The organism is Promicromonospora sp. NPDC023805 (assembly GCF_040639635.1).
Lineage (GTDB): Bacteria > Actinomycetota > Actinomycetes > Actinomycetales > Cellulomonadaceae > Promicromonospora.
The window spans coordinates 1-51,789 of record NZ_JBFAAH010000014.1; the positions used below are offsets into that span (position 1 = coordinate 1).

A 51,789-nucleotide genomic window follows, 5' to 3' on the forward strand; every position below is an offset into this window, starting at 1 on the left:
TTGGCATTGACTATCAAGCACACTGTTGAGTTCTCAAACAACCGACGCACACCGTCAGAGCTGCAATCTTTCCGATCGCTTCCCTGTCCGGGGCAACTTCTCTAACTTACCAGACTCTGATCCGCCTCGCAAACTCGCTGATCCTGTTGGACCCGCATGCTCTACAAGAGAGGATCCACATCCGATATCCCGCAAGGCAATTTGAACTGCCCTGCATCAGAGTTGGGATCCAGCCCCGGCGCGGCCACCCGGGCCGTTTCCGGCCCCGTGTCCGTCGGCCCGTCGGGCTGACATCCAGAACAGTACGTCAGGTCCTGGGGTGCGTCAAAGCCGAGGCCGGTGACGGCGGACACAGAAGCGCTGTTCACCGGCTGTTTTTCCAAGAGCACCTCAGGTCCGAGGGGTCCGCAGCCATGCAGGACGGCCTCAGCCGCGCCCTGGAGCGGCAGATTGGCCGTGACCAGACCAAGAACTCACCTCGTCGGCCATGTAAACGTAATCTTTCATTCAGATTTCGTCATGGTGCCGAGCGGCCGTCGTACCGGTGCCGGTACTAGCCCTGACTGGAAGCCAGTCCCAGCCCCAGCATCTCCTCGAGCTGCCCGTGCGAGACCCCGAAGGCTTCGACGAGGCGTGCCTCGCCGTCGAGTGCGGGCCCGACGTCGATCACCGCGACGGCGCTGTAGATCCGCGACACGCAGCCGACACCCGTGAGTGGGAGCGTGCACTCGCGCACGAGCTTGGGCCGGCCGTCCTTGGTCAGCAGCTTCATCATGACGACGCTCCGCTTGGCGCCCACGGCAAGGTCCATCGCCCCGCCCACTGCGGGTACGGCCCCGGGACTGCCTGTCGACCAGTTCGCCAGGTCGCCCGACGTCGACACCTGGAAGGCGCCCAGTACACAGACGTCGATGTGTCCGCCGCGCATCATGGCGAACGAGTCCGCCTGGTGGAAGTACGCGGCACCGGCCAGCTCGGTGACGGGGACCTTGCCCGCATTGATCAGCTCCGGGTCCACGAGGTCCGCCCGCGGCGACGGTCCCATGCCGAGCAGCCCGTTCTCCGTGTGCAGGGTGATGCCGGAGTCGGCCGGCAGATGGTCGGCCACCAGCGTGGGCAGGCCGATCCCCAGATTCACGTACGAGCCGGGCCGGATGTCCGCGGCCACGCGCGCCGCGAGCTGCGCCGTGGACAGCGGTGCCGTGCCGCGCGAGCCCGCCGTCATCGTCTCCGCGCTCACGATGCGGCTCCTCGTTCTGCGGGCTGCGCGCCCGCGAGTGTGGTCGCGCCGTCGATCTCCACCACGGCGTCGACATAGATGCCGGGGGTCACCACCGTCTCCGGGTCGATCGATCCGACCGGAACCACCTCCGTCACCTGCGCCACCGTCCGTCGCGCGGCGGTGGCCATGACCGGCCCGAAGTTCCTGGCCGTCTTGCGGTAGACGAGGTTGCCCGCGCCGTCGGCCCGGAATGCCTTGACCAGGGCGAGGTCAGCGTGGATCGGTGACTCGAAGACCATCGGGACGCCGTCGACCACGCGCGTCTCCTTACCCTCTGCCAGCGGGGTCCCGAAGCCGGTCGGGGTGAAGAAGCCACCCAGGCCGGCGCCGGCCGAGCGGATCCGCTCGGCGAGATTGCCCTGCGGGACCAGCTCGAGCTCGACCCGGCCGGCACGATAGGCCTCGTCGAAGTGCCACGAGTCCACCTGCCGGGGGAACGAGCACACGATCCGGCGGACGCGGCCCAGGTGGATGAGGCGAGCCAGGGCGTCCTCCCCGTTGCCGGCGTTGTTTGAGACGACGACGAGATCGCCGGCGCCCTGCGCCAGGAGCGCCTCGATGAGCTCGACCGGCTGACCGGCGGGCCCGAACCCACCGATCATCACCGTCGAACCATCGGCGACGTCGCCCACTGCTTCCAGGGCGGTCCGCGCGAGCTGGACGGTCATGCGGAGGCCCGGACGTTCTCCAGCACCACTGCCATGCCCTGTCCCACGCCGATACAGATCGCCGCGACGCCCCACCGCTGGTCCTCCGCGACGAGCCGACGCGCGAGCGTCCCCAGGATCCGGGTGCCCGAGGCACCGAGCGGATGGCCGAGCGCCGTCGCGCCGCCCCATGCGTTGACGATGTCTAGGTCCACGCCCCAGGCATCGACGCAGGCGAGCGACTGAGCGGCGAACGCCTCGTTGAGCTCGACGGCGCCGACATCGGCCCATGCGATACCGCTCTTCGACAGCGCGCGGTCGACGGCTTCCACAGGGGCATACCCGAAGTACTGCGGCTCGTTGGCGACCGACGCACGGCCAGCGATACGGGCGAGCGGTTCCAGGCCGGTGCGGTCGGCCGCCGACTCCGAGCCGATCAGTGCGGAGCTGGCGCCGTCCGTCAGCGGCGAGGCGTTCCCCGCGGTGATGGTGCCGCCCTCCGCGCGGAACGACGGCTTCAGGGCGGCCAGCTGCTCCAAGGTGCCGCCCGGGCGGACGGGTTCGTCCCGCAGCAGACCGGTATCGGGGTACGCGGTGACGAGGTCGTCGTACCGGCCGGCCTCCCAGGCCTCGTGCGCCAGCCGGTGGCTGCGCAGGGCGAACTCGTCCTGGCGCTCTCGCGTGACGTCGTACTTCTCCCGCAGGCGTTCGGTGGCCTCGCCGAGGGACACGGTCCATTCGGGCCGCATCCGCGCGTTGACCAGCCGCCAGCCCAGCGTGGTCGAGACGAGCTCATCGTTGCCCGCCGGATAGGCACGCTCGGGCTTGCGCATCACCCAGGGCGCGCGGCTCATCGACTCGACCCCGCCGGCAACGACCACGTCGGCGTCGCCCGCCTCCACCGCGCGGGCCGCCTGGACGACTGCCTCGAGCGACGAGCCGCACAGCCGGTTCACGGTGGCCCCGGGAACCGTCAGGGGTAGCCCGGCGAGCAGGACCGCCATGCGCGCCACGTTCCGGTTCTCCTCGCCGGCGCCGTTCGCGTTGCCCAGGATGACGTCGTCGATCCGGGCCGGATCCAAGCCGGGCGCCCGGCGCGTCTGCTCCCCCACCACGAAGGCCGCGAGATCGTCCGGGCGGATCGCCGCCAGCGCCCCGCCGTAACGGCCGAACGGAGTGCGCACCGCGTCATAGACGTATGCGTGTCTCATCGATCCAGACCCCTGTCTGTTCGCTGTGCGCACACAAGTTCCATATGCGCACACTCACGCTAGCAGTCGGGCTCAGCTCCGGGTACGGGCCAGATCCGCCTCGATCTCGCGGGCCGCGCGCAGCAGCGCCGGGAGTATCTCGGTGGCCATCTGCTCGACCGGCCCGCGACGGACAGGTGCGGAGACGTTGACGGCGGCGACCACCCGGCCCGTCCCGTCCCGCAGGGGTGCGGCGACGGAGCGCAGGCCCTCCTCGAGCTCCTGGTCGACGAGCGCCCAGCCCTGCTCCCGGACGGTGGCCAGCTCGGCACGCAGCACTCCCTTGTCCGTGATCGTGCGCGGGGTGAGCGGCGCGAGGGTGACGGCGGCCAGGAGGGCCTCACGTTCGCCGTCCGGCACGTGCGCCAATACCGCGCGCCCCATCGAGGTCGCGACCGCCGGGAACCTCGTACCGATCTGGATCGCCGCGGACATGATGCGGTGGGTTGCCACGCGGGCCACGTACACGATGTCGGAGCCGTCGAGCACCGCCACCGACGACGACTCCCCGACGTCCTCCGCCAGCTGCTCCAGGTGGGGCTGCGCCACCTCCGGCAGCGACAGGCTGGACAGGTACGCGTACCCCAGCTCGAGCACCTGGGGGCGCAGCGCGAACACCCGCCCGTCGGTCACCACGTACCCGAGCTCGACCAGGGTGTGGAGGAAGCGCCGCGCGGACGCCCGGCTCAGCTCGGCCTCGCGGGCGACCTCGCTCAAGGTCATCCGGGCACGGTCCGCGCCGAACGCACGGATCACAGCCAGGCCGCGCTCCAGCGACTGCACGAACTCGCCCGACCTGGTGCCGGCGTCGTGCACGATCTCCCTCATCCGAGGTCCTCCCTGCCAGCGCGCACGTCCGCTTCGCATCCTCGGCCGGGTCTCCGGCCGCTCCAGCTCGCACACGTGCGACCGGGGGGGGGTGCGTCACCTGGGCAGCACGCCCGCCCGGAACTTCCCAGGGCCGACGCCGGAACGCATCGTTGAGCTCCGACGTCCGCCCTGGCGACTCTCCGAACGGGTGTGCCGCACGTGAACGTAGCGACAGCCGCAGGCCAGGTCAACAGTCGAGTGGCCTGGGTCACAACCGTGACCCGATCGGGATATGCGGGCTGCGTACGACTAACGGGCGGGCGGGCAGGGCCGCGACGGTGTCAGGGCAGCGACCACGTCTTCCGTCGATCCTCCGGAGCAGGCCAGCTCCACGATCCGCCGGGCGACGTCCCGCACGGCGACGTTCGTGTCGTTGGAGATGCTGCGCATCCGCCCGAACGCCTCTTCGGCGTCGACGTTCAGGGCGAAGGCGATGACGCCCTTGGCCTGCTCGATGGACGCCCGCGTTGCCGCTGACGCGCGGATCGACTCGTTCGCAACCTCGTTCGCATGCGCCTTGACCGCAGCGGTCACATCAACGAAGTAGCCGACGAGTGCGCCGACCTGGCGCGTGTCAGGGTCACGGCTGCCCTGTCCGACGACAGTCAGCGTCCGCTCGCGCCCCCGGGCATCCATGATGCGGTGGACGCTGCTGAACGGCTTGCCCGTCACCGCGGCATTCGCCAGAACACGTGACACACGGGCACGGTCGTTGGGGTGCTTGTGGGCGAGGATGAGAGCCGTGGTCACGACCACCTCACCGGGCTCGAAGCCGTGGATCTGGAACGTCTCGTCCGACCACCACCACACTTGCGTGGCCAGGTCGTAGCGGTAGCGCCCTACTACGTGGTTCAGCCCGAGCGTGAGAGCACGCTCGATCTCCAAAGGCTCAGCGGTCATCTATGCATCCTTTTGCGCATGGTGCGCCGATGAGCCGCGGCCTGACTCACTCCGAGCGTAGCGGCTAATCCACCCTCACCGGAACCCGAGGAGAAAATTAGTGCCCTACCGCTGGAACGACGAGGCCCCGGTCAGCGTCTCCGCTGGCCGGGGCCTCGTTCCTGCTGTGCGCCCGAAGGGATTCGAACCCCCAACCTTCTGATCTGTCGCCTCTACAGGTCCTCCTGGAGGGCCTCGCGGCGATCGCCATGACGAGCTGCTTCGAGTGCCGCGAGCTCGGCTGCGGCGGCGAGCTCACGTGCGACTGCGGGTGCCACGAGCAGTACGACGACCTGGTCGACGGCGATGCGTTCACCCTCGGGTGCGGCGTCGACCACAACCGCGTCACGGAGTGCGACGAGTGCGACCAGTGCATCGCCTGCCACGAGTGCCGCTGCTACGACTCCAACTGGTGGGAGCGCGTCGACGGCGCACCGACGGCGGTCGCGGCATGGGAGCTGGCAGCGTGAGCGCCCGCCGGAGTCCGATCGAGAGCGGCGCGCGCTCGCTCGCCGCGTCGGCGCTCGCCACCTCGCGCAAGCGGGCCGCGACGGTGCACGACGCGTTCATGGAGGCAGTGAAGAGCCTGGAGACCCGCACCACCTGGGCCGTCCAGCGCGACGACATCCCGCAGGCCCGACGCCTGGCCCGCGCGGTCGAGCTCCTGGACGAGTCGCTGACCAGGCTGATCGCGCGGGAGCAGCGCGCGACCGCGCGGGAGCTCGCACGGGCCGGGCTCACGTCCGGCGTCCGCGTGCGGGTCGTGCGCCACGGCTACAGCGCCCAGGCGGCGCCGATCGGCACGGTCGTGACCCTGGACGGCGGCATCCGGCACCGCTACCTCTGGAGCCACGCCGACGACGGCCAGAAGTACCTGGTGCACTCCCGTGACATCGAGCTCGTCGACGAGGGCACGGCGGTGGCGGCATGAGCGCCCGCCAGAGCCCCGTGGAGCGGGACGCCCGCACGTACGCGACCACCTGGCTCCTCGTCGAGCGGGGACGCCGCGAGGACCGGAAGGCGTTCGAGCTGCTGGACGCCACGGCGGACAGCCTGGCGTGCCGTGCTGCGCGGGCGGTGCTGCGCGGTGACATGCCGGAGGCTCGCCGCTACGCGACCGCGTACCAGCTCGTCGCCGACTCGCGCGACCGGCTGGCCGCACGCAAGTCCCGGGAGCGCCACGCGAGGAACGCGGCCGAGGCGGCAGCGCACGGGATCGCCGCCGGCGACGTCGTGCGGGGCGTGAGCAGGACCGGTCGCCTGCCAGTCGGGACCGAGTGCACCATCGACGACGTCTCCGGCAACCTCCTGTGGGCAACGATCGACGGCGAGCGCCACGTCGTGTGGGCTGAGGACGTCGAGCGTGTCCCGATTCCGGAATCCGGAATCGAGGATGTCCAGGTCGGCGACGACGTCCTGACCCCGAGCAGGGGGCCCGGCGTCGTCGAGCACGTCGACGTCGTGTCCGGCGTGACGGTCCGCGTCCACGGCGAGACGTGGCGGTACTGGCCCGGGCAGCTCACCCGGTACTCGCCGGCCGCTGTCGGCGACAAGCTGGTCGTGCGCGGCATCGGGGCCCAGGCGACCGTCCTGGGCCGCGAGGACGTCGGCTACTCCGTCCGGTACGACGACGCCCCTGACGTCCTGCTGTGCCCGTTCAGCGCCGTCGTGCAGGTCCTCCCCCAGGCGGTGGCGGCATGAGCGCGCTCGAGCGGCGCGACGTCGTGCGCGTCGTCGCCGAGAAGCTGCCCAACGGCGCGCCTCACCCGCTCTTGGGCGAGACGGGCGTCGTGCTCACGACGGCCGGGCCCGGGATCTTCCCTGTCCATGTGCGTGTCGACGGTCACCCGGGCGGGGCAGTCACGTTCAGCCCCGACGAGCTCGCGCGCGTGGAGGTGCCGGCATGAGCGCGCTCGAGCGTGGCGTCCTCGTCAGAGCACGGCGTCCACGCGGACGAGACGGCGGTCCCGGCGTGACCCGCCGGATCTGCTCCGGGTGCGGGCACACGATCGTGCGGCCCACCGACGCCGTCGGCGCCGTCCTGGGCCGCGACATGGGCCAGCACACCGCCCACCACATCCAGCGCGGCGAGGCGTCCCGGTGGGTCGTGACCACGTCCGAGACGCGGCCGCTCCTGCGCGCGGTCGCCGCGCTCCTGGCGAGCGTCGTGGCAGCGCTCGCGACGGCGACGGAGGCCGCGTACCGGATGTGCGTCAACGCACCCTTTACAGGGCGTCGCGGCGTCTGCGCTGGTGAGACAGCCGGGGGAGTGCCCGTTTCAGAGGGTGAAATAACGATTCGGGCGTTTAAGTGAGTACCGGGCCGTTTGCAACGTATGACGTTTTCATGACACAGCGATGGGAAACGCATACGACGGACTGGACATTGTGGCTGCGCGCCCTCGGGCGGGCATCCAGCACGATCGCGACGCGAGTCGAGCACATCCGATGGCTCGCGCGTGACACCAAGGCCGACGACCCCTGGTCACTCACGACTAGCGACCTGGTGGCTTGGCTCGGTTCCCACGAGTGGGCCCGCGAGACACGCCGCGGCGTCCGAGCCAGCCTCAGAGGCTTCTGGCGCTGGGGCATCGTCGACGGGCGAGCCGTCGACGACCCGACGGCGGTCCTCCCGGCCCCACGGCCGTCGGTGCCGGCGCCGCACCCGACGCCCGAACGTGTGTACGAGACGGCGTTGTTCCACGCGCCGCCGGCCGCGCGGCTCATGCTGCGCCTCGCAGCCGAGGCCGGTCTACGCCGTGCCGAGGTCGCCCAGGTCCACGCCCGGGACGTCCACGAGACGTCCGGCGGGTGGAGCCTCACCGTCCACGGGAAGGGCGGCAAGGAGCGCCAGGTACCGATCCCGCCGGGTCTGGCATGGGACATCCGGACGAAGTGCCAGGGCGGGTTCGCCTTTCCGGGAAGCATCCAGGGACACGTGTCGCCGCAATGGGTCGGGGTGCGGATCAGCCGGCTCCTGCCGGACGGGATGAGCATCCACGGGCTGCGGCATCGATTCGGGTCCGTGGCGTACGCGCTGTCCAACGATCTCCTGGGCATCCAGCAGCTCCTAGGACACGCCTCCCCCACCACGACCCAGATCTACGTCCTGATCCCGGACGAGCGTCTGCGGACGATCGTGGACGCCGTCGCGGGACAGCGCGTCGCGCAGGCCATCAAGGCGAACGCCCGGGCACCCGGCGGGAGATAGCAGGTCAGCCCGTCCGGGACGTCCACACGACGTCCCGGACGGGCTTTCCTGTCCCCGGACCGACGTCCAGGATCGGGGTCTAACCGACCATCACCAGCGGCCGCTCAGCAGCACGACCAGGATCCAGGAGGACAGGCCCCGGACACCGTCTCAGGACGGCGTCCGGGGCCTGTCCCGTTTCCGTCCTGCCCGATCCCGGCCCCGCGGGACGTCCAGGACGGGCGTCCTGGGCCCAGGACCGGACAGCGGACGCCAGGACACTCGGCGTCCCGGGCTGGACGGGACGCCGTCCTGTCCCGGCACTCGTCTCGGACCGGATGCCGCACCCGGACGCTCACGGGTGGACGCGGGAAGGACGTCCGGGACGGCGCCGTCCTACGGGGGATCGCACGTACACGCGTCCTGCCTACGCCGGCTCGGCGGGACGCGGGTCCAGCACGGCGTAGCGGGCAGGATCGGCCACCAGGGCGAGCGAAGCCCGGACCGCGGCGTCCTTCGACTCGAGCAGCTTGTGCAGGGCGACCACGGTCTGAGGAGCCGCGGGCAGGCGGCCGGCGAGCTCGTGCGCCAGGGCGTGGAACATCCGCGACGTGTCGCGCAGCTCGCCGGGGCGCAGGTGCTCGAACTCGAAGAACCGCAGGACGTCCTCGACGTCGGAGAGGTGCCCCATCACGCGTCCCGGCGGGCGTCCATCAGCGTCCCGTCCTCGGTGACCGCGGCGGCTGCCGCGTCCCGGGGCCAGCCGGCGCCGACGAGGGTGGCGATCGTCCTGGCTTGCGCTTCCTGGACGTGCGCGGCGTCCAGGACGTCGAGCTCGGCGGGAGGCCGTGGCTGGTCGGTACGCGTCGGCCGGTACGCGAAGCCCAGGACACCGACGATGAACAGCGCCGCGGCCACGACGTCGGCCGCCGTGGCGTCGACGCGGGCGTCGAGCTCGGGCCACCAGACCGCCACGACACGCTGCGTGGCGAACGCGAGCAGCGCGATGCCCACGGCGGCCGCGTAGACGACAGTGCGCACCTTGCGCGGAATGATCTCGGCGATCTCCGCGAGCGCCGCGCGGAACTGGGGGTTCAGGTTGGCCATTGTGGTGGTCCTTTCGGTTGAGGTCCCTGGCGCAGTGCGCGCCCGGGGCCGGAGGCGGGGAGATCTCGCCGTGTCAGCGGCCGTAGGCCTTCCTCACGAGCCGCCAGGCCTTGTCGGTGGCCGGGCCCCACACGCCGTCGTCGCGGACGCCCAGGGCGCGCTGCGCGTCCTGGACGGCGTCGTCGTGGGCTGAACGGGACGCGCCCCCCCACTTGCCGTCCTGGCGTGCCCCTACGACGTCCTGCGTGAACTGGGCGCCGTACGGGTGGCGTCCGCCACCATGCGCGGACGACGCTGCGAGCGCGTAGAGGCGCTTGTCGGTGTTCGGGCCGTAGAGGTTGTCGCGGTCGGCGCCGTCCAGGTGGACGGCGCCCTGCAGGGCCCACACCTTGGCGTCGCCGCGGGTCGAGCGGACGTTGCCGGCGCCGTAGTTGGACCACTCGCCGACGTCGACGTGGAGGTGGCCCTGGTGGTTGCGGGCGACGCCGACGACGCCGTCGCGAGCGAAGATCACGGCCAGGCCGAACGAGCGGGCGACGGTCATCGCGTGGATGAGGTCGACGCGCTCGCGCGGACCGTTCTTGTTGATGTCGGCGGCCAGGCCGTCGAGGTGCCATGAGCCGGCGGTGTGCACGGCGGCGGTGACGCCGCCGTAGGCCGGGTGCTCCCCGACGTGGTAGCCGGCGGCCTTCGCCCAGGCCATGAACCGGTTGAGTGAGCTGGTGGGGGTGACCTGCTTCGAGAGCGCCATCAGATGCCCTTTCGGGGGTGCGGTTGGTGATCGTCACGGGGCCGAGGCCTGCTATCTCCGTGTCCTGGCGAGGGTCACGGCCACGGACAGCAGCGCGGCTATGGCTGCGAAGCTGGCGGCGTCGCGACGGGCGCGCCACCGGCGCGTGGGCTCGGCGTCGATGTGCTCGGCGAGCATCTTCCGCAGGTCGTCCTGCCCCTGTTCGGTGCGGTCGACGGCGTCTTTCAGGGTCTCGCCGCCGTCGTTGGTCACCTGGTGCTGGACGTTCTTGGTGACGCGGTGCTGGCGCCACTGGCCGACCAGGAGCGCGAGCAGGCCGAGGGCGTAGGCCGCGACCGCGGGCCAGGAGGACACGGCGGCGACGTCGGGGAACATGACGGTGGACACCGCGGTGTCCACGGCAGTCACAGGGCTCATGATCCGAGTCTCGTGATGAGCGCATAGGACTCTGCGGAAAGAGTTGTGGCGACCGCGTTCGAGGCGTCCTGCGCGAAGCGCAACGTCAGCGTCCCCGAGCCGTCCACGACGAGGGTTTCCGTGCCCCGATGCGTGGTGAAGTTGTTGAACTGATTGATGCTGACGTCAGTAGCGAAGTCAGGCATTGCCCGCCAGTGCATGGAGGAGACGTCGGACGGGTTTCCTGTGGCAGCGCTGCCGGCCGCGCCTACCGCGCGGTGAATGAAGGTAACCGAACCAGCATCTAGCCAGTCCCATCTGATGCCGCCCCCACCAGGCGTGAATCGGAGCTCCAGGTCGATCTTCAGGAGACCGTCAACGGTGATGGCGATGCTCGAAGCGACAGGTGTGATGGATGACGTCACCGACTGGTCGCTGTTCTGTCTCACCCGGTCGGGTACGGCCCGCTGGAGGGCGTCAGCAGTCAGCCGTTGCCCCGCGAGGTACTGGAGTGGCATTTTCTGCTCCTTACAGTGAGAGTCGGAAGGGCTTGGCCAGGACGACAGCGGATCCCGTGGTGTGAGGTTTCGCCACGCCGTTCACGGCGCGCTTCACGGTGAACTCCTGCGGTGAGGTGGTGCCCGTGATCGAGCGCACCTGCATGACCTCTCCGGCGACGAGGATGTCGAACGGGTCCGCCGGCTGTATCCGGGCGTCCCCGACGACGGTCCACACGCGGCCCGCGCTGTCCGTGAACGACCCCGCGCCGATCGGCTGCGCGGTGAAGTCCGGGTTCGCGACGACGGTCCCGGCGATGCCGTTGTAGACCCGTGCCTTGTGGATGGTGCCCTCCCACGGCATGGCGTTCGTGAGCAGCCGCTGGCCAGCCGCCAGAACGGCCGTGCTGGCGAAGATCGCCGACGGGGTGCTCGCCTGCACCGCGCCGAGCTGCGTGTACGTGGCGTCGATGGAGGCGGCGAAGGAGAACGTCACGTTCCCCGTGGCCGCGCTGCGCGTCACTTTCAGCGCGATCCACTCGCCCGTCAGCAGCGGCACGGGTACCGAGGAGTCCTCGGTCAGGGTGTTGGCACCTGTCGTGGACCAGCGGAACCGCAGGATGCCATCAGCGAGCAAGGTGAACCAGTACGACCGCTGGTTGCCCGTGAGGCCCCACTTCGCTACCAGGGTCTCCTCAGCGGCGATTTCGGACCACGAGTCGCGCCGCACCTCCACGCGGATCTCGATGTCACCCGTGATGTCCAGGGCGGCGTTGTCCGGCGTCGAGGCGTAGGAACCGATGACGCCTGGGAGGACCAGGCCGATGGCCTGCCGCAGCCATACCTGGGAGCCCGCAGCCGTGGCTACGTTGAACACCGTCTGCGTGGCGGTCAGCGCGCCGCTCGTCGACGAGCCACCGGTATCGAGCCTGCCGAGCTCCGCGCTGTCGAGCATGAACGCCGACCACGCTGACCCGGGGGAGGCCGCGAACGTGATCAGGTGCGTGACCGCGCTCTTCTCCTCCCGGATGCCCTCCACGAGCAGGTCGTACGGCCCACCCGGCAGCCACTGAGGAGGGTTCGTGATCCGGATGATGTCGCCCTCCGTGACGGAGAGGATGGCGTCCTCCAGCTCGGCGGCGCGGGCGTTGCGCAGGTTCAGCGTCACCTCGGGGAACCGCGGCTCGTCGATCGTGCCGAGATGCAGCCGCCAGAACGCCTGGTCCTCCAGCCGCTCGTCCGTGTCGATGTTGATCTCCTGAGAGATGTCGTACCGGCCGACACCGTCCGGAGGGTCCAGCGAGGACAGCGGCCCTGTGGTGTCCGCAGCCGTGAACGCCGCGCCGCGCACACGCTCCACGGTGACCTCGTTGACGATGTTCTGGTCGTCCTCTACGGGCCGGAACGGTTCAGCGATGATGCCGCTGGAGTAGTCGAGCACCAGCGCGGGATCCTGCGAGTACAGGTCGGTCCGGGAGCGGTACTGCAAGCCGATCGCGTCCGGCCGGTCCGTGAGGATGCCCAGGTCAGCCGCGGGGACCTCCCGGAACAGCTCCATCTGCGCCTTGATCAGCTGCGGACCCATGGTCTCGGCATTATTCGCGCCGATCGACCGCACGGCGGGCAGCCCGTCGTCGTTCGCAAGGCGCACCAGGCGGGACAGGCCTGTCTCCCCGGTCCACCCGACCATCGAGTTGCGGATGGTGTCCCAGATCGACTGCACGTCGCCGTTCAGGATGAACGCGTGCCCGTACGTGGTGGCCTCCATGTCGTCGACCGTCCCGAGGACCACTCGAGAGATCCGACGGTAGGTTCTCCCCGCGATGGTGGCCCCGAACGCAAGCGCTGTGGTGCCGCCGAGCGGGAAGATCGCAATCTGCCAGTCGACGTTCGCGCCGTCCTGCTGGAGCCATAGCGAGAACGCGCAGGGCAGGCCGAACATGTTCAGTGCGACCACCTGGTTCTCGACCTGGACGCCGTCGGCGTCGAATGCCTGGACTCGGGTGCTGTCCGCGCTGGTCTTGTTGATGTCCCACCGTTTGATCGTGCCGGTGGTGTAGATCCGGGCGATGGTCTTCTCTGTCGCCCAGGTCACGTCGACGGGGATCGAGATCAGGAAGACGAATCGCTGGTCCGCGGCGCTCGTGTAGTTCGGGACCGTGCCGGCGATGCTCGCAGCTCCTACGGTCGGCAGCGGCGCGGAGGCGAAGAATGTCTCTTCATCGGCTGCCAGGGTCACCGCGGCCGGTTGCTGCGCGATCAGGAACGAGCTGTCGTCGGGTCTCCCAGCGTTGAACCGGGTGGCGCCCTTCACGTCTTCCAGGGGCCAGTACGCGACGACGTCGTCCTTGATGGACAGGTCACGGAACAGGGATGACTTCAGGGGCTTCTTGCCCCGCTGGAGGCGCCTGGTGATGCCCGCGGCGGTCAGCTTCACCCACCGGTCCGCGCCGGACAGGTCCCATTCCGGGGGCCATGACTTCGCTTCGCCCGTGAAGCGGATGCTCAGGTCCACCAGCGCGGCGCTGGCGTGAAGGGTCCAGGTGCGGCCCGCGTCGTCCGTGACCGTCCGGGTGTCCGGCTCGTGCACGGTGAAGTCGGGGTTGGCGACCTCCGCGCCGGCGATGCCGCTGCGGAACGAGAAGGCGTACACAGTGCCCTGGAGCGGGCTCGAGAGGATGCCCGTGCCCTCCGGGTCGTTCACACGCCCGATTTCCAGCGGCGCGGTACCTGAGTGCACCGAGGTGACGCCGGCTGTGGTGACCGTGGTCCCGAGCTGCGTGTAGGTGCCGTCGATAGAGGGCGCCGTGAGGAACTGAACGTCGCTGCCCGCCGCGCCGTTGTTCACGTCGAGCGTGATCTTGAGGGCCACCCGGCCGCTGTCGGAGGGGATAGCTGCGGTGGCGAACACCGTGATCGCGTTCGCGATCGTGCCGTCCGGCGACCACCGGAAGTACGGGATGCCCGTGGTGTCCAGCAGAAGCACCCATGACCGCTGGTTGGCGACCAAGTCGTACTTGCGGGCCAGGCCGAAATCCTCGTCCGGTCGCCACGTCGGGGGGTGGAAGTCCAGTCGGAGCTCGAGATCGCCGGTGACGTCGAGCGCCGCGACGTCCGGGGTGGTGACGTACGACGACTCGAAGCCGGGCAGCACCATGAAGGCGTCCCGAGGGGCATCCTCGCGGACACGGATGGGTGTGTTGCGGCCGATCTTGCCGAACAGGTCACTGCGGGGGTTCAGGGGCGAGTATCGGCCCTGGACGCCCGCCGCGACCTTGCTCGGGCCGTTGTTCAGCCGCAGGGAGCACGTGGACGGGTCGGTGTCCGTCGCCCAGTCGCGCCGGCCGCGCTCCAGGACGATCGGATCGGAGTCCCGCACGTCGGGGGTGACGTTCTGCCACTGCCCGTCGACCAGGAGCTCGGTGATGTAGGCGGTCATGCTGCGATCCCAAGCACGGCCTGGACGTCGCCGCCCCGCTCCGCGATCGCTCGCCGGAACAGGCGGACGAGGTCCTCGTCACCGTCGAGGTGGATGTACAGCTCCTGTGCGCCGCCGCCGAAGTCCGGGCCGCCGCCGCGGTTCAGCGGTATGACGGCCTCGGGCCCGGACTCGCCGATCACGGCGAGCGTGGCGTCGGTCACGATGCCGCCGTCGGCGAGGAACGGGATGTTCGGGATCGACGGGATCGAGACGCCTGGGACCCGGTTGGCGCCGGAGATGAGCGCGTTGATTCCGCCGATCGCGCCGTTGATCAGCCCGATCGCGCCATTTAGTGCAGATCTCAGCCCACCGGTGATGCCGCCCCAGATACCGGACAGGAAAGACCCGATCCGGCCGACGGCGCCCTGGATGAACCCGATGAACCCGTTCCACAGGCTCTTCACGCCGTTCACGGTGCGTGTGAATGTTGAGCCGATGGCCGCGAGGACGCTGGTGAAGAACGCCCTGATCGCGTTCCACCGGGAGAAGATGAACACGGCGATGGTGATCATCACGGAACGGATATTGGCCACGAAAGCAGCCCAGGCCCGCTTCGCGAAGTCGACCACTTTCTGAACCACATCGGTGATGAATCGGACGATGCTGTTCCAGATGGCCATGGCCTGGTTCTTCAGCCAGTCCCACGCGGCGCTGATCGCCGCCGTGACCCTGTCCCAGTTCATGACGAGCAGGACGATGACCGCGATCAGCGCGATGATGGCGAGCACGATCCACGTGATCGGCGACGCGAACATCGTCAGGTTCAGGGCGCCCTGCGCGACGCTCCACAGCTGGATGACACCGACGATGAGCATGACGATCGGCGCGAACTGCGCCAGGGTCGCCAGGAACGCCTCGAACCCGGTCGGTACGAAGTTCGCCCGGTTCGCCTCGTTCAGGTCCGTCTGCGCTACCGACGCATCCACAGCAGCCTGCCCCTGGTCCGTCAGGGCCTGGGTCTGGTCGAGGGCGGCCTGCTTCGCGTCCTGCTCCGCTTGCGACAGGTCCTCCGTCGACTGCTTCATATCGATCTGCGCCTGCTGGGCTTCGAGGGATCCAGCGCCGTACTCCGCAATGGCGTCGGCGAGGTCCTGCGCGGCGAACTTCTGGTCGAGCTGCGCCTGCTCCACGTCGATCCCCGACTGCGCGAGGTCGCGTTCCGCCTGGTCGACGTCGATGATGGCCTGCTTGAGGTCGATGGACGCCTGCTCGAGGTCGACGGACGCCTGATCGACGGCCTGCTGCGACCGGGCCAGCTTGTCGTTCTGGATCTCGGCGCGGCTGGAGAAGTCGCGCACGGCGTCGATGCCGCCCTGCAGGCCATCCAGCCCTGAGGTGAGGAAGACCGCCCCGGACGTCATCTTGCCGAACGACGCGTCGAGCTTGCTGGTCGAGGAGTCGAGGTTCTTCGTGTCGTTGTCCAGCTTGGACAGCGGCTTGTCGAGCTTCGTCAGGCCGGTGGTGGCGTCGCCCACATCCATGCCGACCTTGAAGGTGATGTCGTCGGCCATGGCTCACCTCTCCTGACGGTCGTACTCGGCCTGAATGCCTTTCAGCATTCCCAGCAGTTCCCGGCCTGTCTTTTGCTTTACCTTGCGGCTCCACAAGATCAGGTGGTCTTTCAGCTTCGGGCGTTTGCCCTTCTTCATGTGTGGTGCGGCAATATCCATTCCGAGCCTCGCGGCCACCATGTCCAGCCGCTGCGGGGTAACCGGCCCGTAGAGATTCTGGTAAGCCACCATGCCGATCATCTCGGCGTCGGTGAACCTCACCAGAACCTCCCCGGGTGTCATGTGGAAAGCGACGGCCAGGTCGTACTGAATCCTCAGCTCTGGCCGGGCGAGAAATCCGCCTCAGCGTCCTTGACCTGCTCCTTGTAGGTCTTGTCGAGGCCGGACAGCTCGATCGCGAGGTCGTCCAGCGCCTGCATGACGCCGGCGTGCTTCTTCGCCAGCTTCGGGGCGTCGCCGTCCGCGAAGATCCGCGAACCGTCCGCCGGGTCGCGCAGGCAGTGGACGAGGAGCTCGGCGCGGCGGTGCTTCATCTCCACCTCGATGTCGACGTCGGGGTCGCCGCGGCGTTGCTTCATGCGCAGCGCCTGCGTCTTGGCGCGCCACGCCCCGACCTGCTCGTCGGTGAAGCTGTAGACGCGCACGGTCACGCCCCACTCCTCGACCGGGACGTCCTGCCACTGCAGGTCCGGGGCGTTGAGGATGGTGTCCTTGAGGCTGCTCAACCTGGTTCCCTTCTGATCGCTGGATGACGGCGGGGCTGATCTACGTCGCGGCGAGGGTCGGCTTCCCCGAGATCTTCAGGGTCACCTCGCGCTCCATGCGGTCGTCGATCGGGAACGCGTCGCTGAGGTTCGTGATCAGCCCGTTGATCGTCCAGGTGTGCTCGTCCGATTCGCCGGGAAGCACGACGATCTGGTAGCCACGCAGCGCGTCCTCCTCGAAGTCCGCGTCCAGGGCCTTGTGCGTGTTGTTCGCCGGGTCGTAGTTCAGCGTGAGGGTGACCTCGCCGCCGTCCTTGAGGCCCTTGACGAACTCGCGGTACTGGTTGGGGCTGTCGTGCGCCGTGACCTCGATGGCGTCACGCGAGCGCGACGGCCCCGAGAGGTCGGACACGTTGGCGATGGCGACGTAGACGCCGCCGCCCGTCGAGTCGCGCTTGAACTGGGTGCCAAAGGCATCGATACCGGCCACGATGACCTCACTTCCCGATCTTGTAGACGGCGATGGTGATGTTCGCCGCCGCGTCGCTGTAGGTGATGGTTGCCCGGCCGGTGGTGCCCCGGAACAGGTTCGTGAGCGGGATGATCCCGTAGTCCAGCGTCGTCACCACGAGGGTCGCGTTCGCGATGGCGTGCCCGTCGACGGTGCCCGGGGTGTCGATCGTGATGGTGCGCGAAGCCGAGGCGTGACCGTTCTTCACGAGCAGGAAGTACCCGTCGCCGACCTCGGCGGTGTCGCCGCCGGACGCCGCCGCGACGAGGTCGGTGTCCAGGTCGGGCCGACCTGCCACGGTGGCGATTTCGATGGTTGCTAGTGCGGCCATGTCGGGCTCCTAGATCTGTGAGGTGAAGATGTCTACGCGGTCCAGCCGGCGGCGGACGGTCCGGTCGGCGTCGGGCATCTTCCGCGACTCGACGTGACGGACCATCCAGATGGTGGCGCCCTTCACGAACGGGTCGAGGGTCTTGTGCCCGTGGTCCAGGAGCGCGACGATCCGCGCGCCGATCAGGTTGTCCAGCCGGGCCTCCTGCACGTCGACGTCGCCGCGCGCCAGGGTCTGGATGCGGGCCGTGACCTTGCGGCCCGGGTCGTCGTGCGTACCGTCCGGGACCGAGGTCAGGTCGGGGATCACGATGAACGGGTACTGCCGCGCTGCCACGTCCGGGACCTCGTCCAGGACCCCGCTGATGTACTGCTGGATCTCCGGGTCGGACTGGAACAGGTCTCGCAGGCCGACCTGCACGGCGCCGGCCGGGTCGATGGTCGTCATCGGCGGAGCTCCTTGGCCAGGAGCTCACGAGCGATCCGCGGGGCTTCCTCTCGCATCGCGTCGACGTTCGGCTGGATGAACGGCGTGATGGACTCCACGATCTGCGCGTGCGGAGCCTTACGTCCGCCGACGTGCACCTGGGTGCCAACGGCCTTGACGGTGGACACAAGATCCCCGGTGTCGATGGGTGTGTCGGCCGCGATGCGGGTGGCCAGCTCCTCGGCGATGATCTCCTCTGCCACGCCGGCTTCGCTCACCAGGTCGGCGGAGATCTCACGCAGCTCGTCCTGCAGGCCGGAGATCCCCTCGAGCTTGATCCTCTTGCGCGCCATCTACACGGCCCTCACTCTCACGCGGCCGCGGCCGTAGGCGCGGGTCGCCTGGTCGCGCAGGTCGGCCAGGCCGACACCACGAACCTCGGACTCGCCCTCGCCGGCGCCGATGACCCGGGCGTAGCCGGTGCGCTCCTGGAGCAGCGCGGCCATGGCCTCGGCGACGGCCAGGTTGCGCACCATGGGCGGCACTACGTGCTTCGCGATCGCGACGGTGGAGTGGGATGCCGCTGTGGTCCCCAGGACGCCGCGGCGGACCGTCAGGCGGCGCTGTACCCGCACGGGCGCCGCGGAGGCGTGAGCGGCCAGCGTGGACCCGTCCCAGGCGCGTTTCACGGCGAGGGTGTTGCTGTTGACGTCGATGACGAGCATCCGCTCGGCGTCGACCAGGAGGACCTCGCCCGGGACGAACGCCGAGCCGTCCGACACGGTGATCATCGCGGCCGACCCGACGGCGACGGCGTCCGTGAGCGTCTTGGTGGAGTCGAGGAACCCCTTCTCGGTGACGGTGACGCGCTCGTCCTCGAGCACGAGCAGGTCCCCGACGCCGACCAGGGCAGTGCCGTCCGAGATGTCGACGGTCGTGGTCGAGCCGTCGATGGCCGTCGTGATGGTGCCCGCCGGCTCGGTGTCCGCGGAGTACCCGAACACGCCGGCGACCTCGATGGCACGCTGGTGGGTGTTGCCGGCGGAGAACGACGCCGAGGACGACAGGTCGATCTCGATACGGTTGAACGGCGGGCCGTCGCTGGGCTCGAGGAAGAAGTCGGCCGCGGTGATGACCGTCCCGCCGCTCGTGAGCGTGGTGGCCGAGATCAGCTCGTCGTGGCCGAGCCACAGCCGCCACGGTCGCGACCCGGACCGGTCCGGCCAGTCGAAGTACCGGGTGTCGATCTCGGGGTAGAACCGGCGCAGGAGCAGGGCCTCGACCGTGTCGCTGGCCGAGGCCAGCGCACGGTCGATCTGGTCGTCGGCGCGGGCCGTCTCGACGATGTCGAGCGCCCGCTTGACGTCCTGGCGGGAGGCGTAGGCCATGCCCTGCCGGTCCTTCAGTGCCATGGCCTCCCACCTCCTGGTAGGTCGTGCGGTTCGGTCAGATCAGGCGGCCGTCTCGGGGCCACTCGTAGTCCCCGTCGGGGCAGTACCGGACGCCTTCGTGCTCGCGGAGGGGCGTCCCCCCGAACGGGCAGGCCTGCGGGGGCTGGGCTTGCTCGGCTCGTCGTTCGTCGGCGGCTTCTCGGGCGATGTCTCGGAGCTGCTCCCAGGCCACGACTCCTCCTCCTCCGGCTCGACCCTGGCCGTGGCGACGTCGTCGTCGACGGCGTGGCCGCCGGCGGGCGTGGTGCCGGGCTCGCCGGTCAGCGCGCCGGTGACGCTGTCGACGTCGTCCGGGTCGACCAGCTCGAACTCGATGTCGTACGGGCCGAGCTTGCCGCGCGCCCGCAGCGCGTCGGCGGGTGACACGAACCCGCGGGCTGTCGCGTCCGTGAACCCGCCGACGCGGCTGATCTTCGCCATGGTCAGGCCGCCGCCACCACGGTGGCGCCGGCGGTGAGCGGCACCCACGTGCAGAACCACTGGATGACGCCGTCGGCGCCGGCGCCGACAACGTCGGACTCGATCTCGCCGGTCGTGACCATGATGGGTCCGAGCGGGAGACCGCCCTTGACGAGGTTCGTCGCGGGCACGAGGGTGTTCGCGGTCACGCCGATAGTCGTTCCGGCGGCCGTGTCCGTGGTGCCGAGGTCGGTGGCCGTCGCGATGACGACGGTGTCGCCGGTCGTCGGGTCGGTCTGCAGGTTGATGGTGTTCGCCCCGGCGAGGGCTGTTGTCACCTTGCCCCACAGCGCCGTGATGAGCACCTCGCCGCCGGCCACGGTGAAGATCTGGTGCACCGCGGCGCCGGCGAGCGTGCTGGTCTTGCCCTGCAGGTACTTGCCGAGCGCGATCTCGCGCAGCTGCGTGCCCTGGATGATGGTCGACATGTGTCAGACCCCCAGTGCAGGCAGGTTGACGGGGCTCCGCTGGACGTCGAGGTCGTGGGTGATGGCCACGACCGTGCCCGTCGAGCTGGACGAGACCCGCAGGTAGTCGAACCCGTCCGACAGCTCGGTGCCCGACACGTGGATCACTGCGACCGGGAGCGCCGTGGTGGTGGTGACCACGCCGCCGGCGGCGATCTCCACGAGCGACCAGGTGGTAGCGCCGGCGGCCGCCGAGTTGGCGTAGTAACGAGTGATGGTCGACAGGGTCACGGCGCCGGAGCCGGCGGCGTCGGTGGCCTGCGCGAGTGTGAATGTCTCGGCGTTGCCGCCGACGCACAGGAACGTGATGGCCGAGCAGTCACGCATGTTGACCTCGACCGCGTCGGCGGTCGGGATGATGTTGAAGAGCCGCCCAAGGGCTTCCATCGTGGTGCCTTCCTTCTCGGGGTGTGAATGCCGGTTGCGGAACTGGCCCGGGCCGGGGCGTTACTGCCGGCCCGGGCTGGCTCGGGTCAGGCCCTGGCGGCGATCTTGACGAACGGGCTCAGGGTGTTCGTGCCCTTGTTGGGCGTGATCGCGGACTGGACCCAGGGGCGGCCGTCGACGCGCTCGATGAACCGGATCGCGGTCTGGTCGTTCTGGAACTTGTAGTGGGGCGAGGTGTTCGCCTGGATGGCCTGCCGGTCGCCCAGGAGGTAGTAGCCGAGGTCGACGAAGTTGATGTCTCCGGCGTCGCCGATGGTCTCGGCCTTCTCGGTGAACAGGACCGGGCGCCCGAGGATGGTCATCGGCGGGCCCTCGGTGCCGTTGTTCAGCCAGATCGCGGAGCCACCGGTGCCGACGGACAGCGCCATGGTGGCGAGCTCGGGGAAGGTGTCGATGTGCGCGATCCACACCGCGCGGCCCAGCGAGGTGGGCAGCATGCGGGAGTACATCTTGACGATGTTCTCCCACACGATGGTGTCCGCGCCCTGGCCGCCCTCAGCGGCGATCGACACCGCGGCGGGCGCGTTGAGGAAGCCGAGCGGCTCGCCGACGCCGGTCCCGCGCATGAACGCGATGTCCTCGAACCAGGCGATCGCCTCGGGGAAGATCTCGTTGATGAACGTCTCGAGGCTGATGATGCTGTCGGTGAACAGCTCGTTCGGGACCTCGGAGTAGGCCGTCAGTTTCTTCGCCTCGAGCTTGACCCGCCCGAACTTCGCAGAGGTGTCGGACAGCGTGCCGGACTCCTCGGTCCAGAACGCGGTCACGCCGCCGTAGACGTTGGACGCGTGCGAGGTGGAGTCGATGGTCGGGAACGGGACCGTGAGGGTCTCCATCGGGACCACGCGGGCACGAGGCCGCACGATCGCGGTCTCCAGGGCGACGCGCAGGAGCTCGCTGCGCAGCGACTCCGGGATGAGGAAGCCGCCGTCGGACGGGACCGTGGAGCCGAACGCGTTGCGGATCGCGTCGAGCTTGCCGCGCTTGGCCTGGGCGTCGTCGCTGCGGTTGCCGTGGAAGATCGTCGAGAGGAAGTCGCGGTTGCTGTCCACGATCCGCTCGGCGTCGATCTTCGCGCCGGGCGCGGTCTTGGAGTAGAGACCCTGGCCCTTGGTGTTGACCGGGGCGTTGGGGTCCAGGTTGAGCCGCTGGACCTTCGCGTCCGGGGTCTCCTTGAGCCACTGGGTCAGGACGCGCTGCGTCTCCTCCTTGACCTGGATGGCGATGTTGCCGTCCTTGGCCATCGTGGCCCGGGCGTAGTTGCCGATGTACTCCTTGAAGCTCGACGGGTCGGCGAACACCTTCTGCATCCTGGCCGAGTCGCCGAGCATGGCCTCCAGCTCGTCGGCCGTGGTCGGGATCGCGATCTTGGTCGTCACGACGTCATTCCTTCCTTGATGGCCGCCCGGAAGGCGTCCGGGTCGAACTGGAATCCCGGCTGCTTGCCGGGGGTCGGTGGGGCCGGCGCCTGGGCGCGGCCGGCGTACACGAAACGGGAGAACGCCGCGGCGAACCTCGCGGCCGGGGCGACGTCGTCGTCCTCGTCGACGTCGGCGTCCTCGTCGGCGGGCTCGGCCGGCGGGTCGTCCTCGCCCGGCTCGGCGGGCTCGACCGGCTCAGCCGGCGGGTCGTCGCCCTCGTCGCCCTCGTCGGGGTCGGGCGGGTCCTTGGGGCCGGACACGGCTTCGTCGGCGAGGCCGGCATCGGCGGCCTCGCTCGCGGAGTACCAGGTCTCGGCGCGCATCAGGTCGCGCCAGTCGTCCGCCTTGCCGCCGGCGCGGTCGGCGTAGATCCCGGCGATCGTGTCGGAGATGCGGCTCAGGAGCGTCGCCATCTCCTCCATGTCGGCGGCGTTCCCGTAAGAGAACCCGATCGCGTCGTGGATCATGAGCTGGCTGCCGCGGTTCATCTTCACGTTGTCGCCGGCCATGGCGATGAAGCTGGCCGCCGACGCAGCGAGGCCGTCGACGACAACGTTGACGGTGGCGGGGTGGTCGGCCAGGGCGTTCATGATCGCCAGCCCGTCGAACACGTCGCCGCCCGGGCTGTTCACGTGCAGCTCGATGACGCTCGCGTCGATCGCCAGGAGCTCGTCGACGAAGTCCTGAGCGGTGGTGCCCCAGAATCCGATCTCGTCCATGAGGTCGATCCGGGTGGTGTCCGTCTCGGCGTTGGCCACGACACGGATCCGGGCGGCGGACGCCGGGCGGGAGCGTTCGTCGCGGGCTCGCAGGTGCTGCCAGACATCAGTGACGAGACGGGCCGGCACTCCCGGATGAGAATTCGGCCTCTTGGGCATCCGCCACTCCCTCGCCTGCGTTACTGGCCGTAACTTTGCTAACGGGCCGTAGCCTACATGCGTGGATGCACGATGGGCATGCATCGGGGCCATGGCATTCCGTTCGTGCATCCACACGGTGATGACGGCGCGAGGGGCAGGTGAGCGGTATGGCGGCACGGCGCAGGACACCGTCGGTGCTCAACGCGCTGCACACGGCGCTGCGCGCCCGCACGCCGGCCGACGCGGACGCCGCGGCGGTAGCCCTGGCCAAGCGATACGCCTTGGAGCTCGACGACTCCGCGCCGATCTCCAAGGCCCTGGTCAAGATCTTGCGCCGGCTCGAGCAGGAGGGCCGGCACGACGAGTACGACGAGCTGCTCGACCTGGCTGTGCGGATCGAGGAGGTCCACGTCGCCGCCGTGGTCGGGCCGAAGTTGCTGGCCGCGCTCGAGTCCCTCCAGCTCACGCCGAAGGCGCGCGGGGGCGTGCTGCAGGGAGGGGGTACCCCGAATGCTGACGCTGGCACAGCTGCCCTCGACGAACTCCGAAATCGTCGGGCGAACCGAGCCACGGCTGTGGACTCGCCCTCTTAGGCCTCTGACCCCGGGCACGTCGTACGGGTTCGACGTCATTGACTTCGCGCGCGACGTGCTGGGTCACCCGCTGGACCCGTGGCAGGAGTGGGTCGTCATCCACCTGGGCGAGCTGCTCGAGGACGGCCGGCCCCGGTTCCGCAAGGCCCTGGTGCTGGTCGCCCGGCAGAACGGCAAGACCGAGCTGCTGGTCGTGCTCACGCTGTTCTGGATCTTCGTCGACCGGGTCGGCACGGTGCTGGGCACCAGCACGAAGCTGGACTACGCGGCGGAGTCCTGGCGCAAGGCGTGCAAGCTCGCGCGCCGCGTGCCGGCGCTGAACGCCGAGATCCCGAAGCGGGGCGGGATCCGCAAGGCGAACGGGGAGCAGGTCCTGTGGCGCGCCGACGCCGAGGAGCACGCCCTGGAGGACGGGTCGCGGTACAAGATCGCGGCGTCCAACGAGGAGGGCGGGCGGTCCCTGACGATCGACCGGCTCGTCCTGGACGAGCTGCGCCAGCACCACGACTATTCCGCGTGGGACGCGTCCGAGCCAGCGACCTCCGCGATCCCGGACGCGCAGATCATCGGCATCTCCAACGCCGGCTCGAGCAAGTCCGTCGTGCTGAACGATCTGCGCGACGACGCGGTGCAGTACATCGAGACCGGCGAGGGCGACCCGCGCCTGGGCCTGTTCGAGTACAGCGCGCCGGACGGCTCGAGCCCGGTCGACCCGGAGGCGCTGGCGCAGGCGAACCCGAACGCGAACCGGCGGATCCCGATGGAGGACCTGCTGACCGAGGGCGCGGCGGCGATGCGGATCGGCGGGAAGAAGCTGGCCGGCTTCAAGACGGAGAAGATGTGCATGCGCGCCTCGGTCATGGACCCGGCGGTCGACATGGAGACCTGGGCCCGGCCCTACGACCCGCTGCAGCGCATCCCGCTGGGCATCCGCCACCCGGACGTCAAGGCCGGCTGCCTCCAGGCGGGCAACCTCGAGGCCCTCCGCTCGCGCGTGGCACTGGTCGTCGACGTCGCCGAGGACAGCCAGCACGCCACGCTGTACGCCGCGGCGGTCCAGGACGACGGGCGGGTGCGGATCGACCCGGTCGCCGCGTGGACGGGCCCGGGCTGCACCAAGGAGCTCCAGGCCGACCTGCCCGGCTGGGTCAAGAAGGTCAAGCCGCGCAAGGTCGGGTGGTTCCCGGGCGGCCCCGCGGCCTCCGTGGCCGCGAGCCTGCGCAAGCGGGAGTCCTGGGCGCCGCGCGGAGTCGTCGTGGAGGAGATCAGCCGGGACACGGCCGCCGTGTGCATGGGATTCGCCGAGCAGGTCACCACCGGCCAGGTCGCCCAGGGCGGCGACCCGCTCCTGAACAAGCAGCTCGGCACCGCCGAGAAGCAGTTCACCGGCAAACGGTGGGTGTTCGCCCTGGGCGGCGCCCACGTCGACGCCGTCTACGCCGCCGCGGGCGCGGTCCACCTCGCCCGCACACTGCCCCCGCCTACCGCACCACGACTGAGGATGATGCCCCCGTGATCCGCAAGCTCGCCCCCTACATACCCCTGATCCTCGGCATCCTCGGCCTGGTCTTCCTCGTCCTCGCGGCGTGGACCATCAACCGCGCCGAGCTCGGTACCACCCTGGGCCTAGCAGCCGCGGGGATCGCGTTCCTCATCCTCGAGTGGAGGGTCTCACCATGAAGTCGATCATCGGCGGCCTCGCCGGCGGCATCACCAACAAGTCGCCCGACATGCTGGGCCGGGCCGGGCGCCGGCTGAGCGTGCCCTGGGCCGGCACCAACAACGCCGAGGCTCAGATGCGGGCTATGGGGCAGGTCGGCACGCTGTTCTCGATCGTGAACCGGACCTCCAACGCGACCAGCGCGGTGGACTGGAGGCTGTGGCGCCCGAGCGTCGACGGCCGCCGGCGGTTCGGGCCGGACCACGGCGACCGGACCGAGGTCACCAAGCACGCCGCCCTGGACCTGCTGAACAACCCGAACCCCTTCATGAGCCGGCAGAAGCTGTTCGAGCACGTCCAGCAGCACGTCGACCTGGTCGGCGAGGGCTACATCTGCGTCTACCGGGACCCCCGATCGCCGCTTCCGCTCGAGCTGTGGCCGGTGCGGCCCGACCGGATGACGCCGATCCCCGGCGGTGACTTCCTGTCCGGGTACATCTACACGGCGATGACCGGGGAGCAGGTGCCGCTCGGGCTGGATGAGGTGATCCCGCTGATGATGCCGAACCCCTTGGATCCCTACCGCGGTCTGGGGCCCGTGCAGGCGGCCATGGTCGACCTCGACTCAGCCCGGTACTCGGCCGAGTGGAACCGGAATTTCTTCGTGAACTCCGCCGAGCCCGGCGGGATCATCGAGGTACCGGACCGGCTCGACGACGAGGCGTTCAACGAGCTCACGACCCGCTGGCGCGAGCAGCACCAGGGCGTGGCCCAGGCGCACCGTGTCGCGGTCCTGGAGCAGGGCACGTGGAAAGACCGCTCGATGTCGCAGAAGGACATGCAGTTCGTCGAGCTGCGCAACCTGTCGCGCGAGGTCCTGCGTGAGGCCTTCGGGATCCACGGGCACATGCTCGGCAACAGCCAGGACGTCAACAAGGCCAACGCCGAGGCCGGCGAGATCTCGTTCGCGCGGTGGCTGGTCAGGCCCCGGGTCGAGCGGTTCAAGCAGGCGCTCAACCACCGGCTCCTGCCGATGTTCGAGGCCGAGGGCCTCGAGTTCGACCACGACCGGGTCGTGCCCGAGGACCGCGAGGCCGACGACCGCGAGCGGACGTCCAAGACCGGCGCCGCCAAGACGCTGATCGACGCCGGCTTCGACCCTGCCGAGACGCTCGCGGCGCTCGAGCTGCCCGAGATCACGTACGTCGGGCAGCCGGCGGCCGCCGGCGCGTGAGGCCCCGTCGCGCGCGGCGCCCCGTCTCCCTCGCGGAGGCGGGGTAGTCGGCGCGCACGGGGGTTCAGCGGCGCTCGATCCTGTCCACGAGCAGGTAGAGGCCCCACACGAGGCACCACATCCCGAAGCCGAACGGCGCGAGTGCGGCGTACCGCCCGTCGCCCTCGGGCCAGAGCCACGCGAACATGGTGGCGACGCCGATCAGCGCGACGCCGCACGACAGGGGCAGTGCGGCCCTGCCGGACGGACGCTCAGGCATGCTGAAAGGCCACACTGACGACCTCAGCGCTCGACCACTCGGGGAAGTGTGTGCGGTCCGCCTCGGCCTCCATGGCCACGATCTCGGGGGCGATGACCTTCAGGAGCTCGCGCTGCGCGGCGAGGCGCTCCGTCATCCTCGTGGTGGGCATCCCGCGGCCGTCGTACCGGCCCGCGTTGGCGACGATGAAGGCCGCGTGGTTGAGCTGGGTCCGGTTGCGGTCCCGCAGGTCCCACAGCAGCTCTGTGCGCGTGTGTGAGGCGTCCGAGCCGTAGTAGACGGCGAGCACCGCCTCAAACTCGGCGGTCATGACTGCCTCACCACGACGGTCACGGCGTAGTCGGCCTTCGGCACGATGATCATCCCGTCCTTGAACTCGGCAGCGTCCTCGGTCAGCCGGCTCACGCGCCCGATGATCTGCAGGTCGTCGACGCCGGGGGTGCTGAGCGAGATGCGGTCGCCGACGCGCACGTCGGCCCACGTCGCGCCGGGGACGGTGAGCCAGATAGCCATGGGGAGCATCATTCCGTGTACCGGGCGAAACGGCTAGCGCCAGCGTGGTCCGATCTATCCGGACGACGGGAGCAATCTATGAAACTTTCTGCCATATCACCCCACTGTGAAACTTTCAGACATCGTGTTGGAAACTTTTACCACGCGATATTCTGTGAAACTTTCACACATTTTCACGAATTCACCCCCTGAGGGGAGAGATACGGAGAAGACTGCGGTCCCTACCCTGTTTTTTGGTGAGGTAATATCTGAGTTGGTATCTGTTGGCGTCAGTTGTCTATACCTATCGTGAAAGTATTTATCGGACGTGTTGAGAAAGTTCTTTTCATGATCTTCTGCCCGGTTTTCATGGCCCCTTCGATGGCATTAGTTTTCATGATTTATGAAAGTATTCTTCACGCTGGGTCTACCCCGTAGCCCTGAGGACTGCGGTGCTCGTGGACGTGGCCACACGTGCAGCGGTGCAGGTTGGGCAACAGGGCCGGCAGCCGCACGGCGCACGTGCATCCGTCGTTGGGGTGCTGGTGGTTGCGGGCCAGGTTCGGGCACCCGGCGTCGGTGCCGTCGTGCGTGTGCCGGTCATGGCGGTGGCTGCCTGCCTCGCAGGAGGCGCACATCGTCACCAGCTGGTGGCCGACAACGGGGTCGGGTCGGCGATCGCGACCGGCCCCGCGTCCTTGCCCGCGCGCTCGAACCACTTGCGGATGGACCACTCGGTCAGCCCGACGGCGTGGCCACGCTGTCGGGCGCGCTGCAGCAGGACGTCCAGGGGCGGGGTGAGGACGACGACGTCGGCGCCGAATCGCTTGGCCCACGCCTGGCGCTCGGTGTCCTCGGGCAGGCCCCGGATGATCCACACGTCGTGGTCGGCCGGCGGGTCCTGCTCCACCTGGTCGAGCCGGCGCTCGTACTCCGCGGCGATCCGGGCGTACATGGCCTTGGGGTGATGGTGCTGCTTGGGTGAGCCGAGCTCGACGGCGATCGCGTCCCAGTCGATGACGACGTCGCCCGGCTTGCTGTGCTCCTCGATGTGGTGGTTCTTGCCCGCGCACGGCGGGCCGCAGACGATCGTGATGGTCAACGGGTCACCAGACCGCGACGGCATCATCCAGCGGCGGCCCACCAGGCAGGCAGGCCGTGAGTGCGAACGTCCATACCCACGAGCTGTCGTCCACGTACAGGCGCGGGAAGTCCCAGATGTCCTGGTGGTCGGCGTCCACAAAGCGGACCCGATCGAGGGGCCAGCCCGGCATCTGAACCTCGAGCGTGCGCTGGTCGCCGGTCTTGACCGTGTACGCGTAGCGGCCCTCGCCGTAGTCCTCTTCGGCGTGGCGCGCGACCTCGGTAATGGCGACACCGAGGTCGCGCAGACCGGCGGCGAACGCTTCCATGTTCGCGGTCGCGTTCTCCTCCGTGGCGTCGAGCACGGGCCCGGAGCCGGGGTTGATGTGGATGCTCATGGTCACCATTCTGTGGCAGGGGTCGGGTCAGGGTCGGTCAGGCCGCTGAGCGGAGCCCCGCCCTGGTTGCACCTGGTGTGGCTGGGGCCCAGGTAGCGCCGGCGTGTGGGGTCGGTGGGGTCGTGGTCGAGCTGCCAGCCGTCGCCGAGCTCTCGCGGGTCGGTGAGGATCAGCACGCCGCACCGTGCGCACGGGACCTTGCCGGCGTCGACGGCCGGCTTCCACCAGGCGCGCAGCTTCTGGTGGTCGGCTCCGTAGCCGCGGGCCGTCGTGCCGCCGGGCTTACCGCCCGGCGTTCGATCCATGTACTTCGGCCATGGTCATCTCCAGCTGCGCGATCTCCAGGTTCTCGACCAGGTCCTCGAACTGGCCCGTTGACCACGACGCGGACGTCTCGGCCCAGATGACGCGGTCGTCCGCCGTGATCGAGTGGCCGTAGAGCTGCTTGCCGCGCGACACGAGCACGACGTCGCGCGAGTGCGGCGAGAGGCCGTTGACGCGCGCGAGCGTGCTCGCCTGCAGGAGGGTCGGCGCGAGGACGTACGTGCGGGCGGCAGGGCTCTCGTCGTTGCTCATGCGCTCACCCTATGCTCACTGCCCGCTTACTCGAAAGCCCATCCACAGGGTATCCGTGCAGGTCAGAGTCTTAATCCACTGGCCGAAAACACCCGCTCATGTAAAGCGGGTGTCGTGTTTGCGGGGCCTCGCATCGACGCATATCGATGCACGCCAGTCGCGCGGCGGCACGCCTCGGTAGTACGAGCGTTCGAGGAAGAACGGGTTCATTGGCGGGGTCCGACGGTGACGACGGTCAGCGGGCCGCCCTCGACGAGCCCGGGCGACGCGCTGCGGGCGGCGAAGCCCGGGGATGTGCGGTCGCGGCGGCGGATCCACGTGGGCAGCGCGTCGCCCGGCTTGGTGCCGTCGTTCGTCCACTCGTCGCCGGACGATGTCCGGACGATGGTTCCCTCGGGTGCGGCGTCGAGCCACTCGGTGATGGCGCCTCCGATGTCGTCGACGACGTCGCCCGGGTTGAACGGCCACGGATCGGCCGTACCGAGCCCGCCGGCGGCCGCCGGCGGGTCAGCATGGGTCCTCACCTCGAGCTGCTCGCCCTCGTGTTCGCCGACGAGGACCAGGCGGCTCGGGTCCACCGGACCGCCCTTGGCCCGCTCCTGGCGGTACCTGGCGTCCTCGAGGGCAATGACCTGCTCGGTCTCGTCGTATGCGCCGCCGCGCAGGGTTGGCGCAGCGGGACGGGGACGGTACGGCCAGGTGACGGACATCCGTGTTCCCGGGGCGGTCAGCCCGAGCAGGACGTTGCGGTCCGCGTCCTCCAGGCGGATGCGGGCGGTCAGGGGCGCGCCGGCGTCGACCGCGCGGGCTACGAACGCGGCGAGCTCGTCCATCGGTACGCCCCGGCCGGCCCACGTCTCGGCGTAAGTGCTGGCAGTGGGATCAGTCGTCGTCATCAGTGCTCTCCTGGGGGATCTCGATGGTGAATACGCCGTCCGTCGGCGGGTTGTCGGGGTCGAGGCCGAACGCCCTGCAGGGACAGCCGTGGCCGTCCCACATCGGGCACAGCTCCTGGCCGCAGTCAGCCACGGGCGGCCTCCTCGCCCGTGATGAGTGCCAGGACGCGGGCCGGGTCGACGTCGGCCCAGACCTTGCGGGTCGCGGTGGCGAGAGCGTCTGGGCCCTTGGTGAAGTCGGGGTGCCGGTAGGCGAGGGCGGCGACGGCGTGCCGGACCGCGTTGATGGCGCTGTAGGTCGCCTGGCCGGCCACAGCGTCGGGGCTGCACGCGTGGGGGCACTTGCCCGCCTCGTGCTCCTCGAGGGCCTCGACGGTGTGCGGCGCGTGCCGGGCCGCAGCCATGCGCGAGACGGACGAGTCAGCGGCCAGTGCGACGTAGCAGGCCTCCACGGTGCGCTCGGTCACCATGGCCGCCCACGCCGAGCCGGTCGCGGGGTCCGTCGCACGCTTGCCGTAGCGCCGGCTGCTCGCGCCGGGCTGGCAGCGCGCCAGCGTCTCCCACATCCAGTCCATGACCACGGGCAGGGTGGCCCGGGTGACGGCGTGGTAGATGCCGTTCAGGGCGTCGTCGACCAGGTCAGCCACCAGGTGCCTCCCTACCTTGGGCGAAGTCCCAGACGGCCTGCACACACGGGTTGCAGAGCGTGAGCTCGCTGAACATGGAGTCGACGCGCTCCGACGCGGTCTCGGCGTGCCACCCGTGGTCCCTCACTCGGGTAAGGCGCAGGACGTAACGGCGGGCGACCTCGGTACGTAGGCCGAGGAAGTAGGCGACCCGGTAGTGGAACCGCGTCGCGCGGAAGCCGAGGTTCTGCCCGCAACGGGTGCAGGGGATCGAGTCAGGCACGGGGCGCCTTCTCGACGCCGTGGCCGGTGCCGCAGACCGTGCACACCATGACCCGTCCCGGGCCGTGGGCGTCGAGCCCGCGGACGCACGCGAGGCAGCGCTGGGCGCAACGCACGCAGCACCCGTACGGGCCCTGAGCGTCCGCGTACGTGCGCCAGAGGTGATCGCACCCGTCGCCGGCCGGGGCGTTCAGCAGCCCACCACAGGCAGCGAGCGCCTCGTGGTAGGTCAGCGGGTGAGCCGGCGGTGTTGGCCCCTTGGCCGTGGCGGGCGGGCGGGCGGCGCGGGCGCGGAGCCAGTCGCCGACGTGCTGCCCGTTGGCAATCCGCTCCTGGACGCGGTCGGCGCGTCGTGGTGCGTTCGCCCACTCGCCACGCTGCCAGTCGTCGGCCGCCTGCTGGAGCACCGTGGCACCGTACTCGTGCAACAGCGCCTCGACGAACACGTCGGCCTGGTCGTTGGTGGCCTGCCGGTACTTCACGAACTCGGCACGATCCGACGTGGCCGGGTGGGTGAAGTCCATGTACAGGTCGCCGAGCTGGCTGACGATGGTGCGGGCGATCGGGTCGGTCACGAGCTACTTCCGAGGATCGGGGCGCGGTGTGGGTTGTGCCCGCGTGCGCGCTCCGGGAGGTCCTTGGGAGCACGGCCCAGGATCACGGCGGCGCCGGCGCCCACGTTCGCGCCGGCGTCCCACGCCTGCTCCTGAGCCCCGGGCAGCGCGGCCGCGAGGGCGTGGCGGGCCATGGCGCGGGTGTCGGCCACCATCTGCGGCAGGTCCCACAGCTCGTTCGCGGCGCGCTCGACCGCTACGTCCCAGTGCGGCCATCCGAGTTCGGGAGCGGGCGTGTCGTACTCCCAGATCGCTCGAGCGGCCTTCTCGACGAACTCGGCCGGTACCTCGTCGGGGGTCATTGGCCGGCTCCGAGGACCATGGTCCGGACGGCGGCGGCCTTCTGGAGTGCAGCGCGCTGAGCGCCGACGTAGTGAGCGAAGGAGCTCCGGCGTGTCTTCGGCTCGAACGCCCTGGGGTCGATCGCCCGCGCGAGCTCCTCGACGTCGAGCGCGGCAGACACTGCGTCGCGGGCGAGCTCGGGCATCGTGGCGCCGAACAGCTGCCCGGTCATGCCGGGCAGCTGCGCGGGACGTAGCTCGATGCCGATGGATCGTCGGATCCTGTCCTCGAGCGCGGAGACGGCGCGGCCGATCGGTGTCGCCCTGGGATCGATCGTCAGGTTGTCGGCCGAATCGCCGCCGATGATCTCGTCGCGGTGGGCGACGACGCCCTGGTGGCCGCCGAGCATCACGTCACGGACGACGGCGACGGCGAGGCTGTGCTCCTCGCACGGGATCGGCCCTTGGTACGCGGCCCGCCCGGTGTACTCGCACAGCTGCAGCGCGATCTCCGCGCTGTCGAACGCTGCAGCGAGCGCCGCGGCGGCAAGTGCCTCGGCCGCTGCGTGTCCGTGTACCTCGTGGGGCAGGTCGGTCCAGGCGGTGTGCAGTGCCTCGGCCGCGCGTCGGAGCGCCGGCGTTGCCTCTGTCGTCGTGGGGATCGGCTCGGGGTCGGTCGGGGTCGGGTCCTTCATGTGGTGGCTCCTTCGAGGCTCTGGTGGTGGTTCTGGTGGGCTCGGTGGGCGGCGGCCGCGGTGCGGTCGGCGTCGGCCCACTGTCGGTCTAGGCGGCGGCGTTCGGGCATCGTGAGCAGGACGGCCCGGTCGACGGCGACGAGGACCCGCGCGGCTGGCGCGCGCCACGTCTCGACGGTGTCTTCGGTGGAGCGGACGAGGTCGCCGACGGGCTCGACCTGGTAGAGGTCGCCGCGGCCGTAGAGCGATGCGTAGTAGCGGGCGTACATGCGGTGGGGTGTGAGGTAGACCTGGTCGGCGTGGCCGGCGTTCCCGTCCAGGGTGGGCGGCAGGACGGCCCTCGCGGCGCACCAGGCGCACCCGTCGTGTGTCTTGCGGGTGTGGCCGGGCTCGATCAGGTCGCCGGGGCGCAGGCCGGGGACGCCGCCGTGGAACAGGCGCGGGGCGGTCATCGGCGCCACCGGGTCGTGAGCTCGGTCATGCACTGTGGGCAGATCTCGCCGTCGTCGCCGCTGTACCAGCCCAGCGGGTACCCGGTCAGGGCTTGGATCGGGTTGTAGTCGTAGGGGTCCTGAAGGCCGCGCTCACGCCCGCAGGAGCCGCACGTCGGGGGTATCAGCGCGAACGGCTCCCTGGGTGCCTCCGCGGCCACCACGTGTGTGGCCGGGGGTGCCTGGACGGTCGCGGCGGGCATCTCCCACAGGTGCAGCGTGGTGGGGTGCACGTCGACCCACTCCGCGCGGGGCGGGAGCAGTGCGGCCATGTGCGCCCGGTCGGGCAGGAACCGGTACCGGGCGTCCTTCAGCTCGTCCCACGACGGCAGGCGCCGGGCTGCCCCAGGGTGTGGCTGGAACGACACGCTCAGGTGCCAGCCCGTCGGCTCGTGGCTGACGATCGCGTGCAGTTCGCCGTCCAGGACCCTCGCCTCGTAACCGCGCATGCCGGCGAGGGTGGGGACCTCGCGCAGGCGGGTCCAGAGGATGCCCTGCGCGGCGCCCACGCTCGTACCGGGGCCGGACGGGATCACTGGGCCTCCCCCACGATCGAGGCACGCAGGACGACGGCCTGGTGCACGAGCAGCGCGAAGTCGACGGACGATCGCCGGCCAGGGTGGGCCGGCTCCATGAACTCGTCGCAGCCCGTGCAGGCGTACCCCCACTGCTCGACGTCGGGCTGCTCCATGTACGGGCCGAGCTGGTGCTTCTCCAGCACCTGCGCGATCTCCTCGACGACGAGCCCGGCAGCGAGCGCCTCCGTGGCGGTCGGGACGAAGGTGTCCCAGCCGTCCTCGGGGACCATGGACAGGGCCTGTGCGGCCCGGCGGATGGCCGGGGTGACGTCGGGGGCGGTCATGACTGCACCGACTCGTGTGAGGTGCCTCTGGCGGATGCCCAGCCGGCCACGAACGCGTGGTAGATCTTCAGGTCGGGGGTTGAGCCGTAGTGCTTCCGGTAGTCGGACCACTCGCAGGCCATGTCGGCCTGGTCCTGGGTCATCTCGCGGTACGCCTCGACGAGATCCCAGCCGTCAGAGACGCTGGCGTAGACGTTCTTCACCTGGCCGAACCACGGCATCGCGACGGTCAGGGGCGCGGTCGGGCTGGCGGGTCCGGTGATGGTCACGCCGTCCTTGCGCAGTACGAGCGTGCATTGCTCGTCGACCTCGTGGCGCGGGACCGCGACGTGCACCAGCTCGGCGGCGGTCATCGTGACCCCGCGATGTGCTCGATGGTCAGCGGCCCGTACCCCTGGCGGCCGTCGATGATCTGGTGGATCGGCCAGATGGCGCCGTCGGTCATGTTCTCCCAGCAGCCGTCACGGCGGCGGGTCTTGACCCACACGTTGCCGTCGTCGTCGATTGCGCGGCTGTTCGAACGCAGCTCGCGCAGGCGGACCGAGCGGCCCACGTTCATGGTCAGCTCGTCGATCACGTCGCCGACCTGGATCGGGGGCGCGGTGTGGTGGCAGGTGCCGAACGGCTGTTCGCACCTGTCGCAGCGGGCGGGGGGCTGGACGCTCAACTCTCGGTCTCCTCGTTCGTGGTGGTCGTGCTCTGGTCGGCCTCGGTGTCGAGCTCCGCCGCGGAGACCCCCATTGCTGCCAGGACCGCGGCGCGCGGGTACCGGCGGTGGCCGCCGAGGGTGAGGATGAACGGCAGCTTGCCCGCCTTCGCCCACCGGGTCACGGTCTTCGGGTCCACCCGGAACTCCCGGGCCACCTCGGTCGGCGTCATCAGCTGGACGGGGGGTAGCGCGTTCGTGGTCATGTCCTGTTTTCCTTTTTGTCCGGTCGGGGTCTTTTTTTGGTGGTGCGCCGGGCGGGGGTCGAACCCGCGTGGTGCTGCCTCTTCCGGTGAGGCTCCGGCACGGTCCTGCTACAGGCCTGCCTGGTCGACGCCGTACTCGGCCTCGTCCTGGCTGAAGCCCTCGTACAGCAGCTGGTCGATCAGCCCTGCACGGGAGAACCCGCCCATCTCCACGTAGGAGGCAGCACTGATGGCCGCCTGCTCGCGCCAGTCGACGGACACGCTCGCGACGGCATGCTCGGCGTCCGCGGCCGTGAAGCCCTCGTAGGCGAGCTGCTCGAGCAGACCGGTCCGGGAGAACCCGCCCATCAGCAGGTAGGACTCGGCCGAGATGCGGGCCTGCTCCTGCGCCACGGTCTCGGCCGGCTCGTCGGCCGACTGCTCAGCGGGCTCCTCGGCGGGCTCCTCGGTTTCCGGCTCCGGGGCGGGCGCCGGCTGCTCGAGGTCGACGGACGCGCTGACCTCGGGCACGGTCTCGGTCTCGGCCAGGACGTCGGCCGTGGCGATGGTGATCACGAGCGCGACGGGGATGGTGACGAGCCCGAGGATGATGCCGAACCAGGCGCGGATGACCCCGACCTGGACCTTCCTGGCCCTGCCGAGGGCGACGCCGCCCAGGACGGCGGCGGCGACCGCGATGATCATCGACAGGATGTTCACGAACGGGATGAAGGCGCCGACGGCGGCGAGGATCCCGAGGACCAGAGCGGCCGTTGCGACGCCGTTGGTGGGCTTCGGCGGGGCGGTGAACGACGCCAAGGGGGTGTTGTAGGTCATGCCATCTCCAGGTTTCGTGCCGCCGTCAGGAGACGGCGGCGGTGGTAGGGGTCGGTGGTGAATGCGGCCTGGGCGACCGCGGTCTCCAGTGCGTGGACCGCCGGCCAGTCGTGCCGGCCGCGGTCGAGCTCGGCGCGGAACCGGGCGAGGTCCAGCGCGAGGGCGGGGCGCAGCTCCGGGCGGTCGGCCGAAGGGCCGATCACGATCGGGCGGGCCTCGAGCGGCGCGAGCCACGTCAGGCCGGGCGGGTGCGCACGGTCCGGGGCGGGCACCGTGGCGGGCCCGACGACGACGTCGGGCAGCACCAGGTACGCGCCCGGGCACACGTGCCCGTGGTCCATGTCGTAGCGGGTGTGGCACCGCGGGCAGTGAGCGGGGCCGCAGCGGATCTTCACGGCGCCTCCTTCGGCGCGGTCGGTGATGGTGCCGGCGACGGCGACCTGGTCGACCGCGGGGGCGGGTCCGTGCCGAGACACGCGGCCTTGGCGGCGAGGTAGTCGGGCGTGAGCTCGTCGAGCTCGGCCCAGATGGCGTTCAGCTCGGCCTCGTAGCCGGCGAACTCGCTCTGCCCGCGCGTGGCACGGAGGTGGACGACGCCGACGGCGTCGTCGTACGCGGCCAGAGCATCCTCCGCGGCGGTGAAGGCCTCGGAGCACTTGGGCGGGGCCTGGACGGTCGCCACGGCCAGCACGTACCCGCCGGCGGCGAACCCGAGGCCTAGGAGGCCTCCGACGAGCCAGGAGGTCACGGAGCGCATCAGAGCCCCATCTCGTACGCCAGGGGGCCTAGCACGGGCAGAACGAGGACGAGCAGCGCGATCACGGTCAGGACGTTCAGGAGGGCCCGTGCAGGGCGCATCACGCGGGTCGTGGCGGGCAACCGCCGGCCCGCGCCCATGAGGAGACGCGGACCGGCGGCGGCGCTGACGACAGCGCACCCGAGGGGGGTGCCAGGGAAGCTCGAGATCCCTGTGTGGAGGGTAGCAGCGGGGCGCTTCACAGGTGGATCCACCTGTCGATAGTGATGCCGCCGGCGGAGCCGATGACGATGGCGAGCAGGTACTTCAGGACCATGCGGAGCTCGGCGCGTCGCTCAGCTCGAGCGCGACGGTTCTCACGGGCGCGGGTCGTCATGAGGTGATCACCTCGCGGGTGTCGCCGCTCATGAGCCGGCGGATGCGGCCCAGGAGCTCGGTGAGGGCCAGGAACGCGAACTCCGGGCCGCGGTGGGCCGCGGCGTGCGAGGCCTCGTTGAGCGCCTGCGCCGCCGGGTCGTCGTCAGGCCCCGCGAGGAGGAAGCCGCAGCCCAGGCGGACCAGCTCGGCGGCGGTCTTCGCGAACTCGGGCACGTCGTCGGGCGGCATGAAGGACACCAGCTCCACCTCGACCGTGCTGGACCTGTCGACGTCGGCCGCCTCGAGCGTGAGCGCGGCGGACCGGACCGCCAGGGCGCCGAGCAGCCGGGCGAAGGTGGAGCATGTGGCGGGCAGCGAGTCCAGGATCCGGAACACGTCTGCGTCCGCGACTGGCTGGGCCAGCTTCTCGAGCACCCGCCCGATGACGTCGAGGATCTCGACGTTGCTCAGCTCATGTGTGCAGCTCATGCGCGGATCACTCCCCTGGTGTCGCCGTCGATCAGCCGGCGGATGTGGCCGAGGATCTCGCCGAGCACGAGGAACGTGTGCTGCGGGCCCCGTGCGACGGCGGTGGTGACCGCGGCGTCGAGGCTGCTGGCCGCCTCCATCTCGGCGGCGGCGCCCTCGGCGAGGAGGAAGTTGCAGCCCAGGCCGAGCAGGGTGGCCCCGGTCTTGGCGTGGTCGGACATGTCGTCGGCTGGCAGGGCGTACTGCGGGCGCACGCGTCCGGTCATGTTCCTGGGGTCGACGCCGGCGGCCTCGAGGGTCATCTGGCCGGCCCGGGACGAAAGGACGGTCAGCACCTTGATGAGGGTGTCGGAGGTCAGGGGCAGCGACTCCAGGATCGCGATCAGCATCGGGTCCCGGTCGGGCTGCCTCAGTACCTCGAGGAGGTCACCGACGGTGGCCACGACCTGCTCGTTGGTCATCTTGGCCGTCATGACGTGGCCGCCTCCTGGTAGATCGCGTGCGCCCGGCTCCTGGAGATCCCGACCCGGCGGGCGATCTCGTTGAAGCTGGGCTGCGGGGTCTCGGCGCGCAGCTCGCGGATCTGCGCCGCGAGCGCCAGGCGGTCGGGGGTGCGCGGGCGGTGGCGGCGCGTCTGCGTGCGTGCGTGCCGGCGGGCGGCGACCGCGCGGGCGGCGTCGAGGCTGACGACGGCGGTGATGGCGGGGATCGAGCCGGTGGTCGGCGACGTCACGGTGGGGATGGAGCCGGTCGTCGGCGCTGTGGTGGTCGGCGCCGTGGTGGCCGTGGTCGTGTCCGCGGCCGCCACGGTGTCGGTGCGTCGTATGGGCGCGGTGAGCAGCTGCGCGATGGTGTGGGAGGCGAGCAGCATCGCGAGGGGTGCGAGGCCGACGACGGCGGTCCCGACGATGCGCTGGATCTCCGTGGAGGGCTCCCAGCCGTGGAGGGTGTTGCCGAGGGTGGACACGGCGACCATGAGCACCAGCGCGAACCAGGACAGTGCGGTGGACTCGCGGCGGGCGCGCTGGACGAGCCAGGCGAGGGTGTAGCACAGGACGGCGGCGTCGATCATGACGGGCACGAGCCACGCGAGCTGGATGGGCACGCGGCCCCAGGTGGCGACGTCGCGCAGGCCGTGGAACGACAGGACGAACGACGCGGCGGCGATGAGGATGCCGAACAGGACGGTCAGGACGACGATCGCGAGGTGGTCGGCGTTGAGCCGGCGGGGGGCGGTCATGTGTTTGCTCCAGGCTTGAGGGGGGCGGTGCGGCGGTCTCGGAGGCCGATGAGGAAGAAGCCGGCGGCCTCGAGCGAGAAGCCGTGGTTCTCGGTCAGCTCGGCGTAGACCGCGGCGTCGTGCTCGGCTGCTTCGGCGGCCTGCAGCCAGCCGAGGGCCATCTGCCGTACCTCGTCGGGCGGGAGGTCTCCCTGGACGCGTGTCCCGTCGTCGAGGGTGGCGTCGACGCGGCAGAAGCCCGCGCCGTCGCGCAGGGACACGCCAGAGGAGACGTCGATGCCGACCAGGCCGGCGCTCACTGGAGGGCCTCGAGGCCGGCGAGGACCTGGCGCAGGATGCTGATGCGTTCCTCGGTGCTGGCGGCGCCGCCCATGTGCGCGTTCCCGACGTCGGCGTCGGTGACCAGGACGACGAGACGGATGCCGGTCACGTCGAACGCGCGGACCTCGCTGCCGGCGGCGAAGCCGAGCGACACCTTGACGCTGTCGGGGATCACCGTGGTGGGGCCGTCGAAGATCCGGGGCTCGTAGGCGGCGGGTGCGCCGAAGTCGCGGTAGTCACGGCCGCAGGCCTGGCAGGCCTGGCCCACGGGCAGCGCCGCCCCGGAGTGGCAGGTGGTGCAGGACGACGTGTCGGGCAGGAAGTCGCCCCGGTCGTGCAGCTCGGGGTTCGGGATCACCTTGGGGTTCGGGTACGTCATGGGTCTCGGTCTCTTTCCGGTGGGTCGTGGGCCGCGAGCGCCGCGTAGTCGTAGGCGGGCGGTCGGAGGTTGGCGAGTGCTCGGTAGGTCAGCCGGCACAGGGGGCAGATGGGCTCGCCCGCGCGGGTGTGCCGTGTGCTGTCGGCGCCGTGATCGCACGTGTGTTCGGTTCGCATACCTCCCAGAGTAGGACGAGAGGTCTAGGTGAGCCCGAACCGACCCTGTTGTTCAGGGCCGCTTTTCCGGTGCGCGTCTGCCCCGGGCTTGCCGCCCGCCGGCGGGTCACTGGATGACCCCGCGCGCTCGCATGAGAGCGACGAAGTGCGGGTCCCCCTGGGGACCTCGTGCCATGAGGGTCTTGGCGAGCACGGCACGGGCGCCCTGAGCGTCGGTGACGCCGGACGGGTCCATGAGGACCACGGGACTGTCCCCGCGCGCCGCAGGCGCCTCCTGTGAGCGCGGCGCAGCCGCTCCTGAGAGGGCCTGAGAGGCGAGAAGATCCTCTGAGCGGAGAGACGGGCCTCCGGACCCTCCCGCTAGGGGGGTGGGGTAGTCGCTCAGTGCCACATGTTCTGACCTGGGCTTTCGCAACTTTCCGCGTGTTTGATTCATGAGGCGGGTGCGGACGTACTTGGTCTTGATGGACCGGATCCGCTCGAGTGTCGCGGCCCGGTAGTCGCGGGTGCGCTCGTCGTTGATCGGGCGGGCGAGCAGGACGAGCTCGACCAGGCGCGTGCGGACGATGCGGAACCAGCCCGGGCGGCCCTGCCGGCGTGACGCGCTCTCGATCGTGATCCCGCCGCGCGTCCACTCGATCAGGCCGAGGTCCTCGAGCATGTGCAGGCAGCGCGCGGTCCACTTCAGGGACAGACCGGCGCGCATCGCGACCTCGAACGCGGTCGCGCGGCCGGCGCCCGAGCCGTACGGGAGCGTGGCCACGAGGGCATGCAGCGTGGAGCGCACGCCCTGCATGGACCGGCCGCTCAGCTCGCCCCAGCCGGAGTTCGCGAGCGAGGTCATCAGGTCGCGGGTCTGCCAGAAGTGCTTGGGGGCAGGAGGCGCCGCGTCCCAGGGCTTGCCGTATGTCTTCGGCCTGCCGGGCGGTCGCCTCGACTTGGTGCGGGGCATGGTGCGGGTTCCCTCCAATCGTCGTCTTGTGGGCGCGCCGGATAACCCGCTCCCAGTCGTCGCGAGACGCGGGGCGGGGGTGGAGCGCCTGGAGGCCGGCCGCCCCCCTGCGGCGGCCGGCCCCGGTCAGCTGGTTACGGCGTGGGCGGCGTCGACGTCGACGCTGAGATCCCGACGCGTCTCGATCAGCGCGCCGTCATTGGGGTGCTGCTGGACCCGTAGGTCGTCGAGCCGCTGCTGGACGCGTACGTCCTCCAGCGGCTCGAACAGCGAGAGCTCGAGGTCGTCGCCGTCGTCGTCGACGGGCGCCAGGATGGACGACAGGTCCATCTCGAGCGTGACCGCCGCGGCTTCGATCTCGTTCAGGCGCCAGGGGATCTGCCCACTGGCGCGTTCGGACAGGGACGGCTGGGACATGCCCAGCTGTTCGGCCGCACGGCGCTGCGAGAGCCCCAGCTCACCCATGCGGGCCTCGATGTTCCGCCGTGCGCGGTCAGCGAGCGATCCGCGTGGAACAGCAGCGTGGCGTGCGGTCGTAACTGACATGAGTGTCATTTGATCGCAAATTTCGATCGCTGTCCATCGGACTGCGATCCGACGAGGGGGTGATCTTTGCGGAGACGCCAGCCGTCCATGGCGCGCGATCGAGTTTCTCGATATCGTGGCAGCCATGACGACACAGGAGCTGGTGAAGGACGCGTTGCCGGCGTACCAGGCGCCGACGACCTACAGCGAGGTCATCCGCGACGAGGTAAAGGCGGAGTGCGGGAGGCGCGGCATCAGCCAGCGGCAGCTGGCGCGCGTGATGGGCCTGACGCAGCCGACCATCTCAGACAGGTGGCGCGGGCGGATCGCCTGGACCCTGGACGAAGTAGAGCGCCTCGAGCGAGTCCTTGGACTCGATCGAGGCGCTCTGTTGTTCCGGTGCGCCCGAAGGGATTCGAACCCCCAACCTTCTGATCCGTAGTCAGATGCTCTATCCGTTGAGCTACGGGCGCTGGTCGTACTACTTGCTAGCTGCCTGCCGTTCGCACGGCCGACCGACGAGAACATTACCGCCTGTTCGGCGCGGGCCCAAACTCAAACCCACGATTCCCGAGGAGAACTCCGTCACAGCCCTCCGGAGGGTTCGGTCCGCGAACTGAACCGACGTTCCGAAGCCTCCCACAGAAAAGGCCCCGGGCGTCACGCGCGGCCGGGACCTTCCTGGCGGAGACGGAGGGATTTGAACCCTCGAACGGGTTGCCCCGTTACCACCTTAGCAGGGTGGCGCACTAGACCTGACTATGCGACGTCTCCTCGCGGCGGCCCTGCTCAGGCAGGGCCATGCCGCGCGGCCCAGGCTACCTGGCGTACGGCGAACTGAGCAAAGCGGAGGAGCCGACGGCGCCCCGATCGGCCCCGCATCGCCGTCATCCCGCCAATTTTTTCATGTGAACACGTTGCCTGCCGAGGCATGTGGAGCGCCCGGACGGGCCCTCGTCACCACGGAACACGCGTATTTCACGCTGCCTCAATAGCGAGTACATTCGCGGACATGGACTACGACGTCTTGGTGATCGGGTCGGGCTTCGGTGGCAGTGTGGCCGCCCTCCGCCTCACCGAAAAGGGCTACCGCGTGGGTGTGCTCGAGGCCGGCCGGAGGTTCGAGGACCACGAGTTCGCCCAGAACTCCTGGCACCTCAAGCAGTTCCTGTGGGCGCCGGCGCTGGGCTGCTACGGGATCCAGCGCGTGCGCCTGCTGCGCAACGTGCTCTGCCTGACAGGCGCAGGCGTGGGCGGTGGCTCCCTGGTCTACGCCAACACGCTCTACCGTCCGCTCGACCCGTTCTACGCCGACCCTGCGTGGTCCCACATCACCGACTGGAAGACCGAGCTCGCGCCGTACTACGACCAGGCGGAGCGCATGCTCGGCGTCGTCAGGTATCACGGCCGGTCGCCCGCCGACGAGATCATCCGGGGCGTCGCCGAGGACATGGGCGTCGGCCACACCTTCCGCCCCACCCGTGTAGGCGTGTACTTCGGGCCCGGCGGCGCCGAAGCCCCGTCCCCGGGGCAGTCCGCCCCAGACCCGTTCTTCGGCGGCGCCGGCCCGGAACGCACGGGCTGCACCGAGTGCGGCGAGTGCATGACCGGCTGTCGCCACGGTGCCAAGAACACCCTGGTCAAGAACTACCTCTACCTCGCAGAGAGCGCGGGCGCCGAGGTGCACCCGCTCACCACTGCCGACGGCGTCCGCCAGCTGCCCGACGGCAGCTACGAGATACGCACCCACCGCACCGGCAAGAAGTGGGCGGGCAAGCGCACCTTCACCGCGCGGCAGGTGGTCCTCGGAGCCGGCACGCTCGGCACGCAGCGCCTCCTGCACGCCATGAAGGACTCCGGCACGCTGCCGCGGCTGTCGGAGCGGCTCGGGCACCTCACGCGGACCAACTCCGAGGCGCTGCTCGGCGCGATGACGCACAAGGTGGGCGCCACGGACTACTCACGCGGCGTCGCGATCACGTCGTCGTTCTACCCGAACGAGAGCACTCACATCGAACCCGTGCGCTACGGCCACGGCTCCAACGTCATGGCCGCGCTGCAGCACATCCTCGTCGACGGCGGGCCGTTCCGGTTCACCCGCTGGATCGGCGAGCTGGGCAAGAACCTGAAGTGGCTGCCCGTGCTGATGGACTGGCGCCGCTGGTCCGAGCGGACGGTCATCGCGCTGGTCATGCAGGCCCACGACAACTCCCTGGTCACGCTCACCAGGCGTTCGCCGTTCGGCCGGTTCATGACGTCGAGGCAGGGCACCGGTGCGCCCAACCCGAGCTGGATCCCCGAAGGGCACGAGGCCGTACGCCGCATGGCCGACAAGCTGGGCGGCGGCGACGTCGAGGGCATCGCCGGCGGCACCATCGGCGACCCGTTCAACATCCCGCTGACCGCGCACATCCTCGGCGGCTGCGCGATCGGGTCGGACGCCGGGAGCGGCGTCGTCGACCCGTATCTGCGCGTGTTCGGTCACGAGGGTCTGCACGTCATGGACGGCTCCGCGGTGACCGCCAACCTGGGGGTCAACCCCTCGCTCACCATCACCGCCCAGGCCGAGCGCGCGTGCGCGCTGTGGCCCAACGCAGGCGAGCCGGACGCCCGTCCGGCCCTGGGGGCGGCCTACGTCCCCGTGAAGCCGGTACGCCCCGCCTCCCCGGTCGTGCCCGAGGCGGCGCCGGCGGCACTGCGCCTGCCGATCGTGGGCATCAGCTAGCGCAGCTCCTCACGAGCCCGCGCACAAAAAAATGACGCGGGACACCGTTGATCGGTGTCCCGCGTCATACAGGCGGAGGGCGAGGGATTCGAACCCCCGGTGGGTTGCCCCACAACAGTTTTCAAGACTGTCACATTAGGCCACTCTGTCAGCCCTCCACGTACAGTCTACCCGCTCTGAGCAGGTGGAACGGCACGGCAAGCGGTCTGCGTCCGACAGGACAGCGACGGCGGGCCGCCCTCAGGGTGGCCCGCCGTCCGCGAAGTGCTGGGGAGTGCCTCAGCCCTGCGCCTGCGCACCGGATCGGAGCTGACGCATCGCGAGCTGGACCAGCGCGATCAGCGTCTGCTTGGTCGCCGCCCGGGAGCGTGCGTCCGTGTACAGCATCGGCACGTGCGAGGGGATCTGCAGAGCCTCCCGCACGTCCTCGAGCCGGTGCTTGGCCACGCCGTCGAAGCAGTTCACGCCCACGACGAACGGGATGTTGCGCGACTCGAAGTAGTCGATCGCCGGGAAGCACTGCTCCAGACGGTCGGTGTCGACCAGGACGACCGCACCGATCGCGCCGCGCACCAGGTCGTCCCACATGAAGAGGAAGCGGTCCTGGCCCGGGGTGCCGAACAGGTACAGCCACAGGTTGCCCGGGAGCTCGACACGGCCGAAGTCCATGGCCACCGTGGTGGTGGTCTTGCGGTCGGTGACGCCACCGGCGTCGTCGACGCCCACCGAGTGCTCGGTCATGGCTGCTTCGGTGTTCAGCGGTTCGACGTCGGAGATCGAGCCGATGAACGTCGTCTTGCCGACGGCGAAGCCACCGGCGACGACGATCTTGACGACCGTGGGCGCGGTGCGCTCGGCCGCGGGCTGAGCACCGGGAGCGGTCTGCGCGCCGGCGTTGCCGGCCGGAGCCTGCTGCATCACCGGCGGGGCAGGCTGCGCCTGCGCCGGACGGGAGGCCTGTGCGGTAGGCGCCGGAGCACCGCCGCCACCACCCAGCACGCTCTGGCGCGCAGGCGTGCTCGAGGAAGCGGTCGCAGTGCCGGCGTTACCCGACACCGGGGCCCAGTTGGGACCGCTGCGGGCCCCGCCGTCAGAGGGCGGAAATGCCATTCAGAACACTCTCCAAGACGCTCAGCGACAGGCCCGAGTTCGAGCTGCCGTGGCCTGTGTGGACGTTAACCGGTGTCGAGGTGTGTACGGTCACGTGCCCTTCCTCCTGCATGTCCGCCACAAGAATCCGGACGACACCAAGGGGCAGCCGCAGAAGGGCCGAGAGCTCGGCGATCGACACATAAGTGTGCGCGGCGTGCTGGAGGATCGCGCGTTTCTCGGGTGGCAACCCAAAACTGCTTACAGCGCCTGGCAATACCTCAACGAGGGCCTCAAGCGGCAGGTCGGAGAGCTCCGACCGTACCCGGCCTCCGGTGACCGCGTAGGGGCGCACGGTGGACGTCTCACGGACGTCCCCCTGCCCCTGGGAACCGAAAGGTGCGTACGTCATGGTCGAGTCCTCATCCCACGCTGGCGGCTCGGGTCTGCCCATCGACCGGGAGGCTGCCACGCATCTCCGAGATCAGCTGCGGCGTGAGCGTGGCTTCGGTGCGGGACACCAGAAGAGCCATCTCGTAGCCGATAAGACCGATGTCGCACGTAGCCTCCGCCACCACGCCGAGCACTGACCCGTTCGAGACATTCATCAGGAAAAGGAAGCCGTTGTCCATCTCGATGATTGCCTGACGGACATTACCGCCGTTGAGCTGACGAGATGCTCCACGCGTAAGGCTTGACATACCCGAAACGATTGCCGCGAGCTGGTCACCGCTCGTCCGGTCCAGCTGGTCGGACATCGCCATGAGCAGGCCGTCCGCCGACACGACCAGCGTGTGCCGGCTGCCAGGAACCGTACGCACGAAGTTGTCGAGCAGCCACCCGAAATTCGTTGCTTCGGTGCTGAGGGTCACTCTCTGTTCCTCCTAGTCAGAATCCACAGACGCGCTTGCTTGTCACCGCGACTGCGGCGCTGAGTCAGGGACATGATTCACGGTCGAGGGTGCCCACGTCGAGTCCCCATCGGCCTTCTTGCCGTTCGCGTTCTCCGTTTCGCCCTCTTCGACGGACTCCGAGCGACCACGGGCTGTGGCCGACTGGAATGCCGAGAGACGCGAGCGAAGCTGCTCGGGATCACGGTCAATGCGAGCTGAGAGGCGCTCGACAGTGGGGTCCGCCCCGGTGCCGGAGGCACCGCGAGTACGGCGAGTCAGACCACCGTTGGCAACCTCGGTGCTGACGGCTGCCGGACGGTACGAGTCGTTCTCCTTCACATCATCTTCCTGGAACGCCCCTCGGCGAAGGAGGCTCGTCATCTCCTCGTAGAGGACCGCCGAAGCCGTCCACTCCGAACGTGCCTCCACCGAGTCCCGCACGTACTCCGGGTCGAGCGGGTCCTTGCCGTCGCCGTCCGTGCCGGCGGCCCGCTTGGCGAGCGGCGCAGGCGAACCGTACGTCGGGTCGTACACGGCACCCGTCGGGTACGGCTCGCTGAACTCGCGGATCGGCTCGCGAACCGGGGCCTCGAAGGACTGCTGCACGGCCGCCATCGGCACGGCCTGTGTGGCCGGGCCCGAGTCGAACGACATGGGTGCCCGCTCGGGCGCCGGGGCAGGTGCCGCTGCACGCGGCGCCGCGTCGACGAACGGGTTGCTGCCGTGGACCGGAGCCGGAACGGTCGCATGTGCCTGAGTGGGCATCGGAACCGTGCCACCCGCGGGAGCGCTCGGCACGGCAGGTGTCGCCGACGTCAGCGACTCCTGGACCGCCCGCTGGTAGCCCTCCTGGTACCCCCGCTGGTAGGTCGGGTCCGCCACGGGCTGCTGCGGCTGCGCAGGGGCAGGAGCCTGGACCGGGAAGGCCCCGGTCATCGGGCCCGCCGCCTGCGGGGCGGGAACACCCTGCGGTACGTACGGCGCCTGGAAGTCCTGCGGAATCTGCAGGTCCTGGAAGTCCTGCGGCGGACCGCTGGGCGTCTGGAAGTTCTGCGGCGGCAGGCTCTGCCCCTGCAGGTTCTGCGCCTGGAAACTCTGCGTCTCCACGTTCGACGCACCGAACGCAGGCACGTCCGCGACAGGGCTGCTCACGGTCTGGATCGGACGCGATGCCGGCCGCTCCTGCGGCTGGTAGGCGCGCAGCTCGCCGGTGGCCGGCTGGCCTGGCCGACGACCGAACAGGCCGCGCTTCTGCTGGGCCGGCTTGGCACCCTGCTGGGCACCCGAGCCGGTCGAGCGGCGGCTCGGGAGGTCCGCCATGAGCTCTTCGAACGCGGGCAGCGCCTCGAAGGACGAGTCCGGACCCTGCTGCGTATCCGCCGCGAAGCCGTGCGACTGCTCGTCGTCGCCCTGGAACGAGCCACCGAAGCCCGCCGGCGGTCCACCGAAGCTCCGGGCCGGTGCCGGTGCGGCAGGCGCCTGAGCACCTCCGGCGGCCGGGAACCGCATGACGTCGGTGTCGGACATCCCCGGCAGCGCGGCTGGGTCCTGCGTCACCGGGTCGAGCTGCAGCGACTGCGGCCCACCGGCGTCGACCGGGTCGATCGTGTTCAGCGAGCGGAAGCTCGAGAAGAGCGCGCTGCGCTGGTCGACGTCCACCGCGACCGGCGTGGTCTCCTCGAAGACCGGTGCGACCGGTGCGACCGGCTCCTCCGGCTGCGGTGCACGCTGACGGCTCGGGAGCGAGCTGCCCTCGGACACGTTCGACGGCGGTGCCCACGCGTTGTCGTCACCCTGGTACTCCTGCGGGAGCGACGGCGTCTGGATCTCGGGCAGGACTATCGAGCCGGTCGGCGTCGTCTCGGCCATCGGCTGTGCCGCGGTCGAGCTGCGGCGCCGGGCCAGGCCGAGCGCCGTCGTGCCGTCCGTCAGGGCGTTGATGTCGACCTGCTGCGCGACGGGCGCCGGCTGCGCCGCGAAGGCGGCAGCGGCGATCTGCGACGTGCCGGTCGGGACCGGCAGGCCGCCCTGCTGCGGGAGAGAGGTCGTAGCCGGCGACGCTGCCGAGATGGGCGAGCCGAAGGCGTTGGCGGGCGCACCGCGCATCGCACCGGTGCCCGGGCCGGTGGCCAGGCCGCCGTTGAACTGCGAGGCGGCCGCCTGCGTGTTGGCCTCCAGCGGGTCCGTGGGCATCGGCAGCGGCATGGCGTTGTCCGGCATGAACAGCACCGCCGGGAAGCGGACCGTCACCTCGGTACCGGTGCCGCCCTCGCCCACGCCGAACTCGACCTGGGCACCGAGCCGGTCGGACAGACGACCGACCACGTAGAGGCCGAGGCGCTGGGCGCCGACGGCGTCCGACGCGGCGTGGCTGAGAACCTTGCGGTTGGCCTCGGCGACCTCGCCGGGGTTCATCCCGAGGCCGTGGTCGCGGACCACGACGGTGACGAACTGCTCGTCACGCGCGGTGGTGACCTCGACCGGGGTGTGCGGCTCGGAGAACATCGTCGCGTTCTCGAGGAGCTCGGCCAGCAGGTGCGCCGCGTTCAGCGCGTTGTGACCCAGCATCATCGGGTCGACGACGAGGTTCAGGCGCACCCGGTCGTACAGCTCGATCTCGGAGGACGCCGTACGGATGACGTCGGAGACCGGCATGGGCTGGCGGACGCGACGACCCGAGTCGATGCCCGCGAGCACGAGGAGGGACTCCGCGTTGCGGCGCATCCGGGTAGCGAGGTGGTCGAGCCGGAACAGGTTCGACAGCGTCGAGGGGTCCTCCTCGGAACGCTCGAGGTCGTCGAGGAACGCGAGCTGCCGGTTCAGGAGCACCTGGTCGCGGCGGGCGACGTTGACGAACATCTCGGCGATCGAGCCACGGAGGGCGGCCTGTTCGCGGGCCACGTCGATGGTGGTCCGGTTGACGTCGTTGAACGCGGCGGCCAGCTGGCCGATCTCGTCCGACGACTCGACGGTGATCGGGTCCAGGTCGATGCTCGGGCCCTGGCCCGGCACCGAGACCTGCTCCACCAGGGTGGGCAGGCGGTCACGGACGACGCCGGCGGCCTGGGTGAGGCGGCGCAGCGGGGAGACCAGACGGCGGGCGATGACGAGCGCCGTGATGATCGAGAAGCCGAGGGCCGCGATCGCGATACCACCGGTGAGGTACGCGCGGTTCGCTGCGACGTCTGCCCGCTCCTGCGCGAAGGCCGAGGCGTCCTCGCGGACGGCGTCACGGACGATGCGCGCCTCGTCGACCCACTTGGCCGACTCGTCGCGGAAGGCCTCGCCCTGTGCCGTCTGGATGGACTCGAGGTCACCACGTGCCACCTGGTCACGAACAGTGCCGTAGATGCCGTCCATGCCGGGGACCTGGTAGTCACCGGGGATGCGGTCGTAGAGGTCCTGCGTCTCGTCCCACTCGCGGTCACCCAGGTTCACCAGGTCCGCCGCGCGCAGCGCCAGGGACCGGGAGGCCTCCTCGCCCTGCGGGTGGGCGTTGAAGATCCCGAGCGTCAGGGCGACCACCGGGCGCTCGTAGGTGTTCGTGAGCATGAGCTGGTCCATCGAGTGGTACGCCTCGAGCCGGGTACCCAGCTGACGGTCCTCGGACGTGTCCGCGATGGCGTCCATCACCTCGAGGGCACCGTCGATGTAGCCGCCGTACGCCTCGGTCGCCGCTTGCTCGGTGAGCCGGCCGGCGGCGACCTTCTTCTGCACGTCGGTGATGGCCAAGCGGTCTTCGATGGTCTCAGCGACGGCGGTCTTGACGCGCTGGTCCAGCATCGAGATGTCGATGTCGAGCAGCGCCTCGTCGCGCTCGTCGAGTGCCGTGATCGTCTGCGCCTGAGCAGCCGGGGCCGCCCAGACGGGCGTGCCGTCCTTGATGACCGGCTTGCCCTTGTCGTCCAGCTCCGGCGTCCCCTGGAGCAGAGCGCGACTGGCCTGGGCACCCGAGTCACCGTTGTCGATCATCGCCACGATGTTGAGCGACCGTTCCTGCGCGAAAGTCGTGCCTGCCGCGTCCTGGTACTCCAGCGCGGCGACGAGATCACTCGTCTGCTGCGCGCGCATCGCGTCGACCACAGACAGGCCGATGATGTACGCCGCTGCGATGACCAGGACGATGGCAGGCGTGACCAGTGTCGCAAGAACTTTCCCGCGCACTCCCAACCTGCGGAACATGCGTACCTCTCTCCATCACTGATCCGGAAGGGGTGGCGTGCGACTGCCCGCCGAGCATCCCTCGGTGCTGCGTACAAGTTACCGGCACCCGGTTTCCGCTGGCGACCTTCGTGAGGCCACACGGAAGTAGGCTTCATCGATGTGCGAGCCGTCACGATATCTGGACCGGGCCCATCAGGGAAACTCTCCCTTTCATCCCTGAATCCCCCGATTGCTGGCCAAAGGGACGTGGTGATCACCGTCGCTGCAGCTGGCGTGAACCGTGCTGACCTGCTCCAACGCGCCGGATACTACCCCCCTCCGCCGGGTGCGCCCGACTGGCCGGGTCTTGAGATATCGGGAATTGTGAAGCGTGTCGGCCCCGGCGTGTCGCGATGGCGCGCCGGTGACCGTGTGGTTGCGCTGCTCGAGGGCGGCGGTTACGCCGAGGAAGTCGCGGTCCGCGAGACGCAGGTGCTCCCGGTTCCCGATGGCGTCGACCTGGTCGATGCGGCAGCCCTTCCCGAGGCGGCGTGCACGGTCTGGAACAACCTCGTGGACGTCGGTCGGCTGCGCGCCGGGGAGTGGGTACTCGTCCACGGCGGTTCCGGCGGCATCGGCAGCTTCGCGATCCAGGTCGCCCGGGCGCTCGGTGCACACGTGGCCGCGACGGCCGGCGGGCCCGAGCGCGCCGCCCGCTGCGCCGAGCTCGGGGCGGACCTGGTGATCGATCATCGGGAGCAGGACTTCGCCGACGAGATCCGGCGGGCGACCGACGACCGCGGTGCCGACGTGGTGCTCGACCTGCTCGGCGGTGGCGCGCTCGGCGACAACGTCCGGGCGCTCGCCAGGGGCGGGCGCCTGGTGGTCATCGGCATGCAAAAGGGGCGCCGGGGCGAGCTCGACCTCAGCGACCTCCTGGCCCGGCGCGGGACGGTCACCGGAACACTGCTCAGGTCCCGGCCTGCGGACGAGAAGGCGCGCATCGTCGCCGATACCGAACAGCACGTCTGGCCGCTGGTCGCTGACGGGCGCGTACAGCCAGTGGTGCATGCCCGCATCCCGTTCGCGGAGGCGCAGTCCGCGCACGACCTGCTGGAGTCAGGAGAGGCGTTCGGCAAGGTTCTGCTGGTGCCCTGATCATCGCGTGCCTATATATAGGCATGGTCGACAATTTCGGCCGCGCCGAGATACTGCAATGCGGGCGACAGGCAATCCGGGCAAGACTGGACTCATGACCGACGAGCGAGCCATCCCCCAGTCAGACGAACGGCGCGGCGACCGCCCCGAGGGAGCGCCCACCGTGCACCCCCAGGTCGTGACGCCCGACGGCGCCGCCGTGCCGTCGGGCCGCCGGCCCGAGGGCTCCGCAGAGGAAGCGATCGACGAGGCAGAGGCCGTCGTCGGTCAGGTCGAGGAACCGGCAAAGGTCATGCGCATCGGCGGCATGGTCAAGCGGCTGCTCGACGAGGTCCGCGACGCACCGCTGGACGAAGCCGCCCGGACGCGCCTGGCCGAGATCCACGAGCGCTCGATCCGCGAGCTCGAGGACGGTCTGTCACCCGACCTCGTCGACGAGCTGCACCGCATCACGCTGCCGTTCTCGGACGACTCCGCGCCGTCCGACGCCGAGCTCCGGGTGGCGCAGGCGCAGCTGGTGGGCTGGCTCGAGGGCCTGTTCCACGGCATCCAGACGGCGCTCGTCGCGCAGCAGATGGCTGCCCAGGCGCAGCTCTCGCAGATGCGCCGCGCGCTACCGCCCGGCTCGGGGGCGTTCGGCCCCGGTGGTCCTGGCGGCCCCACCATGCCCGGCGCGCAGGACGAGGAGCCCGGCGGCGAGCGCCGGACCCCCGGCCAGTACCTCTGACTCGCCGCGCCTGACGCGTTCGCCCTGCCGGTCCCCGCGGGACCGGCAGGGCGGGTCAAGAGCGACGTCAGAGGTCGGAGGGGTCTACCAG

At 70.0% G+C, this 51,789-nt stretch carries 74 protein-coding genes and 4 tRNA genes (1 of these 78 only partly in view); 14 read left to right on the forward strand and 64 right to left on the reverse strand.

Annotation, left to right across the window (positions count from 1 at the left end; genetic code table 11):
• Window positions 1–553: 553 nt before the first annotated feature.
• The 5 genes from AB0F70_RS14790 to AB0F70_RS14810 all read right to left on the reverse strand — a co-directional run bounded on the left by AB0F70_RS14790 (window position 554) and on the right by AB0F70_RS14810 (window position 4,949).
• On the reverse strand, window positions 554–1,225 hold the full coding sequence (locus tag AB0F70_RS14790; protein ID WP_357449565.1) for a 3-oxoacid CoA-transferase subunit B: 672 nt from the start codon (window positions 1,223–1,225) through the stop codon (window positions 554–556).
• Window positions 1,226–1,236: 11 nt separating this feature from the next.
• The gene (locus tag AB0F70_RS14795) at window positions 1,237–1,950 is read right to left on the reverse strand and encodes a 3-oxoacid CoA-transferase subunit A (RefSeq protein WP_357449223.1); all 714 of its coding nucleotides are present in this window, start codon (window positions 1,948–1,950) and stop codon (window positions 1,237–1,239) included.
• Window positions 1,947–3,140 carry a thiolase family protein gene (locus AB0F70_RS14800; protein ID WP_357449225.1) on the reverse strand — a complete coding sequence of 398 codons (1,194 nt, stop codon included), beginning with the start codon at window positions 3,138–3,140 and terminating at the stop codon, window positions 1,947–1,949. Before AB0F70_RS14800 ends, AB0F70_RS14795 begins: the two co-directional genes overlap by 4 nt.
• Window positions 3,141–3,212: 72 nt before the next feature.
• On the reverse strand, window positions 3,213–4,007 hold the full coding sequence (locus AB0F70_RS14805; RefSeq protein WP_357449227.1) for an IclR family transcriptional regulator C-terminal domain-containing protein: 795 nt from the start codon (window positions 4,005–4,007) through the stop codon (window positions 3,213–3,215).
• A gap of 291 nt (window positions 4,008–4,298) precedes the next feature.
• Window positions 4,299–4,949: a PAS and ANTAR domain-containing protein gene (locus AB0F70_RS14810; RefSeq protein ID WP_357449229.1), complete on the reverse strand. Its 651-nt coding sequence runs from the start codon at window positions 4,947–4,949 to the stop codon at window positions 4,299–4,301.
• Between the two features lie 248 nt (window positions 4,950–5,197).
• Between AB0F70_RS14810 and AB0F70_RS14815 the strand changes: the two genes are divergently transcribed.
• Genes AB0F70_RS14815 through AB0F70_RS14840 form a run of 6 tightly spaced genes read left to right on the forward strand, consistent with a single transcriptional unit; the run spans window position 5,198 to window position 8,198 of the window.
• Window positions 5,198–5,458 (forward strand): hypothetical protein, encoded by a 261-nt coding sequence (locus AB0F70_RS14815; protein ID WP_357449231.1) that lies wholly within the window; start codon window positions 5,198–5,200, stop codon window positions 5,456–5,458.
• Window positions 5,455–5,919 carry a hypothetical protein gene (locus AB0F70_RS14820; protein WP_357449233.1) on the forward strand — a complete coding sequence of 155 codons (465 nt, stop codon included), beginning with the start codon at window positions 5,455–5,457 and terminating at the stop codon, window positions 5,917–5,919. Before AB0F70_RS14815 ends, AB0F70_RS14820 begins: the two co-directional genes overlap by 4 nt.
• Window positions 5,916–6,689, forward strand: coding sequence for a hypothetical protein (locus AB0F70_RS14825; protein ID WP_357449235.1), 774 nt, complete (start codon window positions 5,916–5,918; stop codon window positions 6,687–6,689). The genes AB0F70_RS14820 and AB0F70_RS14825 overlap by 4 nt, the downstream gene beginning before the upstream one ends.
• Window positions 6,686–6,895: a hypothetical protein gene (locus tag AB0F70_RS14830; protein ID WP_357449237.1), complete on the forward strand. Its 210-nt coding sequence runs from the start codon at window positions 6,686–6,688 to the stop codon at window positions 6,893–6,895. The genes AB0F70_RS14825 and AB0F70_RS14830 overlap by 4 nt, the downstream gene beginning before the upstream one ends.
• Window positions 6,892–7,302, forward strand: coding sequence for a hypothetical protein (locus tag AB0F70_RS14835; protein WP_357449239.1), 411 nt, complete (start codon window positions 6,892–6,894; stop codon window positions 7,300–7,302). Before AB0F70_RS14830 ends, AB0F70_RS14835 begins: the two co-directional genes overlap by 4 nt.
• 32 nt (window positions 7,303–7,334) lie before the next feature.
• A complete protein-coding gene (locus tag AB0F70_RS14840; RefSeq protein WP_357449241.1) occupies window positions 7,335–8,198 on the forward strand; it encodes a tyrosine-type recombinase/integrase in 864 nt (287 codons plus the stop codon).
• A 406-nt stretch (window positions 8,199–8,604) separates the two neighbouring features.
• Here the strand turns inward: AB0F70_RS14840 and AB0F70_RS14845 are convergent, their stop codons facing one another.
• From AB0F70_RS14845 to AB0F70_RS14935, 19 genes are all read right to left on the reverse strand, one after another.
• Window positions 8,605–8,868, reverse strand: a complete 264-nt coding sequence (locus AB0F70_RS14845; protein WP_357449243.1) for a hypothetical protein — start codon at window positions 8,866–8,868, stop codon at window positions 8,605–8,607.
• Entirely contained in the window at window positions 8,868–9,284 is a 417-nt protein-coding gene (locus tag AB0F70_RS14850; protein WP_357449245.1) for a hypothetical protein, read from the reverse strand. The genes AB0F70_RS14845 and AB0F70_RS14850 overlap by 1 nt, the downstream gene beginning before the upstream one ends.
• A 73-nt stretch (window positions 9,285–9,357) precedes the next feature.
• A complete protein-coding gene (locus AB0F70_RS14855; RefSeq protein WP_357449247.1) occupies window positions 9,358–10,035 on the reverse strand; it encodes a hypothetical protein in 678 nt (225 codons plus the stop codon).
• Window positions 10,036–10,086: 51 nt separating this feature from the next.
• On the reverse strand, window positions 10,087–10,452 hold the full coding sequence (locus AB0F70_RS14860) for a hypothetical protein (protein ID WP_357449249.1): 366 nt from the start codon (window positions 10,450–10,452) through the stop codon (window positions 10,087–10,089).
• Entirely contained in the window at window positions 10,449–10,949 is a 501-nt protein-coding gene (locus AB0F70_RS14865) for a hypothetical protein (RefSeq protein WP_357449251.1), read from the reverse strand. Before AB0F70_RS14865 ends, AB0F70_RS14860 begins: the two co-directional genes overlap by 4 nt.
• A 10-nt stretch (window positions 10,950–10,959) precedes the next feature.
• Complete coding sequence (locus AB0F70_RS14870) at window positions 10,960–14,367, reverse strand: hypothetical protein (protein ID WP_357449252.1); 3,408 nt, start codon at window positions 14,365–14,367, stop codon at window positions 10,960–10,962.
• Complete coding sequence (locus tag AB0F70_RS14875) at window positions 14,364–15,920, reverse strand: hypothetical protein (RefSeq protein ID WP_357449254.1); 1,557 nt, start codon at window positions 15,918–15,920, stop codon at window positions 14,364–14,366. The genes AB0F70_RS14870 and AB0F70_RS14875 overlap by 4 nt, the downstream gene beginning before the upstream one ends.
• 3 nt (window positions 15,921–15,923) lie before the next feature.
• Window positions 15,924–16,181, reverse strand: coding sequence for a hypothetical protein (locus tag AB0F70_RS14880; RefSeq protein ID WP_357449256.1), 258 nt, complete (start codon window positions 16,179–16,181; stop codon window positions 15,924–15,926).
• A 53-nt stretch (window positions 16,182–16,234) separates the two neighbouring features.
• On the reverse strand, window positions 16,235–16,645 hold the full coding sequence (locus AB0F70_RS14885; RefSeq protein ID WP_357449258.1) for a hypothetical protein: 411 nt from the start codon (window positions 16,643–16,645) through the stop codon (window positions 16,235–16,237).
• Window positions 16,646–16,685: 40 nt separating this feature from the next.
• Window positions 16,686–17,114: a phage tail tube protein gene (locus AB0F70_RS14890; RefSeq protein WP_357449260.1), complete on the reverse strand. Its 429-nt coding sequence runs from the start codon at window positions 17,112–17,114 to the stop codon at window positions 16,686–16,688.
• Window positions 17,115–17,121: 7 nt separating this feature from the next.
• Window positions 17,122–17,466: a hypothetical protein gene (locus AB0F70_RS14895; RefSeq protein ID WP_357449262.1), complete on the reverse strand. Its 345-nt coding sequence runs from the start codon at window positions 17,464–17,466 to the stop codon at window positions 17,122–17,124.
• Between the two features lie 9 nt (window positions 17,467–17,475).
• Window positions 17,476–17,913: a hypothetical protein gene (locus AB0F70_RS14900; RefSeq protein ID WP_357449264.1), complete on the reverse strand. Its 438-nt coding sequence runs from the start codon at window positions 17,911–17,913 to the stop codon at window positions 17,476–17,478.
• Complete coding sequence (locus tag AB0F70_RS14905; RefSeq protein WP_357449266.1) at window positions 17,910–18,245, reverse strand: hypothetical protein; 336 nt, start codon at window positions 18,243–18,245, stop codon at window positions 17,910–17,912. The genes AB0F70_RS14900 and AB0F70_RS14905 overlap by 4 nt, the downstream gene beginning before the upstream one ends.
• On the reverse strand, window positions 18,246–19,304 hold the full coding sequence (locus AB0F70_RS14910) for a hypothetical protein (RefSeq protein WP_357449268.1): 1,059 nt from the start codon (window positions 19,302–19,304) through the stop codon (window positions 18,246–18,248). It lies immediately after the preceding gene.
• Between the two features lie 39 nt (window positions 19,305–19,343).
• Window positions 19,344–19,763 (reverse strand): hypothetical protein, encoded by a 420-nt coding sequence (locus AB0F70_RS14915; protein WP_357449270.1) that lies wholly within the window; start codon window positions 19,761–19,763, stop codon window positions 19,344–19,346.
• 2 nt (window positions 19,764–19,765) lie between these two features.
• A complete protein-coding gene (locus AB0F70_RS14920) occupies window positions 19,766–20,230 on the reverse strand; it encodes a hypothetical protein (protein ID WP_357449272.1) in 465 nt (154 codons plus the stop codon).
• Window positions 20,231–20,233: 3 nt separating this feature from the next.
• The gene (locus AB0F70_RS14925; protein WP_357449274.1) at window positions 20,234–20,656 is read right to left on the reverse strand and encodes a hypothetical protein; all 423 of its coding nucleotides are present in this window, start codon (window positions 20,654–20,656) and stop codon (window positions 20,234–20,236) included.
• Between the two features lie 86 nt (window positions 20,657–20,742).
• Window positions 20,743–22,095, reverse strand: a complete 1,353-nt coding sequence (locus AB0F70_RS14930; protein ID WP_357449276.1) for a phage major capsid protein — start codon at window positions 22,093–22,095, stop codon at window positions 20,743–20,745.
• Window positions 22,092–22,985, reverse strand: a complete 894-nt coding sequence (locus tag AB0F70_RS14935) for a head maturation protease, ClpP-related (RefSeq protein WP_357449278.1) — start codon at window positions 22,983–22,985, stop codon at window positions 22,092–22,094. The genes AB0F70_RS14930 and AB0F70_RS14935 overlap by 4 nt, the downstream gene beginning before the upstream one ends.
• A gap of 179 nt (window positions 22,986–23,164) precedes the next feature.
• Here AB0F70_RS14935 and AB0F70_RS14940 point away from each other — a divergent pair, with 179 nt between their 5' ends.
• From AB0F70_RS14940 to AB0F70_RS14955, 4 genes are read left to right on the forward strand one after another with little or no spacing between them, the layout of a single operon-like run.
• On the forward strand, window positions 23,165–23,590 hold the full coding sequence (locus AB0F70_RS14940; RefSeq protein ID WP_357449280.1) for a hypothetical protein: 426 nt from the start codon (window positions 23,165–23,167) through the stop codon (window positions 23,588–23,590).
• A gap of 55 nt (window positions 23,591–23,645) precedes the next feature.
• Window positions 23,646–25,106, forward strand: coding sequence for a hypothetical protein (locus tag AB0F70_RS14945; protein WP_357449282.1), 1,461 nt, complete (start codon window positions 23,646–23,648; stop codon window positions 25,104–25,106).
• Window positions 25,103–25,270: a hypothetical protein gene (locus AB0F70_RS14950; protein WP_357449284.1), complete on the forward strand. Its 168-nt coding sequence runs from the start codon at window positions 25,103–25,105 to the stop codon at window positions 25,268–25,270. Before AB0F70_RS14945 ends, AB0F70_RS14950 begins: the two co-directional genes overlap by 4 nt.
• Entirely contained in the window at window positions 25,267–26,484 is a 1,218-nt protein-coding gene (locus AB0F70_RS14955; RefSeq protein WP_357449286.1) for a phage portal protein, read from the forward strand. The genes AB0F70_RS14950 and AB0F70_RS14955 overlap by 4 nt, the downstream gene beginning before the upstream one ends.
• A 64-nt stretch (window positions 26,485–26,548) precedes the next feature.
• Here AB0F70_RS14955 and AB0F70_RS14960 read toward each other — a convergent pair whose 3' ends face one another.
• The 32 genes from AB0F70_RS14960 to AB0F70_RS15115 form a co-directional block, all read right to left on the reverse strand.
• Window positions 26,549–26,743 (reverse strand): hypothetical protein, encoded by a 195-nt coding sequence (locus tag AB0F70_RS14960; RefSeq protein WP_357449288.1) that lies wholly within the window; start codon window positions 26,741–26,743, stop codon window positions 26,549–26,551.
• The gene (locus tag AB0F70_RS14965; protein WP_357449289.1) at window positions 26,736–27,053 is read right to left on the reverse strand and encodes a hypothetical protein; all 318 of its coding nucleotides are present in this window, start codon (window positions 27,051–27,053) and stop codon (window positions 26,736–26,738) included. Before AB0F70_RS14965 ends, AB0F70_RS14960 begins: the two co-directional genes overlap by 8 nt.
• Complete coding sequence (locus tag AB0F70_RS14970) at window positions 27,050–27,256, reverse strand: hypothetical protein (RefSeq protein ID WP_357449291.1); 207 nt, start codon at window positions 27,254–27,256, stop codon at window positions 27,050–27,052. Before AB0F70_RS14970 ends, AB0F70_RS14965 begins: the two co-directional genes overlap by 4 nt.
• A gap of 619 nt (window positions 27,257–27,875) precedes the next feature.
• On the reverse strand, window positions 27,876–28,337 hold the full coding sequence (locus AB0F70_RS14975; protein ID WP_357449293.1) for an AAA family ATPase: 462 nt from the start codon (window positions 28,335–28,337) through the stop codon (window positions 27,876–27,878).
• 4 nt (window positions 28,338–28,341) lie between these two features.
• Window positions 28,342–28,716, reverse strand: a complete 375-nt coding sequence (locus AB0F70_RS14980) for a hypothetical protein (protein ID WP_357449295.1) — start codon at window positions 28,714–28,716, stop codon at window positions 28,342–28,344.
• Window positions 28,717–28,718: 2 nt separating this feature from the next.
• A complete protein-coding gene (locus AB0F70_RS14985; protein ID WP_357449297.1) occupies window positions 28,719–29,021 on the reverse strand; it encodes a hypothetical protein in 303 nt (100 codons plus the stop codon).
• Window positions 28,999–29,292 (reverse strand): hypothetical protein, encoded by a 294-nt coding sequence (locus tag AB0F70_RS14990; RefSeq protein WP_357449299.1) that lies wholly within the window; start codon window positions 29,290–29,292, stop codon window positions 28,999–29,001. The genes AB0F70_RS14985 and AB0F70_RS14990 overlap by 23 nt, the downstream gene beginning before the upstream one ends.
• A 206-nt stretch (window positions 29,293–29,498) precedes the next feature.
• Window positions 29,499–30,188, reverse strand: coding sequence for a hypothetical protein (locus tag AB0F70_RS14995; RefSeq protein WP_357449301.1), 690 nt, complete (start codon window positions 30,186–30,188; stop codon window positions 29,499–29,501).
• Window positions 30,175–30,321, reverse strand: a complete 147-nt coding sequence (locus AB0F70_RS15000; RefSeq protein ID WP_357449303.1) for a hypothetical protein — start codon at window positions 30,319–30,321, stop codon at window positions 30,175–30,177. The genes AB0F70_RS14995 and AB0F70_RS15000 overlap by 14 nt, the downstream gene beginning before the upstream one ends.
• Window positions 30,314–30,835: a hypothetical protein gene (locus tag AB0F70_RS15005; protein WP_357449305.1), complete on the reverse strand. Its 522-nt coding sequence runs from the start codon at window positions 30,833–30,835 to the stop codon at window positions 30,314–30,316. Before AB0F70_RS15005 ends, AB0F70_RS15000 begins: the two co-directional genes overlap by 8 nt.
• Window positions 30,828–31,097, reverse strand: coding sequence for a hypothetical protein (locus AB0F70_RS15010; RefSeq protein WP_357449307.1), 270 nt, complete (start codon window positions 31,095–31,097; stop codon window positions 30,828–30,830). Before AB0F70_RS15010 ends, AB0F70_RS15005 begins: the two co-directional genes overlap by 8 nt.
• On the reverse strand, window positions 31,090–31,671 hold the full coding sequence (locus AB0F70_RS15015) for a hypothetical protein (protein WP_357449309.1): 582 nt from the start codon (window positions 31,669–31,671) through the stop codon (window positions 31,090–31,092). Before AB0F70_RS15015 ends, AB0F70_RS15010 begins: the two co-directional genes overlap by 8 nt.
• Window positions 31,668–32,012 (reverse strand): hypothetical protein, encoded by a 345-nt coding sequence (locus AB0F70_RS15020; protein WP_357449311.1) that lies wholly within the window; start codon window positions 32,010–32,012, stop codon window positions 31,668–31,670. The genes AB0F70_RS15015 and AB0F70_RS15020 overlap by 4 nt, the downstream gene beginning before the upstream one ends.
• Window positions 32,009–32,686: a hypothetical protein gene (locus tag AB0F70_RS15025; protein ID WP_357449313.1), complete on the reverse strand. Its 678-nt coding sequence runs from the start codon at window positions 32,684–32,686 to the stop codon at window positions 32,009–32,011. The genes AB0F70_RS15020 and AB0F70_RS15025 overlap by 4 nt, the downstream gene beginning before the upstream one ends.
• A complete protein-coding gene (locus AB0F70_RS15030; RefSeq protein WP_357449315.1) occupies window positions 32,683–33,138 on the reverse strand; it encodes a hypothetical protein in 456 nt (151 codons plus the stop codon). Before AB0F70_RS15030 ends, AB0F70_RS15025 begins: the two co-directional genes overlap by 4 nt.
• Entirely contained in the window at window positions 33,135–33,713 is a 579-nt protein-coding gene (locus AB0F70_RS15035) for a hypothetical protein (protein ID WP_357449317.1), read from the reverse strand. The genes AB0F70_RS15030 and AB0F70_RS15035 overlap by 4 nt, the downstream gene beginning before the upstream one ends.
• On the reverse strand, window positions 33,710–34,039 hold the full coding sequence (locus tag AB0F70_RS15040) for a hypothetical protein (RefSeq protein ID WP_357449319.1): 330 nt from the start codon (window positions 34,037–34,039) through the stop codon (window positions 33,710–33,712). Before AB0F70_RS15040 ends, AB0F70_RS15035 begins: the two co-directional genes overlap by 4 nt.
• Window positions 34,036–34,392, reverse strand: a complete 357-nt coding sequence (locus AB0F70_RS15045) for a hypothetical protein (protein ID WP_357449321.1) — start codon at window positions 34,390–34,392, stop codon at window positions 34,036–34,038. The genes AB0F70_RS15040 and AB0F70_RS15045 overlap by 4 nt, the downstream gene beginning before the upstream one ends.
• On the reverse strand, window positions 34,389–34,706 hold the full coding sequence (locus AB0F70_RS15050) for a hypothetical protein (protein WP_357449323.1): 318 nt from the start codon (window positions 34,704–34,706) through the stop codon (window positions 34,389–34,391). The genes AB0F70_RS15045 and AB0F70_RS15050 overlap by 4 nt, the downstream gene beginning before the upstream one ends.
• Complete coding sequence (locus AB0F70_RS15055) at window positions 34,703–34,951, reverse strand: BldC family transcriptional regulator (RefSeq protein WP_357449325.1); 249 nt, start codon at window positions 34,949–34,951, stop codon at window positions 34,703–34,705. Before AB0F70_RS15055 ends, AB0F70_RS15050 begins: the two co-directional genes overlap by 4 nt.
• 40 nt (window positions 34,952–34,991) lie before the next feature.
• Window positions 34,992–35,052: transfer RNA gene (locus AB0F70_RS15060), tRNA-OTHER, on the reverse strand.
• 7 nt (window positions 35,053–35,059) lie between these two features.
• Complete coding sequence (locus AB0F70_RS15065; RefSeq protein ID WP_357449327.1) at window positions 35,060–35,767, reverse strand: Ltp family lipoprotein; 708 nt, start codon at window positions 35,765–35,767, stop codon at window positions 35,060–35,062.
• Window positions 35,764–36,162, reverse strand: a complete 399-nt coding sequence (locus AB0F70_RS15070) for a hypothetical protein (protein WP_357449329.1) — start codon at window positions 36,160–36,162, stop codon at window positions 35,764–35,766. The genes AB0F70_RS15065 and AB0F70_RS15070 overlap by 4 nt, the downstream gene beginning before the upstream one ends.
• Complete coding sequence (locus tag AB0F70_RS15075) at window positions 36,159–36,524, reverse strand: hypothetical protein (RefSeq protein WP_357449331.1); 366 nt, start codon at window positions 36,522–36,524, stop codon at window positions 36,159–36,161. Before AB0F70_RS15075 ends, AB0F70_RS15070 begins: the two co-directional genes overlap by 4 nt.
• A 238-nt stretch (window positions 36,525–36,762) precedes the next feature.
• A complete protein-coding gene (locus tag AB0F70_RS15080; protein WP_357449332.1) occupies window positions 36,763–36,900 on the reverse strand; it encodes a hypothetical protein in 138 nt (45 codons plus the stop codon).
• Window positions 36,897–37,370 carry a hypothetical protein gene (locus AB0F70_RS15085; RefSeq protein WP_357449334.1) on the reverse strand — a complete coding sequence of 158 codons (474 nt, stop codon included), beginning with the start codon at window positions 37,368–37,370 and terminating at the stop codon, window positions 36,897–36,899. Before AB0F70_RS15085 ends, AB0F70_RS15080 begins: the two co-directional genes overlap by 4 nt.
• A complete protein-coding gene (locus tag AB0F70_RS15090) occupies window positions 37,367–37,843 on the reverse strand; it encodes a hypothetical protein (protein ID WP_357449336.1) in 477 nt (158 codons plus the stop codon). The genes AB0F70_RS15085 and AB0F70_RS15090 overlap by 4 nt, the downstream gene beginning before the upstream one ends.
• The gene (locus AB0F70_RS15095) at window positions 37,840–38,610 is read right to left on the reverse strand and encodes a DUF2637 domain-containing protein (RefSeq protein ID WP_357449338.1); all 771 of its coding nucleotides are present in this window, start codon (window positions 38,608–38,610) and stop codon (window positions 37,840–37,842) included. Before AB0F70_RS15095 ends, AB0F70_RS15090 begins: the two co-directional genes overlap by 4 nt.
• A complete protein-coding gene (locus AB0F70_RS15100) occupies window positions 38,607–38,909 on the reverse strand; it encodes a hypothetical protein (protein WP_357449340.1) in 303 nt (100 codons plus the stop codon). Before AB0F70_RS15100 ends, AB0F70_RS15095 begins: the two co-directional genes overlap by 4 nt.
• Window positions 38,906–39,310 (reverse strand): hypothetical protein, encoded by a 405-nt coding sequence (locus AB0F70_RS15105; RefSeq protein ID WP_357449342.1) that lies wholly within the window; start codon window positions 39,308–39,310, stop codon window positions 38,906–38,908. Before AB0F70_RS15105 ends, AB0F70_RS15100 begins: the two co-directional genes overlap by 4 nt.
• 282 nt (window positions 39,311–39,592) lie before the next feature.
• Window positions 39,593–40,438, reverse strand: coding sequence for a hypothetical protein (locus AB0F70_RS15110; protein ID WP_357449344.1), 846 nt, complete (start codon window positions 40,436–40,438; stop codon window positions 39,593–39,595).
• 126 nt (window positions 40,439–40,564) lie between these two features.
• Window positions 40,565–40,984, reverse strand: coding sequence for a helix-turn-helix transcriptional regulator (locus AB0F70_RS15115; protein WP_357449346.1), 420 nt, complete (start codon window positions 40,982–40,984; stop codon window positions 40,565–40,567).
• A gap of 124 nt (window positions 40,985–41,108) precedes the next feature.
• On the opposite strand from AB0F70_RS15115, the gene AB0F70_RS15120 reads away from it, so the two are divergent.
• The gene (locus AB0F70_RS15120; RefSeq protein ID WP_357449568.1) at window positions 41,109–41,405 is read left to right on the forward strand and encodes a helix-turn-helix domain-containing protein; all 297 of its coding nucleotides are present in this window, start codon (window positions 41,109–41,111) and stop codon (window positions 41,403–41,405) included.
• On the opposite strand, the gene AB0F70_RS15125 is transcribed toward AB0F70_RS15120, so the two are convergent.
• Window positions 41,364–41,436 (reverse strand) — tRNA-Arg (locus AB0F70_RS15125). The genes AB0F70_RS15120 and AB0F70_RS15125 overlap by 42 nt on opposite strands.
• A gap of 209 nt (window positions 41,437–41,645) precedes the next feature.
• Window positions 41,646–41,737: transfer RNA gene (locus AB0F70_RS15130), tRNA-Ser, on the reverse strand.
• A 238-nt stretch (window positions 41,738–41,975) separates the two neighbouring features.
• On the opposite strand from AB0F70_RS15130, the gene AB0F70_RS15135 reads away from it, so the two are divergent.
• Window positions 41,976–43,688, forward strand: a complete 1,713-nt coding sequence (locus tag AB0F70_RS15135; RefSeq protein WP_357449348.1) for a GMC family oxidoreductase — start codon at window positions 41,976–41,978, stop codon at window positions 43,686–43,688.
• 73 nt (window positions 43,689–43,761) lie between these two features.
• Here the strand turns inward: AB0F70_RS15135 and AB0F70_RS15140 are convergent.
• The 5 genes from AB0F70_RS15140 to AB0F70_RS15160 all read right to left on the reverse strand — a co-directional run bounded on the left by AB0F70_RS15140 (window position 43,762) and on the right by AB0F70_RS15160 (window position 49,852).
• A tRNA-Ser gene (locus AB0F70_RS15140) sits at window positions 43,762–43,846 on the reverse strand.
• 121 nt (window positions 43,847–43,967) lie between these two features.
• Window positions 43,968–44,687: an ATP/GTP-binding protein gene (locus AB0F70_RS15145; RefSeq protein ID WP_357449571.1), complete on the reverse strand. Its 720-nt coding sequence runs from the start codon at window positions 44,685–44,687 to the stop codon at window positions 43,968–43,970.
• 91 nt (window positions 44,688–44,778) lie between these two features.
• Window positions 44,779–45,189 (reverse strand): DUF742 domain-containing protein, encoded by a 411-nt coding sequence (locus tag AB0F70_RS15150; RefSeq protein WP_020017526.1) that lies wholly within the window; start codon window positions 45,187–45,189, stop codon window positions 44,779–44,781.
• Window positions 45,190–45,199: 10 nt separating this feature from the next.
• Window positions 45,200–45,649: a roadblock/LC7 domain-containing protein gene (locus AB0F70_RS15155; protein WP_020017525.1), complete on the reverse strand. Its 450-nt coding sequence runs from the start codon at window positions 45,647–45,649 to the stop codon at window positions 45,200–45,202.
• Window positions 45,650–45,691: 42 nt separating this feature from the next.
• Window positions 45,692–49,852: an ATP-binding protein gene (locus tag AB0F70_RS15160; protein ID WP_357449351.1), complete on the reverse strand. Its 4,161-nt coding sequence runs from the start codon at window positions 49,850–49,852 to the stop codon at window positions 45,692–45,694.
• A 141-nt stretch (window positions 49,853–49,993) separates the two neighbouring features.
• On the opposite strand from AB0F70_RS15160, the gene AB0F70_RS15165 reads away from it, so the two are divergent.
• Complete coding sequence (locus AB0F70_RS15165) at window positions 49,994–50,971, forward strand: NAD(P)H-quinone oxidoreductase (RefSeq protein ID WP_357449353.1); 978 nt, start codon at window positions 49,994–49,996, stop codon at window positions 50,969–50,971.
• Window positions 50,972–51,065: 94 nt separating this feature from the next.
• A complete protein-coding gene (locus AB0F70_RS15170; protein ID WP_357449355.1) occupies window positions 51,066–51,698 on the forward strand; it encodes a bacterial proteasome activator family protein in 633 nt (210 codons plus the stop codon).
• Window positions 51,699–51,765: 67 nt separating this feature from the next.
• On the opposite strand, the gene AB0F70_RS15175 is transcribed toward AB0F70_RS15170, so the two are convergent.
• Window positions 51,766–51,789: the 3' portion of a hypothetical protein gene (locus AB0F70_RS15175; protein ID WP_357449357.1), read on the reverse strand. The gene runs 1,095 nt beyond the window's last position; the window shows 24 of its 1,119 coding nt (coding positions 1,096–1,119); its start codon lies off the right edge, out of view — the gene reads right to left on this strand; the stop codon is at window positions 51,766–51,768.

Coding starts and splice junctions, on each gene's coding strand:
- AB0F70_RS14790 (WP_357449565.1), bottom strand. CDS start 1,225: ATGACGGCGGGCTCGCGCGGCACGGCACCGCTGTCCACGGCGCAGCTC.
- AB0F70_RS14795 (WP_357449223.1), bottom strand. CDS start 1,950: ATGACCGTCCAGCTCGCGCGGACCGCCCTGGAAGCAGTGGGCGACGTC.
- AB0F70_RS14800 (WP_357449225.1), bottom strand. CDS start 3,140: ATGAGACACGCATACGTCTATGACGCGGTGCGCACTCCGTTCGGCCGT.
- AB0F70_RS14805 (WP_357449227.1), bottom strand. CDS start 4,007: ATGAGGGAGATCGTGCACGACGCCGGCACCAGGTCGGGCGAGTTCGTG.
- AB0F70_RS14810 (WP_357449229.1), bottom strand. CDS start 4,949: ATGACCGCTGAGCCTTTGGAGATCGAGCGTGCTCTCACGCTCGGGCTG.
- AB0F70_RS14815 (WP_357449231.1), top strand. CDS start 5,198: ATGACGAGCTGCTTCGAGTGCCGCGAGCTCGGCTGCGGCGGCGAGCTC.
- AB0F70_RS14825 (WP_357449235.1), top strand. CDS start 5,916: ATGAGCGCCCGCCAGAGCCCCGTGGAGCGGGACGCCCGCACGTACGCG.
- AB0F70_RS14830 (WP_357449237.1), top strand. CDS start 6,686: ATGAGCGCGCTCGAGCGGCGCGACGTCGTGCGCGTCGTCGCCGAGAAG.
- AB0F70_RS14835 (WP_357449239.1), top strand. CDS start 6,892: ATGAGCGCGCTCGAGCGTGGCGTCCTCGTCAGAGCACGGCGTCCACGC.
- AB0F70_RS14840 (WP_357449241.1), top strand. CDS start 7,335: ATGACACAGCGATGGGAAACGCATACGACGGACTGGACATTGTGGCTG.
- AB0F70_RS14845 (WP_357449243.1), bottom strand. CDS start 8,868: ATGGGGCACCTCTCCGACGTCGAGGACGTCCTGCGGTTCTTCGAGTTC.
- AB0F70_RS14850 (WP_357449245.1), bottom strand. CDS start 9,284: ATGGCCAACCTGAACCCCCAGTTCCGCGCGGCGCTCGCGGAGATCGCC.
- AB0F70_RS14855 (WP_357449247.1), bottom strand. CDS start 10,035: ATGGCGCTCTCGAAGCAGGTCACCCCCACCAGCTCACTCAACCGGTTC.
- AB0F70_RS14860 (WP_357449249.1), bottom strand. CDS start 10,452: ATGAGCCCTGTGACTGCCGTGGACACCGCGGTGTCCACCGTCATGTTC.
- AB0F70_RS14865 (WP_357449251.1), bottom strand. CDS start 10,949: ATGCCACTCCAGTACCTCGCGGGGCAACGGCTGACTGCTGACGCCCTC.
- AB0F70_RS14870 (WP_357449252.1), bottom strand. CDS start 14,367: ATGACCGCCTACATCACCGAGCTCCTGGTCGACGGGCAGTGGCAGAAC.
- AB0F70_RS14875 (WP_357449254.1), bottom strand. CDS start 15,920: ATGGCCGACGACATCACCTTCAAGGTCGGCATGGATGTGGGCGACGCC.
- AB0F70_RS14895 (WP_357449262.1), bottom strand. CDS start 17,466: ATGGCCGCACTAGCAACCATCGAAATCGCCACCGTGGCAGGTCGGCCC.
- AB0F70_RS14900 (WP_357449264.1), bottom strand. CDS start 17,913: ATGACGACCATCGACCCGGCCGGCGCCGTGCAGGTCGGCCTGCGAGAC.
- AB0F70_RS14905 (WP_357449266.1), bottom strand. CDS start 18,245: ATGGCGCGCAAGAGGATCAAGCTCGAGGGGATCTCCGGCCTGCAGGAC.
- AB0F70_RS14910 (WP_357449268.1), bottom strand. CDS start 19,304: ATGGCACTGAAGGACCGGCAGGGCATGGCCTACGCCTCCCGCCAGGAC.
- AB0F70_RS14915 (WP_357449270.1), bottom strand. CDS start 19,763: ATGGCGAAGATCAGCCGCGTCGGCGGGTTCACGGACGCGACAGCCCGC.
- AB0F70_RS14920 (WP_357449272.1), bottom strand. CDS start 20,230: ATGTCGACCATCATCCAGGGCACGCAGCTGCGCGAGATCGCGCTCGGC.
- AB0F70_RS14925 (WP_357449274.1), bottom strand. CDS start 20,656: ATGGAAGCCCTTGGGCGGCTCTTCAACATCATCCCGACCGCCGACGCG.
- AB0F70_RS14940 (WP_357449280.1), top strand. CDS start 23,165: ATGGCGGCACGGCGCAGGACACCGTCGGTGCTCAACGCGCTGCACACG.
- AB0F70_RS14955 (WP_357449286.1), top strand. CDS start 25,267: ATGAAGTCGATCATCGGCGGCCTCGCCGGCGGCATCACCAACAAGTCG.
- AB0F70_RS14960 (WP_357449288.1), bottom strand. CDS start 26,743: ATGCCTGAGCGTCCGTCCGGCAGGGCCGCACTGCCCCTGTCGTGCGGC.
- AB0F70_RS14965 (WP_357449289.1), bottom strand. CDS start 27,053: ATGACCGCCGAGTTTGAGGCGGTGCTCGCCGTCTACTACGGCTCGGAC.
- AB0F70_RS14970 (WP_357449291.1), bottom strand. CDS start 27,256: ATGGCTATCTGGCTCACCGTCCCCGGCGCGACGTGGGCCGACGTGCGC.
- AB0F70_RS14980 (WP_357449295.1), bottom strand. CDS start 28,716: ATGAGCATCCACATCAACCCCGGCTCCGGGCCCGTGCTCGACGCCACG.
- AB0F70_RS14985 (WP_357449297.1), bottom strand. CDS start 29,021: ATGGATCGAACGCCGGGCGGTAAGCCCGGCGGCACGACGGCCCGCGGC.
- AB0F70_RS14990 (WP_357449299.1), bottom strand. CDS start 29,292: ATGAGCAACGACGAGAGCCCTGCCGCCCGCACGTACGTCCTCGCGCCG.
- AB0F70_RS14995 (WP_357449301.1), bottom strand. CDS start 30,188: ATGACGACGACTGATCCCACTGCCAGCACTTACGCCGAGACGTGGGCC.
- AB0F70_RS15020 (WP_357449311.1), bottom strand. CDS start 32,012: ATGACCCCCGACGAGGTACCGGCCGAGTTCGTCGAGAAGGCCGCTCGA.
- AB0F70_RS15025 (WP_357449313.1), bottom strand. CDS start 32,686: ATGAAGGACCCGACCCCGACCGACCCCGAGCCGATCCCCACGACGACA.
- AB0F70_RS15030 (WP_357449315.1), bottom strand. CDS start 33,138: ATGACCGCCCCGCGCCTGTTCCACGGCGGCGTCCCCGGCCTGCGCCCC.
- AB0F70_RS15040 (WP_357449319.1), bottom strand. CDS start 34,039: ATGACCGCCCCCGACGTCACCCCGGCCATCCGCCGGGCCGCACAGGCC.
- AB0F70_RS15045 (WP_357449321.1), bottom strand. CDS start 34,392: ATGACCGCCGCCGAGCTGGTGCACGTCGCGGTCCCGCGCCACGAGGTC.
- AB0F70_RS15055 (WP_357449325.1), bottom strand. CDS start 34,951: ATGACCACGAACGCGCTACCCCCCGTCCAGCTGATGACGCCGACCGAG.
- AB0F70_RS15065 (WP_357449327.1), bottom strand. CDS start 35,767: ATGACCTACAACACCCCCTTGGCGTCGTTCACCGCCCCGCCGAAGCCC.
- AB0F70_RS15075 (WP_357449331.1), bottom strand. CDS start 36,524: ATGCGCTCCGTGACCTCCTGGCTCGTCGGAGGCCTCCTAGGCCTCGGG.
- AB0F70_RS15080 (WP_357449332.1), bottom strand. CDS start 36,900: ATGACGACCCGCGCCCGTGAGAACCGTCGCGCTCGAGCTGAGCGACGC.
- AB0F70_RS15085 (WP_357449334.1), bottom strand. CDS start 37,370: ATGAGCTGCACACATGAGCTGAGCAACGTCGAGATCCTCGACGTCATC.
- AB0F70_RS15090 (WP_357449336.1), bottom strand. CDS start 37,843: ATGACGGCCAAGATGACCAACGAGCAGGTCGTGGCCACCGTCGGTGAC.
- AB0F70_RS15095 (WP_357449338.1), bottom strand. CDS start 38,610: ATGACCGCCCCCCGCCGGCTCAACGCCGACCACCTCGCGATCGTCGTC.
- AB0F70_RS15105 (WP_357449342.1), bottom strand. CDS start 39,310: ATGACGTACCCGAACCCCAAGGTGATCCCGAACCCCGAGCTGCACGAC.
- AB0F70_RS15110 (WP_357449344.1), bottom strand. CDS start 40,438: ATGCCCCGCACCAAGTCGAGGCGACCGCCCGGCAGGCCGAAGACATAC.
- AB0F70_RS15115 (WP_357449346.1), bottom strand. CDS start 40,984: ATGTCAGTTACGACCGCACGCCACGCTGCTGTTCCACGCGGATCGCTC.
- AB0F70_RS15120 (WP_357449568.1), top strand. CDS start 41,109: ATGACGACACAGGAGCTGGTGAAGGACGCGTTGCCGGCGTACCAGGCG.
- AB0F70_RS15135 (WP_357449348.1), top strand. CDS start 41,976: ATGGACTACGACGTCTTGGTGATCGGGTCGGGCTTCGGTGGCAGTGTG.
- AB0F70_RS15150 (WP_020017526.1), bottom strand. CDS start 45,189: ATGACGTACGCACCTTTCGGTTCCCAGGGGCAGGGGGACGTCCGTGAG.
- AB0F70_RS15160 (WP_357449351.1), bottom strand. CDS start 49,852: ATGTTCCGCAGGTTGGGAGTGCGCGGGAAAGTTCTTGCGACACTGGTC.
- AB0F70_RS15170 (WP_357449355.1), top strand. CDS start 51,066: ATGACCGACGAGCGAGCCATCCCCCAGTCAGACGAACGGCGCGGCGAC.